At 60.3% G+C, this 57,671-nt stretch carries 46 protein-coding genes and 1 pseudogene (1 of these 47 cut by a window edge); 20 read left to right on the top strand and 27 right to left on the bottom strand.

Going from position 1 to position 57,671, the window contains the following annotated elements:
• Positions 1–429, top strand: the 3' portion of a protein-coding gene (locus ACIQY3_RS13760; protein ID WP_163913700.1) for a cytochrome b. 117 nt of this gene lie to the left of the window's left edge; the window shows 429 of its 546 coding nt (coding positions 118–546); its start codon lies beyond the left edge, outside the window; it ends in the stop codon at positions 427–429.
• A gap of 65 nt (positions 430–494) precedes the next feature.
• Here the strand turns inward: ACIQY3_RS13760 and ACIQY3_RS13755 are convergent, their stop codons facing one another.
• Entirely contained in the window at positions 495–1,721 is a 1,227-nt protein-coding gene (locus tag ACIQY3_RS13755) for an MFS transporter (RefSeq protein ID WP_403020118.1), read from the bottom strand.
• Between the two features lie 95 nt (positions 1,722–1,816).
• Between ACIQY3_RS13755 and ACIQY3_RS13750 the strand changes: the two genes are divergently transcribed.
• Entirely contained in the window at positions 1,817–2,263 is a 447-nt protein-coding gene (locus tag ACIQY3_RS13750) for a winged helix-turn-helix transcriptional regulator (protein WP_403020114.1), read from the top strand.
• Positions 2,264–2,329: 66 nt separating this feature from the next.
• Here ACIQY3_RS13750 and ACIQY3_RS13745 read toward each other — a convergent pair whose 3' ends face one another.
• Positions 2,330–3,481: a M14-type cytosolic carboxypeptidase gene (locus tag ACIQY3_RS13745; RefSeq protein WP_403020112.1), complete on the bottom strand. Its 1,152-nt coding sequence runs from the start codon at positions 3,479–3,481 to the stop codon at positions 2,330–2,332.
• A 482-nt stretch (positions 3,482–3,963) separates the two neighbouring features.
• Complete coding sequence (locus ACIQY3_RS13740; protein ID WP_403020108.1) at positions 3,964–4,305, bottom strand: DUF6124 family protein; 342 nt, start codon at positions 4,303–4,305, stop codon at positions 3,964–3,966.
• 129 nt (positions 4,306–4,434) lie between these two features.
• Here ACIQY3_RS13740 and ACIQY3_RS13735 point away from each other — a divergent pair, with 129 nt between their 5' ends.
• Positions 4,435–5,085 carry a LexA family protein gene (locus ACIQY3_RS13735; RefSeq protein ID WP_403020104.1) on the top strand — a complete coding sequence of 217 codons (651 nt, stop codon included), beginning with the start codon at positions 4,435–4,437 and terminating at the stop codon, positions 5,083–5,085.
• 39 nt (positions 5,086–5,124) lie between these two features.
• On the opposite strand, the gene ACIQY3_RS13730 is transcribed toward ACIQY3_RS13735, so the two are convergent.
• The 4 genes from ACIQY3_RS13730 to ACIQY3_RS13715 form a co-directional block, all read right to left on the bottom strand.
• Entirely contained in the window at positions 5,125–7,074 is a 1,950-nt protein-coding gene (locus ACIQY3_RS13730; RefSeq protein WP_403020101.1) for an acetyl/propionyl/methylcrotonyl-CoA carboxylase subunit alpha, read from the bottom strand.
• Positions 7,074–7,886 carry a gamma-carboxygeranoyl-CoA hydratase gene (locus tag ACIQY3_RS13725; protein WP_403020098.1) on the bottom strand — a complete coding sequence of 271 codons (813 nt, stop codon included), beginning with the start codon at positions 7,884–7,886 and terminating at the stop codon, positions 7,074–7,076. The genes ACIQY3_RS13730 and ACIQY3_RS13725 overlap by 1 nt, the downstream gene beginning before the upstream one ends.
• A gap of 106 nt (positions 7,887–7,992) precedes the next feature.
• The gene (locus tag ACIQY3_RS13720; RefSeq protein WP_403020095.1) at positions 7,993–9,600 is read right to left on the bottom strand and encodes a carboxyl transferase domain-containing protein; all 1,608 of its coding nucleotides are present in this window, start codon (positions 9,598–9,600) and stop codon (positions 7,993–7,995) included.
• A 12-nt stretch (positions 9,601–9,612) separates the two neighbouring features.
• Positions 9,613–10,776 carry an isovaleryl-CoA dehydrogenase gene (locus tag ACIQY3_RS13715; RefSeq protein WP_403020093.1) on the bottom strand — a complete coding sequence of 388 codons (1,164 nt, stop codon included), beginning with the start codon at positions 10,774–10,776 and terminating at the stop codon, positions 9,613–9,615.
• A 292-nt stretch (positions 10,777–11,068) separates the two neighbouring features.
• On the opposite strand from ACIQY3_RS13715, the gene ACIQY3_RS13710 reads away from it, so the two are divergent.
• Positions 11,069–12,766, top strand: a complete 1,698-nt coding sequence (locus ACIQY3_RS13710) for an AMP-binding protein (protein ID WP_403020091.1) — start codon at positions 11,069–11,071, stop codon at positions 12,764–12,766.
• A 147-nt stretch (positions 12,767–12,913) separates the two neighbouring features.
• Here ACIQY3_RS13710 and ACIQY3_RS13705 read toward each other — a convergent pair whose 3' ends face one another.
• The 5 genes from ACIQY3_RS13705 to ACIQY3_RS13685 form a co-directional block, all read right to left on the bottom strand.
• Complete coding sequence (locus tag ACIQY3_RS13705) at positions 12,914–13,666, bottom strand: SDR family NAD(P)-dependent oxidoreductase (protein ID WP_403020087.1); 753 nt, start codon at positions 13,664–13,666, stop codon at positions 12,914–12,916.
• A 121-nt stretch (positions 13,667–13,787) separates the two neighbouring features.
• Positions 13,788–14,690 (bottom strand): LysR substrate-binding domain-containing protein, encoded by a 903-nt coding sequence (locus ACIQY3_RS13700; RefSeq protein ID WP_403020077.1) that lies wholly within the window; start codon positions 14,688–14,690, stop codon positions 13,788–13,790.
• 635 nt (positions 14,691–15,325) lie between these two features.
• Positions 15,326–16,225, bottom strand: a complete 900-nt coding sequence (locus ACIQY3_RS13695; protein ID WP_403020075.1) for a hydroxymethylglutaryl-CoA lyase — start codon at positions 16,223–16,225, stop codon at positions 15,326–15,328.
• 137 nt (positions 16,226–16,362) lie between these two features.
• A complete protein-coding gene (locus ACIQY3_RS13690; protein WP_054053745.1) occupies positions 16,363–16,764 on the bottom strand; it encodes a MerR family DNA-binding transcriptional regulator in 402 nt (133 codons plus the stop codon).
• A 207-nt stretch (positions 16,765–16,971) separates the two neighbouring features.
• Positions 16,972–17,901, bottom strand: coding sequence for a LysR family transcriptional regulator (locus tag ACIQY3_RS13685; protein ID WP_163913720.1), 930 nt, complete (start codon positions 17,899–17,901; stop codon positions 16,972–16,974).
• A gap of 154 nt (positions 17,902–18,055) precedes the next feature.
• Here ACIQY3_RS13685 and ACIQY3_RS13680 point away from each other — a divergent pair, with 154 nt between their 5' ends.
• Complete coding sequence (locus ACIQY3_RS13680) at positions 18,056–19,285, top strand: acyl-CoA dehydrogenase (protein ID WP_054614101.1); 1,230 nt, start codon at positions 18,056–18,058, stop codon at positions 19,283–19,285.
• A gap of 229 nt (positions 19,286–19,514) precedes the next feature.
• Here ACIQY3_RS13680 and ACIQY3_RS13675 read toward each other — a convergent pair whose 3' ends face one another.
• A complete protein-coding gene (locus ACIQY3_RS13675) occupies positions 19,515–20,855 on the bottom strand; it encodes a substrate-binding domain-containing protein (RefSeq protein ID WP_403020069.1) in 1,341 nt (446 codons plus the stop codon).
• Positions 20,856–21,048: 193 nt separating this feature from the next.
• Positions 21,049–21,861, bottom strand: a complete 813-nt coding sequence (gene xthA / locus ACIQY3_RS13670; RefSeq protein ID WP_403020066.1) for an exodeoxyribonuclease III — start codon at positions 21,859–21,861, stop codon at positions 21,049–21,051.
• Positions 21,862–22,153: 292 nt separating this feature from the next.
• On the opposite strand from xthA, the gene ACIQY3_RS13665 reads away from it, so the two are divergent.
• The 7 genes and pseudogenes from ACIQY3_RS13665 (at position 22,154) to ACIQY3_RS13635 (ending at position 33,472) form a co-directional block, all read left to right on the top strand.
• The gene (locus ACIQY3_RS13665) at positions 22,154–22,804 is read left to right on the top strand and encodes a GNAT family N-acetyltransferase (protein WP_403020064.1); all 651 of its coding nucleotides are present in this window, start codon (positions 22,154–22,156) and stop codon (positions 22,802–22,804) included.
• Positions 22,805–22,869: 65 nt separating this feature from the next.
• Positions 22,870–24,597 carry an autotransporter assembly complex family protein gene (locus ACIQY3_RS13660; RefSeq protein WP_403020061.1) on the top strand — a complete coding sequence of 576 codons (1,728 nt, stop codon included), beginning with the start codon at positions 22,870–22,872 and terminating at the stop codon, positions 24,595–24,597.
• Positions 24,594–28,262 carry a translocation/assembly module TamB domain-containing protein gene (locus ACIQY3_RS13655; protein ID WP_403020058.1) on the top strand — a complete coding sequence of 1,223 codons (3,669 nt, stop codon included), beginning with the start codon at positions 24,594–24,596 and terminating at the stop codon, positions 28,260–28,262. The genes ACIQY3_RS13660 and ACIQY3_RS13655 overlap by 4 nt, the downstream gene beginning before the upstream one ends.
• A 345-nt stretch (positions 28,263–28,607) precedes the next feature.
• Entirely contained in the window at positions 28,608–29,081 is a 474-nt protein-coding gene (locus ACIQY3_RS13650) for a MarR family winged helix-turn-helix transcriptional regulator (RefSeq protein WP_403020054.1), read from the top strand.
• Positions 29,078–30,547, top strand: a pseudogene (locus tag ACIQY3_RS13645) (efflux transporter outer membrane subunit). The gene ACIQY3_RS13650 and the pseudogene ACIQY3_RS13645 overlap by 4 nt, the downstream one beginning before the upstream one ends.
• 15 nt (positions 30,548–30,562) lie before the next feature.
• Entirely contained in the window at positions 30,563–31,780 is a 1,218-nt protein-coding gene (locus ACIQY3_RS13640; RefSeq protein ID WP_403020044.1) for an efflux RND transporter periplasmic adaptor subunit, read from the top strand.
• Positions 31,781–31,942: 162 nt separating this feature from the next.
• On the top strand, positions 31,943–33,472 hold the full coding sequence (locus ACIQY3_RS13635) for a DHA2 family efflux MFS transporter permease subunit (RefSeq protein ID WP_133838701.1): 1,530 nt from the start codon (positions 31,943–31,945) through the stop codon (positions 33,470–33,472).
• Between the two features lie 125 nt (positions 33,473–33,597).
• On the opposite strand, the gene lpxH is transcribed toward ACIQY3_RS13635, so the two are convergent.
• Positions 33,598–34,350 (bottom strand): UDP-2,3-diacylglucosamine diphosphatase, encoded by a 753-nt coding sequence (gene lpxH, locus ACIQY3_RS13630; protein ID WP_403020039.1) that lies wholly within the window; start codon positions 34,348–34,350, stop codon positions 33,598–33,600.
• On the bottom strand, positions 34,347–34,850 hold the full coding sequence (locus ACIQY3_RS13625; protein ID WP_403020036.1) for a peptidylprolyl isomerase: 504 nt from the start codon (positions 34,848–34,850) through the stop codon (positions 34,347–34,349). Before ACIQY3_RS13625 ends, lpxH begins: the two co-directional genes overlap by 4 nt.
• Positions 34,851–35,101: 251 nt before the next feature.
• Here ACIQY3_RS13625 and ACIQY3_RS13620 point away from each other — a divergent pair, with 251 nt between their 5' ends.
• Entirely contained in the window at positions 35,102–36,802 is a 1,701-nt protein-coding gene (locus ACIQY3_RS13620; RefSeq protein ID WP_403020033.1) for a glutamine--tRNA ligase/YqeY domain fusion protein, read from the top strand.
• Positions 36,803–36,820: 18 nt separating this feature from the next.
• Complete coding sequence (gene cysS, locus ACIQY3_RS13615) at positions 36,821–38,203, top strand: cysteine--tRNA ligase (protein WP_403020029.1); 1,383 nt, start codon at positions 36,821–36,823, stop codon at positions 38,201–38,203.
• Between the two features lie 355 nt (positions 38,204–38,558).
• Here cysS and ACIQY3_RS13610 read toward each other — a convergent pair whose 3' ends face one another.
• Positions 38,559–40,400, bottom strand: coding sequence for a sigma-54-dependent Fis family transcriptional regulator (locus ACIQY3_RS13610; RefSeq protein WP_403020026.1), 1,842 nt, complete (start codon positions 40,398–40,400; stop codon positions 38,559–38,561).
• Between the two features lie 405 nt (positions 40,401–40,805).
• On the opposite strand from ACIQY3_RS13610, the gene ACIQY3_RS13605 reads away from it, so the two are divergent.
• Genes ACIQY3_RS13605 through ACIQY3_RS13580 form a run of 6 tightly spaced genes read left to right on the top strand, consistent with a single transcriptional unit; the run spans position 40,806 to position 46,742 of the window.
• Positions 40,806–41,900 carry an ABC transporter ATP-binding protein gene (locus ACIQY3_RS13605; protein ID WP_123403095.1) on the top strand — a complete coding sequence of 365 codons (1,095 nt, stop codon included), beginning with the start codon at positions 40,806–40,808 and terminating at the stop codon, positions 41,898–41,900.
• Entirely contained in the window at positions 41,900–42,997 is a 1,098-nt protein-coding gene (locus tag ACIQY3_RS13600; RefSeq protein WP_403020023.1) for an ABC transporter ATP-binding protein, read from the top strand. The genes ACIQY3_RS13605 and ACIQY3_RS13600 overlap by 1 nt, the downstream gene beginning before the upstream one ends.
• Positions 42,994–43,860 carry a carbohydrate ABC transporter permease gene (locus ACIQY3_RS13595; RefSeq protein ID WP_163913756.1) on the top strand — a complete coding sequence of 289 codons (867 nt, stop codon included), beginning with the start codon at positions 42,994–42,996 and terminating at the stop codon, positions 43,858–43,860. Before ACIQY3_RS13600 ends, ACIQY3_RS13595 begins: the two co-directional genes overlap by 4 nt.
• Before the next feature lie 8 nt (positions 43,861–43,868).
• Positions 43,869–44,669, top strand: coding sequence for a carbohydrate ABC transporter permease (locus ACIQY3_RS13590; RefSeq protein WP_163913758.1), 801 nt, complete (start codon positions 43,869–43,871; stop codon positions 44,667–44,669).
• A gap of 10 nt (positions 44,670–44,679) precedes the next feature.
• A complete protein-coding gene (locus ACIQY3_RS13585) occupies positions 44,680–44,952 on the top strand; it encodes a DUF2160 domain-containing protein (RefSeq protein WP_403020018.1) in 273 nt (90 codons plus the stop codon).
• 47 nt (positions 44,953–44,999) lie between these two features.
• Positions 45,000–46,742: an extracellular solute-binding protein gene (locus tag ACIQY3_RS13580; protein ID WP_403020016.1), complete on the top strand. Its 1,743-nt coding sequence runs from the start codon at positions 45,000–45,002 to the stop codon at positions 46,740–46,742.
• 219 nt (positions 46,743–46,961) lie between these two features.
• On the opposite strand, the gene ACIQY3_RS13575 is transcribed toward ACIQY3_RS13580, so the two are convergent.
• The 10 genes from ACIQY3_RS13575 to nuoG all read right to left on the bottom strand — a co-directional run.
• The gene (locus ACIQY3_RS13575) at positions 46,962–47,339 is read right to left on the bottom strand and encodes a type II toxin-antitoxin system VapC family toxin (protein ID WP_403020014.1); all 378 of its coding nucleotides are present in this window, start codon (positions 47,337–47,339) and stop codon (positions 46,962–46,964) included.
• On the bottom strand, positions 47,336–47,767 hold the full coding sequence (locus ACIQY3_RS13570; RefSeq protein WP_256735591.1) for a type II toxin-antitoxin system Phd/YefM family antitoxin: 432 nt from the start codon (positions 47,765–47,767) through the stop codon (positions 47,336–47,338). Before ACIQY3_RS13570 ends, ACIQY3_RS13575 begins: the two co-directional genes overlap by 4 nt.
• A gap of 205 nt (positions 47,768–47,972) precedes the next feature.
• On the bottom strand, positions 47,973–49,436 hold the full coding sequence (gene nuoN, locus ACIQY3_RS13565) for an NADH-quinone oxidoreductase subunit NuoN (protein ID WP_403020010.1): 1,464 nt from the start codon (positions 49,434–49,436) through the stop codon (positions 47,973–47,975).
• 7 nt (positions 49,437–49,443) lie between these two features.
• Positions 49,444–50,976, bottom strand: coding sequence for an NADH-quinone oxidoreductase subunit M (nuoM, locus tag ACIQY3_RS13560; protein ID WP_403020007.1), 1,533 nt, complete (start codon positions 50,974–50,976; stop codon positions 49,444–49,446).
• Between the two features lie 40 nt (positions 50,977–51,016).
• Positions 51,017–52,870, bottom strand: coding sequence for an NADH-quinone oxidoreductase subunit L (gene nuoL / locus ACIQY3_RS13555; RefSeq protein ID WP_403020005.1), 1,854 nt, complete (start codon positions 52,868–52,870; stop codon positions 51,017–51,019).
• Positions 52,867–53,175 carry an NADH-quinone oxidoreductase subunit NuoK gene (gene nuoK / locus ACIQY3_RS13550; RefSeq protein ID WP_007905077.1) on the bottom strand — a complete coding sequence of 103 codons (309 nt, stop codon included), beginning with the start codon at positions 53,173–53,175 and terminating at the stop codon, positions 52,867–52,869. Before nuoK ends, nuoL begins: the two co-directional genes overlap by 4 nt.
• Positions 53,176–53,177: 2 nt before the next feature.
• Positions 53,178–53,681, bottom strand: coding sequence for an NADH-quinone oxidoreductase subunit J (nuoJ, locus tag ACIQY3_RS13545; RefSeq protein ID WP_403020003.1), 504 nt, complete (start codon positions 53,679–53,681; stop codon positions 53,178–53,180).
• A gap of 9 nt (positions 53,682–53,690) precedes the next feature.
• Entirely contained in the window at positions 53,691–54,236 is a 546-nt protein-coding gene (gene nuoI, locus ACIQY3_RS13540; RefSeq protein WP_157712570.1) for an NADH-quinone oxidoreductase subunit NuoI, read from the bottom strand.
• Positions 54,237–54,248: 12 nt separating this feature from the next.
• Positions 54,249–55,256 (bottom strand): NADH-quinone oxidoreductase subunit NuoH, encoded by a 1,008-nt coding sequence (nuoH, locus tag ACIQY3_RS13535; protein WP_403019999.1) that lies wholly within the window; start codon positions 55,254–55,256, stop codon positions 54,249–54,251.
• Positions 55,253–57,671: NADH-quinone oxidoreductase subunit NuoG (nuoG, locus tag ACIQY3_RS13530; RefSeq protein ID WP_403019995.1), on the bottom strand; the 2,419-nt coding region annotated here is incomplete at its 5' end. The genes nuoG and nuoH, both read right to left, overlap by 4 nt.

Below are 57,671 nucleotides of genomic sequence, written 5' to 3'. Positions count from 1 at the left end.
CGGCATGAGTGGCTGATCCATCTGCACAAACCGTTGGGCATTGCGATTTTGCTGTTGGTGATCGTGCGCCTGGCCGTGCGATTTTCCACGCAGCAACCACCGCTGCCGGCAGACCTGCCGGGCTGGCAGGTGCTGGCGGCCAAGGCGTCCCATGTCTTGCTGTACGCGTTGATGCTGATTTTGCCGCTGCTCGGTTGGGCGATGATTTCGGCGGCGGGCGACCCGGTGATGCTCAGCAATTCGTTGCAGTTGCCATCGATTGTGCCGGCGAATGCGCAGGTGTTCGCGGTACTGCGCAAGGCCCATGGGTACCTGGCGTATCTGTTGTTCCTGACCGTGCTGCTGCATTTGGCGGCGGCGTTGTTCCATGGCTGGGTGCGTCGTGATGACGTGCTGGACAGCATGTTGCGGGGCAAGGATCGCGGTTGACCTGACCCCCCGCTGAACTAGTGTGGGAGCGGGCTTGCTCGCGAAGGCGACATGTCAGTCAGTATTCATGTGTCTGACACTCCGCTTTCGCGAGCAAGCCCGCTCCCACAGGATTGAAGTGTTTTTGAGGGCAATGTTCGCCACCAGTAGATCAGCGCCACGGCATTGATCCCTGCACCCAGCAGGCACACGCCCATCCATCCACCCCACGCATACATCGCCGTCGAACCAATCGACCCCAGCGCACTGCCAATCGAATAAAACAGCATGTACCCGGCCGTCAGTCTGCTTTGCGCTTCCGGCCGCACGTTGTAGATCATGCTCTGGCTGGTGACGTGTACGGCCTGCAAGCCTAAATCCAACGTGATCACTCCCAGCAGCAACGCCCACAGCGACGATTGGGTGAAGGCGATGGGCAGCCACGAAGCCAGCATCAGCAACAACGACAGGCCGCTGGTCCATTGGCCCAGACCGCGATCGGCCAGATGTCCCGCGCGGGCAGCCGCCAGTGCACCGGCCGCACCGGCCAGTCCGAATAATCCGATTTGTGTGTGGGACAACGACAGCGGTGGGGCGCTCAGGGGCAGCACCATGGGCGTCCACAACACCATGGCGCTGGCGAAGGTCAGCAGGGCGAGGATGGCCCGTTGGCGCAGCACCGGTTCCTCCTTGAACAGACTGAATACCGAACCGATCAGCGCGGCATAAGTGTGTGTCGGTTGCGGGGCTTCCTGTTTGGGCAGCACGCGAAACAACAGCATTGCCATCAACAGGGTCAGCCCCGCAGACAACAGATAAATCGAGCGCCAACCGGCCAGGTCCGCCATGCCGCCGGCCACGGTGCGCGCCAGTAAAATCCCGACGACGATGCCGCTGGTGACCACGCCCACCACGCGTCCGCGCTGGGCGGGAATCGCCAGGGTGGCCGCGTATGCCACCAATACCTGGGTCACCACCGCCAGCAAACCGGTCAATGCCATGCCGATCAGCAGCCAGGCGCTGTTTTGCGCGAAGGCGATCATCAGCAACGCCACCGCCGACAACAGCGTTTGCGTGACGATCAGGCGCCGCCGGTTGAGCAGATCCCCCAGCGGCACCAGCAACAACAACCCGACGCCGTAACCGATTTGAGTGAGGGTGACGACGATGCCGATGGTTGCCGGGTTCATGGCGAAGGCGTCGGCCATGGCATCGAGCAATGGCTGGGCGTAATACACGTTTCCGACGGCCAGTCCGCAGGCAACAGCGAACAGCAGCACCACGCCGCTGTTCAAGGAAGGGTTGGGTTTCATGCCAGACTCCTGATGTGGTTTCAAAATAAAACCAGTTGTACGGTAAGGAGGCTGGTTTTATATTGCAACTACATTTGCAGTCTGCGAGCGAGATCATGGTCAAACGAACAAGCATGGAAGGCGCCGAATGCCCGGTCGCCCGGTCACTGGATGCCATTGGCGATTGGTGGTCGTTGCTGATCGTGCGCGATGCCTTCGATGGCATCCGCCGCTTTGGCGAGTTTCAGCGCAATTTGGGCATGGCCAAGAACATTCTCTCGGCGCGACTGCGCACGTTGGTGGCCCACGGGATTTTTGATTTGGTGCCGGCCTCGGATGGCAGTGCGTATCAGGAATACGTACTGACGGAGAAGGGCAAAGGCCTGTTCCCGTTGATCATCGGCTTGCGGCAGTGGGGCGAGGCGTTTTTCTTTGAGGCCGGGGAGGCGCATTCACGGGTGGTGGATCGTGAGCATGGACGGCCGGTGCGACCGTTGGAGTTGCGGGCGGAGGATGGGCGGTTGTTGGGGCCGGAGGATTGTGTGCGGGTGGTTCCGGAATGAAAGATCAAAAGATCGCGCTTTTGTAGGAGCTGCCGAAGGCTGCGATCTTTTGATCTTAGAGGCTAATCAACGCAACGTATCAACCATCTCCGCAACAGTCGTCAGCACATCTTTGCCCAACTGCTTGGAGCGCTTGCCCGACCAACCCGTCAACGCATTCGGCGCGTCGTCGTTGTCTTTGAACGGCATCTCCAGGGTCAGCGACAGGCAGTCGAACTTCTGACCTACGCTGTTGCAAGCCAGGGTCATGTTGGCTTTACCAGGCAAGTCACGGGTGTAGCCGTGCTTGGTCTGGAAATCCTTGGTCAGCTGCTTCAGGTGATCGCGGAAGTGGGTTTCGAGCTTCTCGATCCGCGGTGTATAACCGGTGTTGCCTTCACACCCGGCGGTGAAAATGTAGGGGATTTCCTCGTCGCCGTGGATGTCGAGGAACAGATCGACACCGTACTTTTCCATCTGCTGCTGAGCAAACAGCACTTCCGGGCTGACTTCCTGGCTGGCGCTCTGCCAGGCGCGGTTCAGGTCCTGGCCCACGGCGTTGGTGCGCAAATGGCCGTGGAAGGCGCCGTCCGGGTTCATGTTGGGGATCAGGTACAGGTCGGCGCTGGCCAAGAGTTTTTTCAGTACGGGATCGTCATGCTTTTCCAGGCGTTCGATCACGCCTTCCATGAACCACTCGGCCATGTGTTCGCCCGGATGTTGTTGCGCAATCATCCAGACCTTGCGCTGACCTTCGGCGCCGGTGCCTTTGCGCAGCAACTGGATATCCCGGCCTTCGGCGCTTTTGCCGGTGGCCAGCAGCTCAGTGCCGGCCTTGGTCAACGCCTGTTCGATCAGCCAGTCATGGCGACCACGGCTGTAGGGTTCGAAGTAGGCAAACCAGGCGTGGGTGGCCGTGGCTTCGAGGCTGAAGCGCAGGCAATCGCCTTCGAAAATGGTTGGCACGCGGAACCAGTTGACGTGGTCGTAGGACGCCACGGCCTGATAACCGTCCCAGGCTTTGTTGTACGAGGATTTACTGGCGTTGTTCAGGCGAAACCAATGCTCTTGACCGACATGCAGGCCGCTGGCCTTGAAGTGGAACCACTGGAAATGCTGGCTGCGGGTGTCTGGTTTGATGGCCAGAAGCGCTTGCAGCGGGTTGCTGATGTCCAGTACTTCAATGTTGCCGCTGTCAAAGTTGGCGCTGATATCGAAAGAGGATTTAGCCACGGTCATAGTCGATTCCTGATTATGATTTTATGGCTGCTACTTTACACGCAAGGCGGGGATGAATCGGTGAAAAATGCGGGGTGAAGCGGGGGGCGTCCTCCTTGACGCCGAAGCAGCTTAGAGACTGTGTGATTGATTCTCAAGTGCTATTTTGGATTAGTTTGGCCCAATGTTGCCGGGCTTCTCTTGCCAGCAGACATTCTTTTGATATCATGCCGGCCATCGAATTAGCAGCACCTACAGTCTTCATTAGCCTGAAGCCAAAGCCAGAATAACTGGCAAAAAAAAGACCCGGCAAAAAGCCGGGTCAAAAACCGTGATTAGCCTGATGAGGAGATAGTCCAGGAGACCGACCTAAGGTCCTCTGGTCCATCGACTGATCTCGCGACCAGCTGCATGCAATAATAATCATTCTCGTTTGCAAGTCAAATGATTTTATCTGCGCGATTGGAAAATTCTTTCCTGTCCTCCTCGAAAACAATTCCGTCTCAGTCGTTCTGATCGCCATCCAGGGATCGGTCGACCATCGCCTGCGCCATATCAATCATGTGCACCACCGAAAACGCCAGCGCCCGGTTTGCGCCTTGCAGGTTATCGGCTGATTCCTGTGCGGTGGCGGCGGCACAGCGCAGCAGGTCGGATGCATGGACCAGCGCCTCTTCACTGCTGACGTTGCGATTCACATCGAAAAAGCGCGCCGGGACTTCCACCTCTGAAACAGCTGGTTTCAAGTAATAATCCAGCGCCCGTTGCGCGGCGGCGCAGCCTTTTGGCGAGGTGAAGGTGGTGTCGAACTGAGTGTCGGGCGTGTCGTGGCTGGGGATGGTCATGATGATTGCAAACTCCGTGATAGATTCAGATCCGTGATTCCATCCTAGTACTTACTGTATTTGTGACCAGAGTTTTAATACTACAATTTGTGTTTTGTTGGCCGGAGACGCCCACGTATCGTGCCGCACATGGATAAATGGATTGAATTGGTCAAGGCCAAAATGAGTGAACTCAAAATCACTCAAGAAGAACTCGGAGAGCGCCTCGGGATGTCCCAGGGCGGCGTCGGCCACTGGCTGAACAAGCGCCGCGATCCTGGCGTCGTCAACATGAACCGCGTGTTGAAGGCGTTAGGCATGGACTTCCTCGAAGTGGCGCTGGTGATCCGCGAACCGCTCGCCCTGGAAGAGGAAGAGATGCCCCTGGCGCTCAAGTACAACCCGTACTTCCGCTACCCGGTCAGTGACTGGAAGGAGCCGGCGCAGGCGCGCGATGGTGAGCTGACGGTGTACCGCAAGGAGGAACGCTATGAGTTGACCGACTACCACGCCCAGGGCCCGGCCTTCTGGTTGAGTGTGCTGGGCGACGCGATGACCGCGCCGACGGGTATCAGCATCCCCGAGGGCATGATGATCCTGGTGGACCCGGCCATTGTGCCGGAGCCCGGAAAACTGGTGATCGCCCAGTGGCCGGACAGTTCGGAGGCGACGTTTCGCAAACTGATCGAAGAGGGCGGGCAGCGTTATCTGGTCCCGCTCAATCCGACGTATCCGAAAGCCCTTTTCACCGAGGAGTGCCGAATTATCGGCGTGGTGGTTCAGGCGACAGCCAAATTCTAATCAGATCGGTCCTCGCAATGCGTAGGACCGATCTTCATTTCACGCTTCTTCCAACTCGACCAACGCACTGCCTTCGCTGACCATCTCGCCTTCCTGGCAATACAACGCCTTGATCACCCCGGCATGGGGCGCACGAATGCTGTGCTCCATCTTCATCGCCTCCAGCACCACCAGTTGCGCCCCGGCTTCGACCGTTTGCCCGGCCTCCACCAACACGCGAACAATGCTGCCATTCATGGGCGCGGTCAGACCGCCCTGATGGCTGTGGCTGGATTCGACCGCAGCGATCGGATCGTAGGTTTCGACCCGGCGCAGTTCACCGTCCCATTGCAGATACAGAGCGTCGCCACGGCGAATAGCCCGATGCTGACGGCGCACGCCGTCGTGCTCGGTCAGCAATTGCTCACCCTTGAGCTGCGCGGTACTCAAATCGCCCAGAGTCAACGCGCGATCCTGGCCCTCGCAACTCAAATGCAAGGTGATTTCTTTCGGCAGCCCGGCACGGAAACCACTGTTGATCGCCCACGGCGAACTGCTGTCATCGGCACGCAACACCGACGGCTGGCTCTGGGCAAACCCTTGTGCCGCCACTTGCCAGAACTCATCGCTGAGGTCCGTCGGCGCTGGCAGCAGTTGCTCCTGATAACGGGGAATAAACCCGGTATCCAGTTCCGCCGCCGCGAAGGCAGGATGGCCGACGATCCGGCGCAGGAAGTTGATGTTGGTCTTGAGCCCGCCGATGGCGAACTCATCGAGCATGCTCAACAGCCGCAGGCGCGCCTGCTCACGGTCCTCGCCCCAGGCAATCAGCTTGCCGAGCATCGGATCGTAGAACGGCGAGATCTCATCGCCTTCTTCAACGCCGCTGTCCACACGACGTCCCGGTCCCGGGGCGGATTCGCGATACAACGCCAGGCGCCCGGTGGCCGGCAGGAAATCATTACCCGGATCTTCAGCGTACAAACGCACTTCAATGGCGTGACCAATCAGCGGCACTTCCGCCTGGGTCATCGGCAACGCTTCACCCCGCGCCACGCGAATCTGCCAGGCCACCAGGTCCAGGCCAGTAATGGCTTCGGTGACCGGATGCTCGACTTGCAGGCGGGTGTTCATCTCCATAAAGAAGAACTCGCCGCGCGAATCCAGCAGAAACTCCACCGTACCCGCGCCGACGTAACCGATGGCCTGGGCCGAACGCACTGCCGCTTCGCCCATGGCCCGACGCAATTCCGCGCTCAGGCCCGGGGCCGGCGCTTCCTCGACGACTTTCTGATGCCGGCGCTGGATCGAGCAATCCCGTTCATTTAGGTACAGGCAGTTGCCGTGTTGATCGGCAAACACTTGGATTTCCACGTGACGTGGCTTGAGCAGGTACTTCTCCACCAGCATCCGCGAATCGCCGAACGACGACTGCGCTTCACGCTGAGCCGAGGCCAGGGCTTCGGCCAACTGGCTGACGTCCTCGACCACTTTCATGCCTTTACCGCCGCCACCGGCCGTGGCTTTGAGCAGCACCGGATAACCGATGCGTTCACAGGCATCGCGGAACGTGTCGAAGTCCTGGGCCTCGCCGTGATAGCCCGGCACCAGCGGCACGCCGGCGGTTTCCATCAAGGCTTTGGCGGCGGACTTGCTGCCCATCGCATCAATAGCGGAGGCGGGTGGGCCGAGGAAAATCAGGCCTGCCTCTTCAATCGCGCGGGCAAACCCGGCGTTCTCGGACAAAAAGCCATAACCCGGATGAATCGCCTGGGCGCCGCTGGCTTTGGCCGCTGCGATCAGTTTGTCGATTTGCAGGTAGCTGTCGGCAGCCTTGCTGCCGCCTAGGTCCACGCGGATATCCGCTTCGCGGCTGTGCCGGGCGTCACGGTCGGTGGCGCTGTGCACGGCGACGGTGGTCAGGCCCAGGGCCTTGGCGGTGCGCATCACGCGGCAGGCAATCTCGCCACGGTTGGCCACCAGCAGGGTGGTGAGGACAGGTGCGCTCATCAACGCGGCTCCTTGGTGGTTTCGGCTTGCCAGTTCGGCGGACGTTTTTGCAGAAAGGCGCGCAGGCCTTCCTGGCCTTCAGGGCTGACACGAATGCGCGCGATCGCATTCTCGGTGTAGCGGCGCAGGGCCGGGGTCAGTGCGCCGTGGCCGACTTCGCGCAGCAAGTCCTTGCTGACCCGCATGGCCGCCGGGCTGTTGAGCAGCAGATTATTGATCCACTGCTCGACGTTCTGCTCCAGTTCCGCGACCGGATAACTCTCCGACAACAAACCGATTTCCCGCGCCCGTTGCCCGCCGAAACGTTCGGCAGTCAGGGCATAACGCCGCGCCGCCCGTTCGCCGATGGCTTGCACAACGAACGGGCTGATCACGGCAGGCGCCAGGCCGATGCGCACTTCCGACAGGCAGAACTGCGCGTCATCGGCGCCAATCGCCATGTCGCAGCAACTGATCAGGCCGAGTGCGCCGCCATACGCTGCGCCTTGCACCACGGCCAAGGTCGGGATTTTCAGCTTGGCGAGGTTGTACATCAGCTCCGCCAGTTCCCGGGCGTCGTCGAGGTTGGTGTGGTAATCGAGTTCGGCGGATTGCTGCATCCAGGCCAGATCGGCGCCGGCACTGAAATGCTTGCCGCGTCCACGCACCAGCAAAAACCGCAGGCTGGCGTCGCCCGCGACCTTGTCCAGGGCGAGGATCAGTTCGCGGATCATCTCGGCGTTGAACGCATTGTTCTTTTCTTCACGGCTGAGCCACAGGGTCGCGAAACCTCGCGGGTCGGTCAGCAGTTCGAGGGTGTTGAAGTCGCTCATATTGGTCCGTCTCCACAACTCTTGTGGGGGGATTGCTGGGAGGCGATTGCTTCGCAATCGAACGGGGGCAAGCCCCCTCGCCACACAAGCCCGCTCCCACAGAACATCACATCCGGAACACGCCGAAGCGGCTCGGTTCGATTGGCGCGTTCAGCGACGCGGACAAGGCCAGGGCCAGTACATCGCGGGTCTGCGCCGGGTCGATGACGCCGTCGTCCCACAGTCGTGCGCTGGAGTAGTAGGGGTGACCCTGTTCTTCGTACTGATCGAGGATCGGCTGCTTGATCTCGGCTTCCTGCTCGGCGCTGAACGCCTGGCCGCTGCGTTCCGCCTGCTCACGCTTGACCTGCACCAGCACGCCAGCTGCCTGCTCGGCGCCCATCACGCCGATGCGCGCATTCGGCCACATCCACAGGAAACGCGGATCGTAAGCCCGACCACACATCCCATAGTTCCCGGCGCCGAAGCTGCCGCCGATGATCACAGTGAATTTCGGCACCTTGGCGCACGCCACGGCGGTCACCAGTTTGGCGCCGTGCTTGGCGATGCCGCCGGCCTCGTATTTCTGGCCGACCATGAAACCGGTGATGTTCTGCAGGAACAGCAGCGGAATGCCGCGCTGGCAGGCCAGTTCGATAAAGTGCGCGCCTTTCTGCGCGGCTTCGGCGAACAGGATGCCGTTGTTGGCGAGGATCGCGATCGGGTAACCGTGCAAGTGGGCGAAACCGCACACCAGGGTCGTCCCGAACAGCGCTTTGAATTCGTCGAACACTGACCCGTCGACCAGCCGTGAGATGACTTCGCGCACATCGAACGGCTGCTTGGCGTCCGCCGAAACCACGCCATACAATTCGTCGCTGCTGTACAGCGGCGCGATCGGCGTGCGTTGTTGCAGCTCACCGAGCTTGCGCCAGTTGAGGTTGGCCACGCTGCGTCGAGCGAGGGCGAGGGCGTGTTCGTCGCTCTCGGCGTAATGGTCGGCGACCCCGGAAATCTTGCAGTGCACATCGGCCCCGCCCAGATCCTCGGCGCTGACCACTTCACCGGTCGCGGCTTTCACCAGCGGCGGGCCGGCGAGGAAAATCGTTGCCTGGTTGCGCACCATGATCGCTTCGTCAGCCATCGCCGGCACATAAGCACCGCCGGCGGTGCACGAACCCATCACCACGGCAATCTGCGGAATCCCCATGGCACTCATGTTGGCCTGGTTGAAGAAGATCCGCCCGAAGTGCTCGCGGTCCGGAAACACTTCATCCTGACGCGGCAGGTTGGCGCCGCCGGAGTCCACCAGGTAGATGCACGGCAAACGGTTCTGCTGGGCGATGGTCTGGGCGCGCAGGTGTTTTTTTACGGTCAGCGGGTAGTACGAACCGCCTTTCACCGTGGCGTCGTTGGCGACGATCATGCATTCGACGCCTTCGACCCGGCCGATCCCGGCAATCACGCCCGCCGCCGGAACATCTTCGCCGTACACCGCGTAAGCCGCGAGTTGGCTGATTTCGAGAAACGGCGAGCCCGGATCGAGCAGGCGATTGATCCGCTCGCGGGGCAGCAATTTGCCCCGGGAGGTGTGGCGTTCTTGCGCCTTCGGGCCGCCACCTTGCTGCACCTGGGCGAGCAGGGTGTGCAGGGCGTCGACCTGTGTGAGCATCGCCGCGCTGTTGGCGGCGAACTCCGCCGAACGGGGGTTGAGCTGGGTATGCAGGATAGCCATGGACAGCTCCGTTTAGCGGGTTTCGTTGAACAGTTCGCGACCGATCAGCATGCGACGTATCTCACTGGTGCCGGCGCCGATTTCGTACAGCTTGGCGTCACGCAGCAGACGACCGGCCGGGAATTCGTTGATGTAGCCGTTACCGCCGAGAATCTGGATCGCGTCGAGGGCCATTTGCGTGGCGCGTTCGGCGCTGTAGAGGATCACGCCGGCAGCGTCCTTGCGCGTGGTTTCCCCGCGTTCGCAGGCTTGGGCCACTGCGTAGAGGTAAGCGCGGCTGGCGTTGAGTTGGGTATACATGTCGGCGACTTTGCCCTGGATCAGCTGGAACTCGCCAATGCTCTGGCCGAATTGCTTGCGGTCGTGGATGTACGGAACGATCAAGTCCATGCACGCCTGCATGATCCCGGTCGGGCCGCCCGACAGCACGACGCGCTCGTAATCGAGGCCGCTCATCAGCACCTTCACGCCGCCGTTGAGCACGCCGAGGATGTTTTCTTCCGGTACTTCGACGTCATCGAAGAACAGCTCGCAGGTGTTGGAGCCGCGCATGCCGAGCTTGTCGAACTTGTTGCTGCGGCTGAAGCCCTTGGAATCGCGCTCGACGATAAATGCGGTGATGCCATGCGGGCCTTTTTCCAGGTCGGTCTTGGCGTAGATCACGTAGGTGTTGGCGTCGGGGCCGTTGGTGATCCAGGTCTTGCTGCCGTTGAGCACGTACTTGTCGCCGCGTTTGTCAGCGCGCAATTTCATTGAGACCACGTCGGAACCGGCGTTCGGTTCGCTCATGGCCAGGGCGCCGATGTGCTCGCCGCTGATCAGTTTGGGCAGGTATTTGGTTTTCTGTTCGTGGTTGCCGTTGCGGTTGATCTGGTTCACGCACAGGTTGGAATGCGCGCCGTAGGACAACGCCACGGAGGCCGAGCCACGGCTGATTTCTTCCATGATCACCACGTGGGCCAGGTAACCCAGGCCAGCGCCGCCGTACTCTTCCGGCACGGTGACGCCCAGCAGTCCCATGTCACCGAATTTGCGCCACAGGTCCGCGGGAAACAGGTTGTCGATGTCGATCTGAGCGGCGCGCGGGGCGATCTCTTTGGCGACGAAGGACTGGACCTGATCGCGCAGCATGTCGATGGTTTCACCGAGGGCAAAGTTCAGGGATGGATAGCTCATGGGTCACCTTTTGGCTTTTTTGTAGGGTAGGGAGGACCGTGATTGGGTTCTCACCTTTACGTTAACGTAAGCCTGTGACGAATGGCTGTCAATCACCCTTTACGTTAACGTCAACTTGAGCGAGAGTAGGGCCAGTTCAAGATAGAAAGCGGACCTACCCTGTGGGAGCGGGCTTGTTCGCGAAAGCGGTTTGTCAGTCAAAGTAAGGTCAACTGACACGACGCCTTCGCGAGCAAGCCCGCTCCCACAGGTGAACGTCGGCAACCCACAAATAAAGACAATAGGGGTCGTCATGGATCAACCCAGTGCAAACCCGCAGCGCAGTTACACCCGCGGTTCCCAGGACAAAGCCTTGCTGGCGATGACCATCGGCGAGAAGTTCGATCACACGGTCGCGCAGTACCCGGACGGCGAAGCGCTGGTCGTGCGTCATCAACAGCTGCGTTACACCTGGCAGCAACTCGCAGACGCGGTGGACCTGCACGCCCGGGCATTGCTGGCGCTGGGTTTGCAGACCGGTGATCGCCTCGGCATCTGGGCACCGAACTGCGCGCAGTGGTGCATCAGCCAGTTCGCCAGCGCGAAAATCGGCGTGATCCTGGTCAACATCAACCCGGCCTATCGCAGCTCCGAACTCGAATACGTGTTGAAGCAATCCGGCTGCCAATGGCTGGTCTGCGCCGGGTCCTTCAAGACCTCTGACTATCACGGGATGTTGCAAGGGCTGGTGCCGGAGTTGGCGGAGCAGTCTATCGGTCAGTTGCAGAGCGAACGCCTGCCGGACCTGCGCGGTGTAATCAGCCTCGACGCCCAGCCGCCCTCGGGTTTCCTGCCGTGGTCGCAACTGGCCGATCTCGCCGCCAGCGTCTCGCTCGAGCAATTGAATGAACGCCAAAACAGCCTGCATTTCGACCAACCGGTGAACATCCAGTACACCTCCGGCACCACCGGTTTCCCCAAGGGCGCGACCCTCAGTCACTACAACATTCTCAATAACGGCTACATGGTCGGCGAAAGCCTGGGCCTGAGCGCCGATGATCGGCTGGTGATCCCGGTGCCGCTGTATCACTGCTTCGGCATGGTCATGGGTAACCTCGGCTGCATCACCCACGGCAGCACGATGATTTACCCCAACGATGCCTTCGATCCGCTGCTGACCCTGACCACCGTCGCCGAAGAAAGAGCCACCGCGCTCTACGGCGTACCGACCATGTTCATCGCCATGCTCGACCAACCGCAACGCGCTGACTTCGACCTGTCGACCCTGCGCACCGGAATCATGGCCGGGGCGACATGCCCGATCGAGGTGATGCGCCGGGTCATCAACGAAATGCACATGAGCGAAGTGCAAATTGCCTACGGCATGACGGAAACAAGCCCGGTGTCTTTGCAGACCGGTCCGTCAGACGAACTGGAATTGCGCGTTACCACCGTCGGTCGCACCCAGCCGCAACTGGAAAGCAAGATCATCGACGAGGCCGGCAACCTGGTGCCACGCGGCACGATTGGCGAGCTCTGCACCCGTGGTTACAGCGTGATGCTCGGCTACTGGAACAACCCGCAAGGCACCGCCGAAGCGATTGATCAGGCGGGCTGGATGCACACGGGTGACCTGGCGAGCATGAACGACGAGGGCTACGTGTGCATCGCCGGGCGCAACAAGGACATGATCATCCGTGGTGGTGAAAACGTTTATCCCCGTGAGCTGGAAGAGTTCTTCTTCACCCACCCGGCGGTAGCGGATGTGCAAGTGATCGGCATTCCCTGCTCGCGCTACGGCGAAGAGATCGTCGCCTGGATCAAGTTCCACCCCGGCCATACAGCGACTGAAGAAGAACTGAAAACCTGGTGCAAATCCCGCATCGCGCACTTCAAGACACCGCGTTACTTCAAGTTCGTAGAAGAGTTTCCGATGACGGTGACGGGCAAGATCCAGAAATTCCGGATGCGCGAAATCAGCATCGAGGAACTCCGCGAAAACAACGCCTAACCCCAAATCCCCCTGTGGGAGCGGGCTTGCTCGCGAAGGCGGTGTGTCAGTCGACATCTAAGTTGAATGACAGACCGCTTTCGCGAGCAAGCCCGCTCCCACAAAGGAATATGGGGCGAAGGCGAATGGAAATCTCGTTTTATCCGATCAGAACGAGTAACCGCGCATACCGCCATCCACGGTCACGATGGTCCCGGTGATGTAGTGCGCCAGCGGCGAGGCGAGGAAGGTCACGGCGTTGGCCACGTCAACCGGCTCACCGAAATCGCCGAGGGCGATGTTGCGTTCGGCGAATTCGCGTCGGGCGTCGCCGGGGTAGAGGCGGCGGATTTGCGCGGTGTCGATCAAGCCCGGTTGGACGCAATTGACGGTGATGCCGTACTGGCCCAGTTGCTCGGAAAGCCCTTTGGACCACGCCACCAATCCGGCCTTGGCGACGATCGCGGCGTTCACCACTTCCGGTTCCAGGTTGCCGCTGATGTTGATGATCGTGCCGCTTCTGCGCTCAATGAACTGCGCGAGCAATTGCTGGGTCAGTTGCCGATGGCGATCGAAATTCAGGGTCATGCCCTCGATCCATTCACTTTCCGGCGCATCAATGGCCATCGGACGGCTGCCGCCCGCACAGTTGATCAGGATGTCGACATGTTGCAGGCGCTCCAGCGCGGCGGCGGCAATGCACTGAGGCGCGTCCGGGGCGACGAAGTCCTGGATCAGCGTCAATGGCACGAGACCGCCCGCGTCGCAGATTTCTTCGGCCAGGCTTTGCAGCAAGTCAGCGCTGCGGGCTACACCCATGACCTGCACGCCTTCAGCGGCGAGGGTTTTGCAGATGGCGCGACCCAGCCCCATGCTGGCGCCGGTGACCAGGGCGGTCTTGCCGTTGAGTTTCAGGTCCATGATGCCTCCGTTCGAAAGGTAGTGGTGCTCAGGGCACCGGTGGGACGAACGATAGGCGGCGGGATTGGAAAGAAAAATAGCGATCCTTGGTTTTCATTGTTATCAGAATAATAACAATTCCTCAGGCCAAGCCCTTGTGCTGGAGCAGTTCGCTCAGCCAATCGATGAACACCCGGACCTTGGGCGCCAGATAACGCTTGTTGGGATACAGCACCGAAATCGGTTTCGGCAGCGCCTGCAAATCGGGCAGCACCGCCACCAACTCGCCACTGTCGAGAAACGGCTGCAACGACAACTGCAACCCGTGCACCAGGCCCAGTCCCGCCAGGCCGCAGGCGAGAAAAGCCTCGGAATCGTTGACCTGAATCCCGCTTTTCAAACGGATGGGCACCGTTTCGCCGTCGATGAAAAACTGCCAGTCCATGATTTTTCGCGTGGGCCCGGAAAAGTAATTCACCGCCAGATGCCGGTTCAGGTCCGAAAGCCCAGTGGGCGTGCCTTCGCGGGCCAGATAGGCCGGCGACGCACAGGTCAGCATCGGTACGGCGCCGATGCGCCGGGCAATGCTGCTGGAATCCGACAGCTCGCCCAGGCGCACCACGCAGTCGATGCCTTCGTTGATCATGTCCACGGCCTGATCACCGCAACCGACCACCAGTTCGATGTCCGGGTAACGGGCACGAAAGGCCGGCAATGCCGGAATGATCACTTCTTTGGCCAGGGTGACCGGCAAATCCAGGCGCAGTTTTCCTCTCGGGCTTTCGGCGTCATGGGAAAACGTAGCCAGGGTCGAGGCGACGTCACCGAGAATTTTCGAGCACTGTTCATAGAAGCGCTCGCCTTCGGCGGTCATGCTGATTTTGCGCGTGGTGCGGTTGAGCAGGCGGACTTCGAGGGTTTTTTCCAGTTGCTGGATGGCTTTGGTAATGGCGGGGCGATGCAGTTGCAGGGCGTCGGCGGCATTCTTGAAACTGCCGGTGTCGACCACCTGGGTGTAAATCTGCATGGCCTGGAACATGTCCATATGCGTCGGTGTTCCCGGTAAAAGCCCAGAGAATAACGGCAAACGGGGGACAGCAGGAATGTAGAAGAGGGGGTAAACGCCAGAAAGCACAAAGGGGAGCCGAAGCTCCCCTTTAATTTGTCGTTGCGCGTGCTCTTTTTTTATTATTGAGGGGCGGTCTGTTGTTGTTTTTGGCAACCGTGGCCCTTTACCGCTGTTTTTGTCGATCCCCATCCGGGATCAAGAGCAAACGTATTTTTTTGAGCGCTGATCTGCTTTTTCGCCAAGCGATCCAACCAGTTCGGGAGCTACCTGAAGGTAGTTTTATTGTTCTCTGCCCGGTTGCGGGTTACTCCGAAAAGCACCCTGAAAAGCACACCTTCTCCAAAAAAATCTGTTAGCTGCGTCTCTGCCGTGTTGTTTTTGTTATGTCAGAGTCGTTACGTCTTATTTTTATTAGGTTTGCCGCTTTTTTTGTTCTTGTTATGCAATAGAGATAGCAGGAGCCGTGCCAAGTTTTTAAAAGCCTTATAAATCAACGGTTTGAGTTTTTGTGAGATTTTTCGCTCAGGCAAAACCCGACAATTTGTTTCCGTGTTACTCGCTTATCCCCCACGTTTTTTACACAGCGGTAACACCTGGACACATCCACGGCCTCACAGGGCGCTGCGAGCCTTGGCGACGCGCGAACCGGTCGGGCGACCCAGCACGGTGCAAATCTGTTGGCCCGCGAGAATCAAGGCGTCGAGGTCGATACCGGTCTGGATCCCGAGGCCGTTGAGCAGGTACACCACGTCTTCGGTGGCGACGTTACCGCTGGCGCCCTTGGCATACGGGCAGCCGCCTAGGCCGGCGATAGAGCTGTCGAACACCGCGATGCCTTCCAGCAGACTGGCGTAGATGTTGGCCATGGCCTGGCCATAGGTGTCGTGGAAATGCCCGGCGAGTTTATCCCGCGGTACGTCCGCCGAAACCACTTCGAACATTGTGCGGGTCGCGCCTGCGGTGCCGGTGCCGATGGTGTCACCGAGGGAGACTTCGTAGCAGCCCATGGCATACAACTCGCGGGCGACCAGGGCGACTTGCTCCGGCGCGACGTGGCCTTCGTAAGGGCAGCCCAGCACACAGGACACGTAACCGCGCACGCTCACGCCGTGTTGCTTGGCCGCGTCCATGATCGGCGCGAAGCGCGCCAGGCTTTCGCTGATCGAGCAATTGATGTTGCGCTGAGAGAATGCTTCGGACGCAGCGGCGAACACCGCGACTTCCTTGACCCCGGCCGCGATGGCGTCTTCAAACCCGCGCAGGTTCGGCGCCAGTGCCCCGTAGGTCACACCAGGCTTGCGCTGGATCTGCGCAAAGACCTCGGCGGAACCGGCCATTTGCGGCACCCACTTGGGCGATACGAAACTGCCGGCTTCTATATAGCCCAGGCCGGCGGCGCTCAAGGCGTCGACCAGCCGCACCTTGTCCGCGACGCTGATGGGCTGGGCTTCATTTTGCAGACCGTCGCGGGGGCCGACTTCGATCAGGCGTACGTGGGTGGGGAGGGGCATGGTGATGGACCTTCTGAATGTTCCGAGAACCCTGTGGGAGCGGGCTTGCTCGCGAAGGCGGTCGATCAGCCAACATCAATGTTGAATGTGAAACCGTCTTCGCGAGCAAGCCCGCTCCCACAGGCGATCGTCGTGGGTTATTGAATGGCTTCCTGGCTCTTGATCGTCTGTTCCAACGCCTGGGTACAACGCTCCTGCGCCGTATCCAGTTCCAGCTTCATCTGTTCGATGTCGAGCATCTGTTGCTCTAGCTGTTCACGACGCTCGGCGATTTTGGTCAGCATGGTTTGCAGCTGTTTCTGATTGCCGCCGGTGGGGTCGTAGAGTTCGATCAGTTCGCGGCATTCGGCGAGAGAGAAACCGATGCGCTTGCCCCGCAGGATCAGCTTCAGGCTGACCTTGTCCCGGGGCGAATAGATGCGTTCCTGACCACGGCGCTCGGGGCTGAGCAAGCCTTGCTCTTCATAAAAGCGAATGGCCCGGGTGGTGATGTCGAGCTCGCGGGCGAGGTCGGAGATGCTGTAGGTCTGGCTGCTCATGGAAGCGCTCGAAGAAGGTCATGGCGCTAAGCTAATGGCAGGTTGACGTTTACGTCAAGGGGCAGGGTTATGTGGTGCTGTCGCTGGCCTCTTCGCGAGCAAGCCCGCTCCCACAGGGTATCTCTGTAATACACAAATATTGTGTTCACTGAAGATCTCCTGTGGGAGCGGGCTTGCTCGCGAAGAACGATAACGCGGTACAAAGTCCTACACCTTATCGAGCTTCTTCTCATGCGCCGTCACCTGCTGGCACAACTCGATCATCTGCTCGCGCATCCAGCGGTTGGCCGGGTCCTGGTCTGTGCTTTCGTGCCAATAAAGGTGCGTCTCCACCGGCGGCACATCATTCACCGGCAGGTTAAACGCGTGCAGGTCATGGCGACGGGCGAAGCGCTCCGGCACGGTCATGACCATATCGGTCTGCTGCAACACCTGGGAGGCCATCAAATAATGCTGGGAGCGCAGGGCGATCTTGCGCTGGATCCCCATTTTCCCCAGTGCCAAATCGACATGCCCCAAACCACTGCGGCGGCTGGAAATGTGGATGTGGGTCAGCGACAAATAATCATCGAGGGTGAATTTCTCTTTGCCCGCCAGCGGATGGCCCTTGCGCATGGCGCACACGTAACGGTCTTCCATCAACTTGACGTGACGAACCTGCGGATCGGTGTTGAGTGGCGCGTCCACCGCGAAGTCGAGGCGACCGGCTGCCAGTTCCTTGGTGGTCTCGCGGCGCTTGGACAGGAAACTTTCGATGATCACCGTCGGTGCGAGGCGGCGCAGGCGCTGGAACAGCGGCGGCAGGATCACCGCTTCGGTGAGGTCGGTCATGCTGATGCGGTAGGTCTTGACCGCCTGCAACGGGTTGAAAATGCGGCTTTCCTGCACCGACACTCGCAGCAGGGAGAGGGCATTGCGCACCGGGCCGATAATGTTCTGGGCCATCGGCGTCGGCACCATGCCTTGGGCGGTACGCACGAACAACGGGTCGTTGAAGGTCTCGCGCAGGCGGGCCAGAGCGTTCGAGACCGCAGGCTGGGTAATGCCGACAATCTGCCCGGCGCGGGTCAGGTTGGCTTCGGTGTAGATCGCGTCGAAGACGATGAAAAGGTTGAGGTCGACCTTGCTCAGATTCATTGCGCGGCACTCTTATTGTTGGGGTCTCAATCACCCGATCATATATCGGTGATGAATGTTAATACACGCCGAGAATAGGCTAGGTAAATTTTCGTAGCTGTTCTAGCATCGATTGCATGACCTAAACAACCTCTGCCCAAGAAGGTAATTGCTCATGGATTTCGCTTATTCGCCCAAGGTTCAGGAACTGCGTGAGCGCGTGACCGCGTTCATGGACACCTACGTTTATCCCGCTGAAGCCGTGTTCGAGCGTCAGGTCGCCGAAGGCGATCGCTGGCAGCCGACGGCGATCATGGAAGAGCTCAAACTCAAGGCCAAGGCTGAAGGGTTGTGGAATTTGTTTCTGCCGGAATCCGAACTCGGCGCCGGGCTGACCAACCTCGAATACGCACCGTTGGCGGAAATCATGGGCCGCTCGCTGCTCGGCCCGGAGCCGTTCAACTGCTCCGCGCCGGACACCGGCAACATGGAAGTGCTGGTGCGTTACGCCAACGAAGAACAGAAGCAGCGTTATCTTGAGCCGCTGTTGCGCGGCGAGATTCGCTCGGCGTTCGCCATGACCGAGCCGGACGTGGCTTCCTCCGACGCCACCAACATGGCCGCCCGCGCCGTGCGTGATGGCAACGAATGGGTGATCAACGGCAAGAAATGGTGGACTTCAGGCGCTTGCGATCCGCGCTGCAAGATCCTGATCTTCATGGGCCTGAGCGATCCCGATGCACCGCGCCATGCCCAGCACTCAATGATCCTGGTGCCGGTGGACACACCGGGCGTGAAGATTGTGCGGCCGTTGCCGGTGTTCGGTTACGACGACGCACCCCACGGCCACGCCGAAGTGCTGTTTGAAAATGTCCGGGTGCCGTACGAAAACGTCCTGTTGGGCGAAGGACGCGGCTTCGAAATCGCCCAGGGTCGCCTTGGCCCTGGCCGGATTCACCACTGCATGCGCTCGATCGGCATGGCCGAACGTGCGCTGGAACTGATGTGCAAACGGGCGGTAAGCCGTACTGCATTCGGCAAGCCGTTGGCGCGACTGGGCGGCAACATCGACAAGATCGCCGACTCGCGGATGGAAATCGACATGGCGCGGCTGCTGACGCTGAAAGCCGCCTACATGATGGACACCGTGGGTAACAAAATTGCGAAGAGCGAAATTGCCCAGATCAAGGTCGTCGCACCGAACGTGGCCTTGCGCGTGATCGATCGGGCGATCCAGATCCATGGCGGGGCCGGGGTGTCCAACGATTTCCCGCTGGCCTACATGTACGCCATGCAACGCACCCTGCGCCTGGCCGACGGCCCGGACGAAGTACACCGCGCGGCGATCGGCAAATTCGAAATCGGCAAATACGTGCCGAAAGAGATGATGCGTAGCGGGCATTAAGACCGCGGTGCTGCCATTCGCGGGCAAGCCCACTCCCACAGGGATATGCATTCCAAATGTGGGAGCGGGCTTGCTCGCGAAGGCGTCCGCCCATTCACCCCAAGAACCTAAAGATCGTTCCCACGCTCTGCGCGGGAATGCCGCCATGGACGCTCTGCGTCCGCTTTGTATGTGACGCGGAGCGTCACGGGATGCATTCCCACGCAGAGCGTGGGAACGAACGGCTTGGTCAATAAACCCAAACCTCAACCCGCCGATTCTTGATCCGTCCCTCATCCGCACTGTTCGCCGCCACCGGCATCTCCGCGCCAAAGCCGCGAATCTCGCGAAACACCACGCCGCTTTTCACCAGTTCCCGTCGCACCGCCATTGCCCGCAGTTTCGACAGCAGGTCGGCCCGCGCCGGATCGCTCTTGGCATCGCCAAATCCCACCAGCGTCACCTCGCGGTTGGCTTTGTCGTGCTGCTTTATATAGTCGAGCACCCGGGACAGGTCCTGCCGAGCCTTGTTATCCAGGCTCGCGCTGCCTTCTTCAAAACGGAAATTCACCGTCAACCGCTGGGCATGCCGGCTAAGCGCCTGGTAGCCCTCGGGCATCAGCGCATTCGGCGTGACCGCCATGGCCTGCACGGTCTGGGCGATAAAGCCATTGGCCGCGACAATCGCCTGGCCCTTGCTGCTTTGCGCGAATGCCACCAACGCCTCGGCCCAGGGATTTTTCCCACTCGGTGGCAAGTAAAAGAACAACCGCCGGGACAGCGGATAATCCTCGGTGGCAATCAAACTATTGAGCGGCAACATCGCCTGGGACTGCCCATCGACAATCGCCACCGCTTTGGCCTGGCGCACGTACGGCAGGCCGATAAAACCGATGCCTTGCGGATCGAAGCTGACAGCGTCGGACAATTGCTCGCTGGACTCGAAACGTTTTGCCGCGCTGCTCAGGGTTTTCCCACGCCGACTGAGGACCAATTCCTTGAACGTGTCGTAGGTTCCGGATTGATCATCCCGCGCATACAAATGAATTGTCCCACCGATACCGCCGAGTTCTTCCCACGTGCTGGCCTCGCCACTGAAGATCCGCGCCAGTTGTTCGGTGTTGAGCTGATTCAGTGGGTTTTGCGGGTGCAGGATGATCGCCAGACCGTCGATGGCGATGACTTGTTCGGCATTCGGGCTTTTCAGATCACCCAAGGATTTGAGGTCCAGTAATTCACTGTCCTTGATCGGGCGCGACGAGGCGGCAAGGTCGGCGGTGGCATTTTTCAGGGCGGTGAAACCGGTGCTGGAACCGTGTGCCGCGACTTCAACCACCACTCGCCGACCTTGGACAGTCTGCCCGACGATGCGCTGTTCGTTGGCCTTGTCCGGGGTTTCGCTGTGTACCTTGAGCAGGCCTTGTTCCTGCATCAACCCGACGACCAACGCCGGGCCCAAATCCGCGCCGATGGTGTTGGAACCCTGGATGCGCAGCACCGGACCGTGTTCGGGTGTCGGCAGGTCGCTGGCGGTGGCCGTTAACGGCAGGCTGAGACACACCATTAACAGGAACAATACGCGCAGCGTCATGCCGGCACCTTAATAAGCCAAAGGGAGTGCCGGGAGATTAAGTCAGTAAGGTTTCCGAAAGATGACAGCTGTCCAAATGTGGGAGCGGGCTTGCTCGCGAGGGCGGAGCGTCAGTCGATAGAGGTGTCGACTGACACTCCGCCCTCGCGAGCAAGCCCGCTCCCACAGTGGATCTGTGTAGAACTCGGGGGGATTAGCTCAATTCAAGCCAGATCGGCGCATGATCCGACGGTTTTTCCATCGCGCGCAAATCGTAATCCACTCCGGCGTCTTTCACTCGCGACAACAAGCCGTGGGACGCCATGATCACGTCAATCCGCAGACCACGCTTGGGCTCGTCTTCAAAACCGCGACTGCGGTAGTCGAACCAGCTGAAACGGTCGGCCACGTCCGGGTTCAGGTGACGGAAGCTGTCCACGAGGCCCCAGTTCTTCAGGCGTGTCATCCACTCGCGTTCTTCCGGCAGGAAGCTGCACTTACCGGTTTTCAGCCAGCGTTTCATGTTGTCCGGGCCGATGCCGATGTCGCAGTCTTCCGGGGAAATGTTCACATCACCCATCACCACCACGGGCTGCTCATTGCTGAACTGGCTTTCCAGCAGGTGCTGCAAATCGTTGTAGAAGCGCTGCTTGGCCGGGAACTTGGTCGGGTGGTCGCGGCTTTCGCCCTGTGGGAAATAGCCGTTCATGATCGTCACCGGCACGCCATTGGCGTCGGCGAAGGTGCCCCAGATGAAACGGCGCTGGGCGTCTTCTTCATCGGTGGCGAAGCCTTTGTGCAGGGCCAGCGGTTCCTGGCGCGACAGGATGGCGACGCCGTAATGGCCTTTCTGGCCATGAAAATACACGTGATAGCCCAGGGCCTGAACCTCGGCCAGGGGGAATTGGTCGTCGTGGACCTTGGTTTCCTGCAGGCCGATGACGTCCGGTTGATGCTTTTCAATCAGCGCCGCCAGCTGATGCGGGCGAGCGCGCAGCCCGTTGATGTTGAAGGAGACGATCTTCATGGTCGGCAGTCCTGGCAAAAGGGCGATGCTAGCTGACATGTAGGAATGGGGCCAGTGTTGGGGTGAGGGGATTCGCATTCGGGCGCAGGATTTGTACTGCCGGGTCCGGCCCCTTCGCGAGCAAGCCCGCTCCCACAGGTTATGGTCTATACCTGTGTGGGAGCGGGCTTGCTCGCGAAGGGGCCAGATCAGGCGACACTGATTCAGATCACAAAGGAACTGTGCCAGCGCTATAGGCTCGTAACCAGAAGAGCGCCGTCATTTGAACGGTGCCCCGGGGAGATCTACCGTTATGCCTGAAACCTCGACCGCCATCGCCGATATACACATGCTCGACAGCGGCTACTCCCGCGAAGCCCGCTCCTTGCTGTACCAGGCTTATCGCCACGAGCCGACCTTCGGCTACCTGTTCGAAGCCGAGCGCCCAGGCTATGAGCAACGGGTGCGAGCGACGGTGCGGGAACTGGTCAAGCAACATTTCCTTCAGGATTTGCCGGCCATCGGCCTGCTGGTCAACGACCGCTTGATCGGCATCGCCTTGATCGCGCCGCCGCAACGTCGCCTGGGCATCACCGAAAGTTGGGCCTGGCGCCTGCGCATGGTGCTCAGCACCGGGTTCCGCTGCACCCGTCGCTACCTCGAATACCACGACGCCGTCGCTGCCTGCGTGCCGTCCGACGCCGTGCACGTGCTGCCCTTACTGGGGATTCACCCGCAATTCCAGGGCAAACACTTCGGCGAACAACTGCTGCAAGCCGTTCATAACTGGTGCGCGGTGGATGAACAATCGGAAGGCGTGATCCTCGACACCGGGAATCCTCGTTATCTGGAGTTCTATAAGCGTCAGGGCTATGAAGAAATTGGCGAAGTGGCGGTAGGACCGATCCGCGAGCACGTGTTTTTCCACGCCAATCCCCAGGTGTTACAAACAGCAACGGCATAGAGGTAGAACTTTCACGGCACCCCAGGCTCTATCACGCTCCCAAGCTCGTGATAGCATCCGCGCCTATGAAGTTTCCAGGAAGATTTACCAGTGGCGTGCTCATGCTGTTATCCAGCTGCACGGCGCTGGCGCAAAGTGAATTGGATGTGCGGATCAAACCGTCCAACGATGAACTGAAAGCCAATATAGAGGGCTATATCGGCAGCCTCGGCGATCGTGACGAAGAAGCTTTGCTGCGCTTCAGTCGCGGCGCCGAAGAACAGGCACGCAAGGCCGCCCAGGCCTTGGGTTACTACCAGCCGCAGATCGACAGTGAAGTGAAGGGCGGCGAGAAACCGCGCCTGACGCTGAAGATCGACCCCGGCGAACCGATCCATTTGCGCAACGTCACCGTGCGCATCGACGGGCCGGCCGCCTCCCTCAAATCCTTTCGCAAGCCGCCGCCGGAGCTGCTCAAGCCCGGCGCGGTGCTCAATCATGGGCATTACGAAGACGCCAAGCGTCTGATCCAGAACCAGGCCTCGCGCTTCGGCTTTTTCAGCGGCTACTTCGTCACCCAGAAACTCTTGGTGGACCCCCGCGCCGGTGTGGCGGACGTTGAACTGATCTACAACAGCGGCCCGCGCTACGCCTTGGGCAAAGTCACGTTCGAAGGCGACACGCCGTTCGACGAAGACTTGCTGCAACGCATGGTGCCGTTCAAGGCCGGCGCGCCGTATGACTCCGAACTGATCGCCGAACTCAACCAGGCCCTGCAATCCAGCGGCTATTTCGAAGGCGTGCGCGTGGACGCCGCACCGACCGCGTCCAAGGACGATGTGATCCCGGTCGCGGTCAAGCTCGATACCCGCAAGCCGCGCACCATGGGCCTCGGTTTGGGTTACTCCACCGACGTCGGCCCGCGGGTCAAGGCCAACTGGACCCGGCACTGGGTCAACCCTCAGGGCGACAGCTATGGCTGGGAGGCCGAAGTGTCGGCGCCACGGCAGAACGTCGGGGTGTTCTACGACATTCCCCTGGACCCGCCGCTCACCGACAAGCTGCGCTGGGCCGCCGGATATCAATACGAAGAAATCGCCGACACCGATTCCCTGAGCAAACTGCTGACCCTCGGCCCGGAATGGCACAGCAAGTTGCCCAGCGGCTGGCAGCGGGTGGTGTCGCTCAAATGGCAGCGTGAGGAGTACACCCTCGGCGACGACTCGGGCTTGAGCACCTTGCTGATGCCCGGCGTCAGTTATTCGTACCTGAAAAGCGATAACCGCATCGACCCACACAACGGTTATCGCCTGACCTTCGAAACCAAAGTGGCCAAGGAAGGACTGGGTTCGGACACCAACCTGCTTTACGGCACGGCATTGGTCAAAGGCCTGACCACAGTGTTCGACAAACACCGCTTCCTCGGTCGGGTGCAGGTTGGCGGCAGCGCCACCAACGGCTACAAATCCGTGCCGCCATCCTTGCGCTTCTTCGCCGGTGGCGATCAGAGCGTGCGCGGTTATGACTATCAGAGCCTGTCGCCGGAAAACTCTGAAGGCGATCGCATCGGTGGTCGCTACATGATTGCCGGCAGCGTCGAGTATCAATATTCGATCGCCGAGAAATGGCGGGTCGCGACCTTCATTGACCAGGGCAACTCCTTCAACACACTCGAACTGCCGAACCTCAAGACCGGTGTCGGTATCGGCGTGCGCTGGGTCTCGCCGGTAGGGCCGATTCGCCTCGACCTGGCCCACGCGATGGACGACGACGGCGGCATTCGACTGCACTTTTCCATGGGGCCTGAGCTGTGAAGCGTGGTTTGAAAATTTCACTGGCGGCGCTTCTGGCGCTGCTGATGCTGATTGTCCTTGCCGTGGCCACGGTGCTCGGCACGGCGGCAGGCAGCCGTTGGGCGCTGGGGTTTGTGCCGGGTTTGACCGTGGATAATTTCCAGGGCCGTTTGGGCGGGCAGTGGAGCGCCGATCATCTGCTGTGGCAGCAGGACAGCAGCCGGGTTGAGCTGAACAAGGTGATTTTCGCCTGGTCGCCGCTGTGCCTGACGCGTATGACTTTGTGCATCGATCAACTCCAGGCCGATCAGGTCAGCCTGCAATTCCCGCCGGGCGCCGAAGAAGAAAACAGCGGCCCGATCACGCTTCCGGACTTGAAGTTGCCGCTGGCGATCGAGCTGGGCGACGTGAAAGTCGGCAGCCTGTTGTTCAACGGCAGCGAAGAACTCAAAGGCCTGCAACTGGCGGCGCACTGGACCGCGAAAGGCTTGCAGATTGATTCGGTGCAATTGCAACGGGACGACCTGAGCCTGAACCTCTCCGGCCTGCTGCAGCCCGGCGGCAATTGGCCGTTGACCGCCGAAGGCAAGCTGACCCTGTCGACGCCCGCGCCGTGGACGCTGGCGTTGAAGGTTGACGGCGACCTGCTGAAAACCCTGAACCTGAAAGCCGACAGCAGCGGTTACCTCAACGGGCAACTGACCGGGGAACTGCAACCGCTGGTGGAAAACCTGCCAGCCAAGGTGCGAATTACCGCCGACGGCTTCAAGCCCGCCGCTGATCTGCCGGACACCCTGCAACTCAATCAACTGGAACTCACCGGCGACGGCGACCTGAAAAACGGTTACCAACTGCTCGGCAAAGCCACGCTGCCCGCCGAACAAGGCCCGGTGGCGCTGTTGCTACAAGGCAAGGTCGACGCCAAGGGCGCGCAGATCGCCGGCCTCGACCTGACCGCCAACGACAAACAAAGCCTGAAACTTACCGGCAACCTCGACTGGAGCAAAGGCCTTAGCGCCCAGGCAAAAATTGACTGGCTGGACTTCCCGTGGCATCGCCTCTATCCGCTGATCGACGAGCCGCAGGTCGCATTGCGCAGTTTCAACGGTGAAATCTCCTACACCGACGGCAAATACCTCGGCAACTTCAAAGCCGCGCTGGACGGCCCGGCCGGCGCGTTCAGCCTGAGCAGCCCGTTCGCTGGCGACCTGACAAAAATCTACCTGCAACAATTCCAGCTCGAAGCCGGGCAGGGCAAGGCCGAAGGCCACCTGAACCTGCAATTCGCCGATGGCATCGCTTGGGATACTGCGCTGGACCTGTCGGCAATCAACCCTGCGTACTGGATGGCGGAGTTGCCGGGTACCTTGGCCGGACCGTTGCGCAGCAAAGGTGAGATGAAAAACGAAAAACTCAGCCTGAGCGCCGACCTCGATTTGAAGGGCAAGCTGCGCGGTCAACCGGCGGTAATCCAGGCCAAGGCTGATGGCGCCGGTGAGCAATGGAACCTTAACGCGCTGCAGATTCGCCTTGGCGACAACAGCATCAACGGCAAGGGCAGCCTGCAACAGAAACTCGCCGGGCAGATCGATATCAAGCTGCCGCGACTGGCCCAGCTCTGGCCGCAACTGCGCGGGCAGCTCAATGGCCGGGTCGATGTCGCCGGCACGCTGAAGGCGCCCCAAGGCAAACTCGGGTTGCAAGGTTCGCAACTGGCCTTCGAAGACAATCGCCTGCAAAGCTTGAACCTCGACGCCACACTCGACAGCGCCCAACGGGCCAAGATTGACCTCAAGGGTAGCGGCATTCAGGCCGGTGACACTTCGCTCGGGACCCTGACCGCCAGTGGCCAGGGCGATATCAAGAATCAGAAACTCAGCCTCGACCTGCAAGGCCCGCAGTTGAAACTGGCTCTCGGTCTCGACGGCGCGCTGGACAAAGGCAACTGGCGCGGACGCCTGGCCAGCGGCGATATTCAGGTCGGCGGTCAGGACTGGAAACTCCAGGGCCCGGCGAAGCTTGAGCGATTGGCGGACGGCAAAATCAACTTCGGTGCGCATTGCTGGATGTCCGGCCAGGCCAGTTTGTGCGGCGAAGACCAGCGCCTGATGCCGGAGCCGAAGCTGCGTTATCACCTCAAGCAATTCCCGATCGACAGCCTCGCCCAGTGGCTGCCGAAGGATTTCGCCTGGAAGGGCCGGCTCAACGCCGATCTGCAACTGGATCTGCCGGCCAGCGGCCCGAACGGTCAGATCAGCATTGATGCCAGCGGTGGCACTTTGCGCATGAAAGAGAAGGATCAGTGGCTGGACTTCCCGTACCAGACCCTGAAACTCACCAGCAAACTCACGCCCAAGCGCATCGACACCGACCTCAACTTCGTCGGCGGCAAGCTCGGCGAGTTGATGGTGCAGGCGCAGATCAACCCGCTGGCGAAGAACAAACCGCTGACCGGCTCGTTCCGTCTCAACGGTCTGGACCTGTCGGTAGCGCGACCGTTTGTGCCGATGGTCGAGAAGCTCACGGGTCGTTTGAACGGTAGCGGCACGTTGTCCGGCGGGCTGCTGGCGCCGCTGGTCAACGGCAATCTGGTGCTCAGCGATGGCGAGGTGTCCGGGGCTGAATTGCCGATGGAGCTGCAAGCCTTGCAGGTGCAAGCGGTGATTGCCGGCGAAACCGTGCAGTTGAACGGCGGCTGGAAAAGCGGCAAGAGCGGGCAGGGCAGCTTGAATGGCAACATCGCCTGGGGTCAGGCGCTGGTGGTGGATCTGGCGCTGAAAGGCACGCAATTGCCGGTTACCGTCGAACCCTACGCCAAGCTTGAAGTGGCGCCGGACCTGAAGATTTCGATGAAGGGCGACGAACTGGCCATCGCCGGCAAAGTGCTGGTGCCCAAGGGCGAGATCACCGTGCGTGAATTGCCGCCGTCGACGGTCAAGGTCTCCGATGACACGATCATCGTCGGTGCGCAGACCAAAGAGGGCAAACCGCCGGTCGCCATGAAAATGGACATCGACGTGGTGGTCGGCGACGACAAACTCAGCTTCGCCGGGTTTGGTCTGACCGCCAATCTGCAAGGGCATGTGCACATCGGCGACAACATGGACACCCGCGGCGAACTCTGGCTCAACGACGGCCGCTACCGCGCCTATGGCCAGCGCCTCACCGTGCGGCGCGCGCGGCTGTTGTTTGCCGGGCCGATCGATCAGCCGTATCTGGACATCGAAGCGATTCGCCAGACCGACGACATCATCGCCGGTATCCGCTTGAGCGGGAGCGCCGAGCAGCCGACCACGCAAATCTTCTCGGAACCGGCGATGAGCCAGGAGCAGGCGTTGTCCTATCTGGTGCTGGGGCGTCCGCTGAGTACCAGCGGTGAAGACAACAACATGCTCGCCCAAGCAGCCCTCGGGTTGGGCTTGATGGGCAGTTCCGGGGTGACCAGTGGTTTGGCCAAGGACCTGGGGATTCAGGACTTCCAACTCGACACTCAGGGCAGCGGCGACGCTACCAGCGTGGTGGCCAGCGGCAACATCTCCGAGAAACTCAGTTTGCGTTACGGCGTTGGCGTGTTTGAACCGGCGAGTACCATCGCCCTGCGTTACAAACTGAGCAAAAAAGTCTACGTCGAAGTCGCCAGCGGCGTGGCCAGTTCGCTGGACATCTTCTACAAGCGGGATTTCTAGACCTGTCCATCTGATCGTTCCCACGTTCCGCGTGGGAATGCCTCTTGGGACGCTCCGCGTTCCGCTCTTGAATCGTGACGCAGAGCGTCACCGGCTGCATTCCCACGCAGAGCGTGGGAACGATCAAGACCGAGTCGCTCCCTTCGCGAGCAAGCCCGCTCCCACAGGTTCCATGTGATCCCTGTGGGAGCGGGCTTGCTCGCGAAGGCGTCCGTTCGGCCACCGCAAAACCCTCGCCATTTATCCGCTAAATACAAAGCATCCTAACTATTACGTTGACATTCGCTGCCTAGGCAGTAACATCTGGTCATACATTCACTGCCTAGGCAGCTAACTGGTGGTCAGATGAAGCATTTCACCCCGGAACAATTCAAGCATTGCCATCTTGGCCTCTTGCTCGGCCGAGCCGCGCTGCTCAAGGACCGGATCATCGACACGCACATGGAACCCCACGGCATCACCGCCGCGCAGTTCAAAGTGTTGATCATCATCGCCCAGTACGGCGTCGACACCCCGGCTGAACTGTGCCGCCACCTGTCCCTGGACAGCGGTTCGATGACGCGCATGCTCGATCGTCTGGAACAGAAAGGTTTCCTCGCCCGCCAACGCTCCGAGGCCGACCGCCGACAGGTGCAACTGGTGCTGACAGAGCAGGGCCAGCAGTTGGCTGACCGTCTGCCTTATATCGGCGCCGATGCCATGAATGAACTGGCCGGCGCCATCACGCCGGACGAGTTGAAGACCCTGGAACAGATCCTGAAGAAAATCTTGGTGGCAGCCGGTGACTCGATCACCCTGCTGCGGGTAGGTGACAAATGAGCAGTAAAACTTTGCGCACCAGCCTGAGCCTGGTGCTGGCGTCGATGATCCTGGCCGGTTGCGCCAGCTACAGCGGCTTGCACACCGAAGGCAAAAGCGTCGATGCCAAAAGCCTCAAGGCCGGGCAATCCCTCACGGGCGTGACCCTGTCCCCGGCGGCCTGGCCGAAAAGCGACTGGTGGAAAAGCCTTGGCGACCCACAACTCGATGGCCTGATCCGCGAAGCCCTGCACGACAGCCCGGACATGCAAATCGCCGAAGCCCGCGCCCACCAGGCCAGCGCCGCCGCGTATGCCGCCGATGCCGCGCGGATGCCGACACTCGATGCCAGCGCCGGTGTCAGCCGTTCGCGCCTGGCCAAGGATCAAGACCCACTGGGGCAGGGCGATGCCTACGCCACCGTGCGCAATATCAGCGCCAGCTTCAATTACAACTTCGATCTCTGGGGCGGTCAGCGTGACGCCTGGGAAGCCGCGTTGGGCCAGGCCCGCGCCGCCGAAGTCGATCAGCAAGCCGCGCAACTGACCTTGTCCGCCGACGTCGCCCGCGCCTACAGCGATCTGGGGCAGGCGCACATCGTCTATGACCTGGCCAATGAAGACCTCAAGCGCACCAAACAAATGCTCGACCTGAGCCAGCGCCGTTTGAGTTCCGGGATCGACAGCCAGTACCAGTTCCAGCAAACCGAAAGCCTGGAAGCCAGCTCCGAAGCCAGCCTGATCGATGCGGAAAAACGCCTGAACAGCGCAAAAATCGCCTTGGCCGTGCTGCTCGGCAAAGGCCCGGATCGCGGCAACGAAATCGCCCGGCCGAAGATTCTCTAGGCCAGCGCCGTTGCCTTGCCGTCGGTGCTGCCGGCGGAATTGCTCGGTCGTCGCCCTGATCTGGTCGCTGCACGCTGGCGGGTCGAAGCCGCGAGCAAGGACATCGCCGCGAGCAAAACCCAGTTCTATCCCAACCTGAACCTTACCGCTGCGGCGGGTGCCGAATCCTTATTGGGTGACGCGATGTTCGGTTCGGCCAGTCGCTTCTTCAATATCGCCCCGACCATCTCGGTGCCGATTTTCGACGGTGGCCGCTTGCGCGCCAACCTCGATGCCCGCGACGCCGACTATGACCTGGCGGTGGCGCAGTACAACAAGAGTCTGGTCAAGGCCTTGGGGGATGTCAGCGACACCATCAACCAGTTGCGCGATATCGGCCGGCAGATTGGTGCCCAGCAGCACGCCACCGAAATTGCCCAGGATTCTTACAACACCGTGGTCCAGCGCTACGGTTCCGGCATCGGCAATTACCTGGACGTGCTCAGCATCGAACAGCAATTGCTCCAGGCCCAGCGTCAACTGGCCAACCTGAATGCCGAGCAGATCGATTTGTCGATCCAACTGATGCAGGCGCTCGGCGGCGGCTTCCAGGCCGAAACCATCGCCTCGGCCAATCCAGCTCCAGCCAAGCTGAACAACTAATTCAAGGTAACTGTCATGGCCACTGCCGAAACGACTTCTGCTCCAACCAACAAAGCGCCTGAAAACGCTCCAGACACCAGTAATCCGCGCAAACGCAAAGTCATGCTGACGGTGCTGGCGATTCTGGTGATCCTCGCCGGTGCCGGCGTCTGGGCGTATCACGAATTCTACGGTCGCTGGAATGAAAGCACCGACGACGCCTATGTGAACGGCAACGTGGTGGAAATCACGCCGCTGGTCACCGGCACCGTGGTCAGCATCGGCGCCGATGATGGCGATCTGGTCCACGAAGGCCAGGTGCTGGTCAATTTCGACCCGAACGACGCTGAAGTCGGGCTGCAAAGTGCCCAGGCCAACCTCGCTCGCACCGTGCGCCAGGTCCGCGGTTTGTACAGCAACGTCGACGGCATGCGCGCCCAGGTCAACGCCCAGCAGGCTAACGTGCAAAAAGCCCAGGACAACTTCAACCGCCGGAAAAACCTCGCCGCCGGTGGCGCGATTTCCCAGGAAGAACTGTCCCACGCCCGCGACGACCTGACCTCGGCGCAAAACGCCCTGGCCAATGCTCAGCAGCAGCTCAAAACCACCAGCGCCCTGGTGGATGACACCGTGGTGTCGTCGCACCCGGACGTGATGTCCGCCGCCGCGCAACTGCGTCAGGCGTACCTGAACAATTCCCGCAGCACCTTGATTGCGCCGGTCACCGGTTACGTGGCCAAACGCTCGGTGCAACTGGGCCAGCGGGTTCAGCCGGGCACCGCGCTGATGGCGGTGATTCCACTGGATCAACTGTGGATCGACGCCAACTTCAAGGAAACCCAGCTGCGTGACATGCGCATCGGCCAACCGGTGGACATCGAGGCCGACCTGTATGGCAGCGACGTTAAATTCAGCGGCACCATCGACAGCCTGGGCGCCGGTACCGGCAGCGCATTTGCCTTGCTGCCAGCGCAGAACGCCACGGGTAACTGGATCAAGATTGTGCAGCGGGTGCCGGTGCGGATTCACGTCAACGCCGAAGAACTGGCCAAGCACCCATTGCGGGTTGGTCTGTCGACTCAGGTCGATGTGAACCTGCACGACCAGAGCGGCCCGGTGCTGGCGCAACAGCCGCCACAAAAGGCTTCGTTCAGCACCAACGTCTATGACCGTCAGTTGGCCGAGGCCGACGCGATGATCACTCAGCTGATCCATGACAACAGCGCTGCGGTCAGCAAGACCGTGCAACGCTGACCCTGTGGGAGCGAGCCTGCTCGCGAAGGCGGTGGTTCAGTCAACAGAGATGTTGGATAGAAAGCCGTCTTCGTCGGAACGCCGCCCGGAGCAGGCTCGCTCCCACAAGGCTTGCTGCGTCTGTAACAGGCGTGGCGCCAATCAGGTTTCAAAGGATTAGCGATGAGCAATAACGCGTCTTTCACGCCGCCCAGCCTGGTGCTCAGCACCATCGGCCTGTCGCTGGCGACCTTCATGCAAGTGCTCGACACCACCATCGCCAACGTGGCCTTGCCGACGATTTCCGGCAACCTGGGCGTGAGTTCGGAGCAGGGCACCTGGGTGATCACTTCGTTCGCCGTGAGCAACGCCATTGCGCTGCCGCTGACCGGTTGGCTGAGTCGGCGTTTCGGCGAAGTGAAGCTGTTTCTCTGGGCCACGATTCTGTTTGTGCTGGCCTCGTTTCTCTGCGGTATCTCGACGTCGATGCCGGAGCTGATCGGTTTCCGCGTGCTGCAAGGCCTGGTGGCCGGGCCGTTGTACCCGATGACCCAGACCCTGCTGATTGCGGTGTATCCCCCGGCCAGGCGCGGCATGGCCCTGGCGTTGCTGGCGATGGTCACGGTGGTGGCGCCGATTGCCGGTCCGATCCTCGGTGGCTGGATTACCGACAGCTATAGCTGGCCGTGGATCTTCTTTATCAACGTGCCGATCGGGATCTTCGCGGTGATGGTGGTGCGCTCGCAGCTCAAGGCGCGTCCGGTGGAAACCAGCCGCCAGCCGATGGATTACGTGGGGTTGATCACGCTGATCATTGGCGTCGGTGCGTTGCAGGTGATCCTCGATAAGGGCAACGACCTGGACTGGTTCGAGTCGAACTTCATCATCATTGGCGCGGCGATTTCGGTGATTGCCCTGGCGGTGTTCGTGATTTGGGAAATGACCGACAAGCATCCGGTGGTCAACTTGCGGTTGTTTGCCTACCGCAACTTCCGCATCGGCACCATTGTGTTGGTGTTGGGTTACGCCGGGTTCTTCGGCATCAACCTGATCCTGCCGCAATGGCTGCAAACCCAGATGGGTTACACCGCTACTTGGGCGGGCCTGGCAGTGGCGCCGATCGGGATTCTGCCGGTGCTGATGTCACCGTTTGTCGGCAAGTATGCGCACAAGTTCGACCTGCGACTGCTGGCCGGGTTGGCGTTCCTGGCGATTGGCCTGAGCTGCTTTATGCGCGCCGGGTTTACTAACGAGGTGGACTTCCAGCACATCGCTTTGGTGCAGCTGTTCATGGGCATTGGCGTGGCGTTGTTCTTTATGCCGACCTTGAGCATCCTGATGTCGGACCTGCCGCCGAGCCAGATTGCCGACGGCGCTGGCCTGGCGACCTTCCTGCGAACCCTTGGCGGTAGTTTTGCGGCGTCGTTGACGACGTGGATCTGGATTCGCCGGGCGGATCAGCATCATGCGTACTTGAGTGAAAGCATCACCACTTACGACCAGCCGACCCGGGATGCCTTGAACACCTTGGGCGGCGCCAGCACCCCTGCGTATGCGCAGCTCGACCATGTACTGACCAGCCAGGCGTACATGCTCTCCACCGTGGATTACTTCACGCTGCTTGGGTGGGGATTCATGGGGTTGATGCTGATTGTCTGGCTGGCCAAGCCACCGTTTGCGGCGAAGGCCGGGCCGGCTGCTTCCGGCCACTAAGCCATACACAAATCCCTTGTGGGAGCGGGCTTGCTCGCGAAAGCGGTGTGTCAGTTGATAGAGATGTTGACTGACCGGACGCCTTCGCGAGCAAGCCCGCTCCCACAGGGGGGGGTGTTTGGTCGTTAGTTGGTTGGGGCGGCCAGTTGCGGCGGTGGGGCGAAGTCAAACGGGGCGAGGGCAAACCCTTGCTCATCCACCTGCAACGCCCAGCCCTGGCGATCCCAATCCCCCAGCACAATGCGCCGGGCCGCTTGTTCGCCGATCTGCAACTTGTGAATCGCCGGTCGATGGGTATGCCCATGGATCAGCGTCTTCACGCCAAATGCCTGCATGATCCGCGGCACTTCTTCCGGCGTCACATCGACGATGTCATTGGCCTTCATCCGCGTTTGCGCACGGCTTTCGCTGCGCAGTTTGCGCGCCAGTTTATGGCGAGTGCGCAGGGGCAGGTGGCGAAGGATGAACAGGGTGATCGGGTTACGCAGGTAGCGACGCAGCTTCATATAGCCGACATCGCGGGTGCAAAGGCTGTCACCGTGCATCAATAGCACCGGCTCGCCGTAGAGTTGCACGACACTCGGGTCTTTCAACAACGTGCAGCCGGCCTGTTTACAGAAGGCCTGGCCGAGCATGAAGTCGCGATTGCCGTGCATCAGAAAAATCGCCGTGCCGCTGTCGCTGAGATCGCGCAGGGCCTGGCAGATGGAACGCTGGAACGGCGTCATGGCATCGTCGCCAATCCACGCCTCGAAAAAGTCGCCCAATATGTACAACGCACTCGCCGAACGGGCGCGTCCGGCGAGCAAATCCAGAAACGCCCGGGTAATGTCCGGGCGCTCCTCTTCCAGATGCAAGTCTGAAATCAGCAGTATCACTCAATGATCTCGGCTTTCTCGATGATCACGTCGTCTGCAGGTACGTCCTGGTGGCCGGACTTGGAAGTGGTGCTCACGCCTTTGATCTTGTCGACGACGTCAGTACCGGCAACCACTTTGGCGAATACCGCGTAGCCCCAGCCCTGGGTGGTCTTGGCGCTGTGGTTCAGGAAGCTGTTGTCAGCCACGTTGATGAAGAACTGGGCGGATGCCGAATGCGGCTCCATGGTGCGAGCCATGGCCACGGTGTACTTCTCGTTCGGCAGGCCGTTGTCAGCTTCGTTCTGGATGCTTGGGCGCTTGTCTTTCTTTTCTTTCATGCCTGGCTCGAAACCGCCGCCCTGGATCATGAAGTTACCGATGACACGGTGGAAAACGGTGTTTTCGTAGTGGCCGGCTTTGACGTATTCGATGAAGTTGGCAACGGTAACCGGTGCTTTTTCAGCGTTCAGTTCCAGGACGATGTCGCCGTGGTTGGTGGTCAGTTTGACTTGGGTCATGATCGGCACTCTTTCAAGAAATTCGTGGGTTTCGGGGCGTTTCGGCCCGCAACCGGTCTGGTCTGTCTCGACCAAGGTGCGCAGTTTAGCGCGACAGGCGCGAATTTCGAGGCTGTTTTTCATTTGCAGGCGATTAAATGCCACCGTTTGCAGGCCCGCTCTGTCAGCGGCTTGACAGCATCGGCTATGATAGCGCCTTTGTTTTGTCAGGCCTTTCGTTCCGGCCACGCACTTGTACGTTCAAGGATCCTATGAGCAAGCCCACTGTCGACCCTACCTCGAATGCCAAGACCGGCCCTGCCGTGCCGGTCAATTTCCTGCGCCCGATCATCCAGGCGGACCTGGACTCGGGTAAGCACACGCAGATCGTCACCCGTTTCCCGCCTGAGCCCAACGGCTACCTGCACATCGGTCACGCCAAGTCGATTTGCGTGAACTTCGGCCTGGCCCAGGAATTTGGCGGCGTCACGCACCTGCGTTTCGACGACACCAACCCGGCCAAGGAAGACCAGGAATACATCGACGCGATCGAAAGCGACATCAAGTGGCTGGGCTTCGAATGGTCCGGTGAAGTGCGCTATGCCTCGCAGTATTTCGACCAGTTGCACGATTGGGCCGTCGAGCTGATCAAGGCCGGCAAGGCCTACGTCGATGACCTGAGCCCGGAGCAAGCCAAGGAATACCGCGGCACCCTGACCGAGCCGGGCAAGAACAGCCCGTTCCGTGACCGTTCCGTGGAGGAAAACCTCGACTGGTTCGCCCGCATGAAGGCCGGCGAATTCCAGGACGGCGCACGCGTGCTGCGGGCCAAGATCGACATGGCCTCGCCGAACATGAACCTGCGCGACCCGATCATGTATCGCATCCGTCACGCACACCATCACCAGACCGGTGACAAGTGGTGCATCTACCCGAACTATGACTTCACCCACGGTCAGTCGGACGCCATCGAAGGCATCACTCACTCGATCTGCACCCTGGAGTTCGAAAGCCACCGTCCGCTGTACGACTGGTTCCTGGACGCGCTGCCAGTGCCGGCGCACCCGCGTCAGTACGAATTCAGCCGTCTGAACCTGAACTACACCATCACCAGCAAGCGCAAGCTCAAGCAACTGGTCGATGAAAAGCACGTGTTCGGCTGGGACGATCCGCGCATGTCCACGCTGTCGGGCTTCCGCCGCCGTGGCTATACGCCCGCGTCGATCCGTAACTTCTGCGACATGGTCGGTACCAACCGTTCCGACGGCGTGGTGGATTTCGGCATGCTTGAATTCAGCATCCGTCAGGACCTGGACCAAAACGCTCCGCGCGCCATGTGCGTGCTGCGTCCGTTGAAGGTTGTGATTACCAATTACCCGGAAGACAAGGTCGATCACCTCGAACTGCCACGTCATCCGCAGAAAGAAGAACTGGGCGTGCGCAAGCTGCCGTTCTCCCGTGAAATCTACATCGACCACGATGACTTCATGGAAGAGCCGCCAAAAGGCTACAAGCGCCTGGAGCCGAACGGCGAAGTGCGTCTGCGCGGCAGCTACGTGATCCGTGCCGACGAAGCGATCAAGGACGCCGATGGCAACATCGTCGAACTGCGTTGCTCCTACGATCCGGAAACCCTCGGCAAGAACCCTGAAGGCCGCAAGGTCAAAGGCGTGGTGCACTGGGTACCGGCAGCAGAAAGCGTCGAGTGCGAAGTGCGCCTGTACGATCGTCTGTTCCGTTCGGCCAACCCTGAGAAGGCCGAAGACAGCGCCAGTTTCCTGGACAACATCAACCCTGACTCGCTGCAAGTCCTCACCGGTTGTCGTGCTGAACCCTCGTTGGGCAATGCACAGCCGGAAGACCGTTTCCAGTTCGAGCGCGAAGGCTACTTCTGCGCGGATATCAAGGACTCGAAACCCGGTCATCCGGTATTCAACCGTACCGTGACCTTGCGTGATTCGTGGGGCCAGTGATTCAAGGAAACAATTAAAGTGCTAACGATCTACAACACGCTCACCAAGAGCAAAGAAGTCTTCAAGCCGCTGGATGGCAACAATGTGCGCATGTACGTCTGCGGGATGACCGTGTACGACTACTGCCACATTGGCCACGGCCGCAGCATGGTCGCGTTCGACCTGGTGACCCGCTGGTTGCGGTTCAGCGGTTATAACCTGACCTATGTGCGCAACATCACCGACATCGAAGACAAGATCATCAATCGGGCCAAGGAGAACGGCGAGCCGTTCGACGTGCTGACCGAGCGCATGATCACCGCGATGCACGAGGACGAGGCGCGCCTCAACATCCTCAAACCGGACATGGAACCGCGGGCCACTGATCATATCGGGGGCATGCAGAGCATGATCCAGACCCTGATCGACAAGGGTTATGCCTACGCCCCGGGTAATGGCGACGTGTACTACCGCGTCGCCAAGTTCATGGGCTACGGCAAGCTGTCGCGCAAGAAAATCGAAGACCTGCGCATTGGCGCGCGGATCGAAGTCGACGAGTCGAAACAGGACCCGCTGGACTTCGTGCTGTGGAAAGGCGCCAAGCCGGGCGAGCCGAGCTGGCCTTCGCCGTGGGGCGACGGTCGTCCGGGCTGGCACATCGAGTGCTCGGTGATGTCGACTTGCTGCCTCGGCGAGACCTTCGACATTCATGGCGGCGGCAGCGACCTTGAGTTCCCGCACCATGAAAACGAAATCGCCCAGAGCGAAGCGGCGACCGGCAAGACCTACGCCAACGCGTGGATGCATTGCGGCATGATTCGCATCAATGGCGAGAAGATGTCCAAGTCCTTGAACAACTTCTTCACCATTCGCGACGTGCTGGCAAAGTACCACCCGGAAGTCGTGCGTTACCTGCTGGTGTCGAGCCACTACCGCAGCGCGATCAACTACTCGGAAGACAACCTCAAGGACGCCAAGGGCGCCCTCGAGCGTTTCTACCACGCGTTGAAAGGCCTGCCGAGCGTGGCCCCGGCCGGCGGCGAAGCCTTTGTCGAGCGCTTCACTACGGTGATGAACGACGACTTTGGCACGCCGGAAGCCTGCGCGGTGCTGTTCGAGATGGTGCGCGAGATCAACCGTCTGCGTGAGAGCGATCTCAATGCAGCGGCAGGTCTGGCGGCGCGTCTGAAAGAACTGGCGAGTGTGCTGGGTGTGTTGCAGCTCGAAGCCGATGACTTCTTGCAGGCCGGCGCTGAAGGCCGGGTTGATGCGGCTGAAGTGGATGCGCTGATTGCCGCGCGTCTGGCGGCTCGGGCCGGCAAAGACTGGGCCGAATCCGACCGCATCCGCGACCAGCTCACCGCCATGGGCGTGGTGCTGGAAGACGGCAAGGGCGGCACGACCTGGCGTTTGGCTGACTGATTGCTGCGCTGGCTACAAACAAAAACCCGCCTTGTGCGGGTTTTTGTTTTTGGGTTTGGCGTTGGTGTTGTGGTGGCAGGGCAGACGTCTTCGCGAGCAAGCCCGCTCCCACAGGGGATTTTGGGTGTGGTTGAGTGTTGTGCACGACACACATCCCCTGTGGGAGCGGGCTTGCTCGCGAAGGTCTCAAGCCGACCGCCGCCAATGTGGCTCACTCCATCACTCAGCCTGACGCAACCGCTTGTTGATCGTTCCCCCGCTCCGCGTGGGAATGCCTCCACGGACGCTCCGCGTTCGGCTCTTGAAGGGACGCGGAGCGTCCCGGGCTGCATTCCCACGCAGAGCGTGGGAACGATCACTGCCTAAGGCGCTTGTACAACGTATTGCGACTCACCCCAAGTCTCCGAGCCAAGTGCGAGATATTCCCCCCAGCCGCCTGCAACAGCCGATTCAAATCCTCCGCATCATTCAAATCCACCGCCAATGGCTCCGTCGGTTCCACCGGTTCCATCTCCAGATCGACAAAGAAATCATCCGGCAAATGTTCCGGCCGCACCGGTTGTTCCTCGGCCATGGCCAGCGCCACCTGCATCACGCTGCTGACCTGTCTTAAATTCCCTGGCCACGGATGACGGCTGAACAACTCCATCACCTCACGGCTCAACCCGGCCCATTGCGACGGCTCCCGGTGCTGTTCCCACAAACGCTTGAACAGCGCCTGTTTGTCGCTGCGTTCCCGTAGCGGCGGCAATTCCAGGGTCAAGCCGCCGATCCGGTAATACAGATCTTCCCGAAACCGCCCCAGTTGCACCTGTTCGCGCAACGAGCGGTTGGTGGCGGAAATAATGCGGATATCCACCGGGAACAACTCGCTGCTGCCCACCGGTTGCACGCAGCGCTCCTGCAACACCCGCAACAGCCGGGCCTGGGTCGGCAGCGGCATGTCACCGATTTCATCGAGGAAGAGGGTGCCTTTGTCAGCCTTGCGGATCAGACCGATGCTGCCTTTTTGATTGGCGCCGGTGAATGCGCCTTTCTCATAGCCAAACAGCTCGGACTCGACCAGTTCGGCGGGGATCGCCGCACAGTTGACGGCGATAAAGGGCTGTTTGCTGCGGGAGCTGGCCTGGTGCAGGGCTTTGACGAAGACTTCCTTGCCGACCCCGGTTTCGCCGTGGATCAACAGCGGGATGTCTTTCTCCAGCAAGCGTTCGGCCTGACGCACGGCTTTTTCCACGCGGCTGTCGCCGAAATGCAGGGTGTTCAGGCTGATGGCGGCAGGCGCTGCAACGGTCGGTTCTGCGCCCTTGCTATCAGAAAACACCCGCGCCTGAATCGGCGCCTGTTTCGGCCGCTTCAACAGGCATTGAAAACGGTTACGCCCGGAAGCTTGCAGGGCAAACGGCAAACCATCCGGTTGGTTCAGCAACTCCAGCAAAGAGACCTTGAACAGACTTTCCACGCTGACCCGGGACAGGCTGATGCCCAGCAGATTGTCAGCCCGGCGATTGGCCGACAGCACTTGCCCGGTCTCGTCGAAAATCAACAACCCGGCCCACTGGCTGTCGAGGTTGTTCAACCCGGTGTTGAAGGTCAGTTGAAAATGCTGGCCGTGGAACAGGTTGAGGATCAACCGGTTTTCCACGGTCTGGCTCATCATCTTGACCATGCCCAGGGTGTGGGACGGCGGCAGGTAACTGTCGCTGGACACGTCGAGCACCGCGATCACCTTGCGCTCGGCATCGAAAATCGGCGCGGCGGAGCCGGTCATGAAACGATTGGCTTTCAGGAAGTGTTCATCGTGCTCGATATGCACCGCTTGCTCGCAAGCCAGTGCAGTACCGATCGCATTGGTCCCGCTGCAACGCTCCATCCAGCTCGCCCCGGCGCTGAAACCGCGGGTCAGGCTCGGTTCGATAAACCGTTGGGTGCCCCAGGACGTGAGCACTTGGCCTTGATTGTCGGCGAGCATGATCAGGCAATTGGAGTTACTGAGGATGTTCTCGTAATACGGCAGCACTTCCTGATGGGTGGTCTGCACCAGGGAATGCTGGCTCTCCAACAAGTGCGCGATGCCGTCGGCCGGCAGTTGGTCGAAGGTCGGCACGCTGTGGTGGTTCAGACCGAACGCGCGGCAGCGGGACCAGGAGTCCTGAATGATGGCGTCATGGGAGAGCGGCGAGGCGGGTACGGCCATGGCAGTCGATCTCTGAGCAAGCTTTTATTGTTTTTATGGGTACTTCTGCAGCACGACGAACTCCCTGTGGGAGCGAGCTTGCTCGCGAAAGCGGTGGGTCAGACAACATTAATGTCGACTGACATTTCCTCTTCGCGAGCAAGCCCGCTCCCACAGGTTTTGCGTCTTTGGCCGTGATCCGGGTAAGGCTAAAAGCACCTGTAGATTGTTGTTCACTATTGTTCATTGTCAACCGCCGAAGTGTTCAGTTGTTCAGTCGCAACTGTTCATTTCTGTTCAGCAACGAACGCGCTTTTCGCCGTTCTCCGAGGATTTTTAAACAAGATCAACCACTTGTGATTTCTGGCACGAATGTCGCTCTATCGCTTCGGTCGCTTGACTCCAAATAATAAAAAAGGCCGAGCCATGTCATTAACCCTGGAGCACGTCAGCCGTACCGTCGAGGGCCAGACCTGGATCGACGATGCGTGCCTTGTTTTCGAACCCGGATCCTTCAACGTTTTGCTCGGGCGCACGCTGTCCGGCAAAACCAGCCTCATGCGCCTGATGGCCGGTCTGGATAAGCCCGACAGCGGGCGCATCCTGATGAACGGCGTTGACGTCACCCAACGTCCGGTGCGCCTGCGCAACGTGTCGATGGTCTACCAGCAGTTCATCAACTACCCGACGATGACAGTGTTCGAGAACATCGCTTCGCCCTTGCGCCAGGGCGGTGTGTCGAACGAGGTGATCCAGAGCAAAGTGCTGGAAACCGCGAAGATGCTGCGCATCGAGAAATTCCTCCAGCGCCATCCACTGGAGCTGTCCGGCGGCCAGCAACAGCGCACGGCCATGGCCCGGGCGCTGGTCAAGGATGCCGAACTGATCCTGTTCGACGAACCGCTGGTCAACCTCGACTACAAACTGCGTGAAGAGCTGCGCCAGGAAATGCGCGAGCTGTTCAAGGCGCGGCACACCATCGCGATCTACGCCACCACTGAACCCAACGAAGCCCTCGCGCTCGGTGGCACCACCACGATTCTGCATGAAGGCCGGGTGATCCAGAGCGGCAAGTCTTCCGAGGTCTATCACCAGCCGCAAACGGTGCTGGCGGCGGAGTTGTTCTCCGAACCGCCGATCAACCTGATGCCGGGGCGCATTGCCGGCAACGAAGTGAGTTTTGCGAATTTCGTGCACTTCCCGCTGAACGTCGATCTGCGCCCGGTGGGCGAGGGCGAGTTCCGCTTCGGTGTGCGCCCGAGCCACATCTCCCTGGTGCCGAGCAACGACGATGACCTGGAGCTGGCGGTGACCGTCGAGGTGGCCGAGATCAGCGGCTCGGAAACCTTCCTGCATGTGCGCAACGAGCATTTCCTGTTGGTGCTGCACTTGCCGGGTGTCCACGAATACGACGTCGATGCGCCGATTCGCATCTATATCCCGACCCATAAACTGTTTGTGTTCGATACGCAGGGGCGGCTGGTCCAGGCGCCCGGTCGCCGTATCGCGAGGGTTGCCTGATGGCCGAAATCCGTTTGCAGAACCTCGCCCACAGCTACAGTCGCACGCCGAGCGGCCCAGAGGATTACGCGATTCGCGAGATGGACCACATCTGGGAGCAGGGCGGTGCCTACGCCTTGCTCGGGCCGTCGGGGTGCGGCAAGTCGACCTTGCTCAACATCATTTCCGGGTTGCTCAGCCCGTCCCAGGGCCAGGTGCTGTTCGACAGCAAAGTCGTGAATGACCTGACCCCGGAGAAGCGCAACATCGCCCAGGTTTTCCAGTTCCCGGTGGTCTACGACACCATGACGGTGTTCGACAACCTGGCCTTCCCATTGCGAAACCAGGGCATGGGCGAGGCGAAAATTCACAGCAAGGTGCAGGAAATTGCCGAGGTGCTCGACCTCCAGGCCCTGCTGAGCAAAAAGGCACGCAACCTCACCGCCGATGAAAAACAGAAAGTCTCCATGGGCCGCGGGCTGGTGCGTGATGACGTGTCGGCGATCCTGTTCGACGAGCCGCTGACGGTGATCGACCCGCACCTGAAGTGGAAACTGCGGCGCAAGCTCAAGCAGATCCACGAGCAGTTCAACATCACCATGGTCTACGTCACCCACGATCAGCTCGAAGCCTCGACCTTCGCCGACAAGATCGCGGTGATGTACGGCGGGCAGATCGTGCAGTTCGGCACGCCACGGGAATTGTTCGAGCGGCCGAGCCACACCTTTGTCGGCTATTTCATCGGCAGCCCGGGGATGAACCTGATCGACGTGCAGCCACAGCCCGGCGGTGTCGGTTTCGCTTCGACGCACTTGCCGCTTTCCGACGCGATGCAGAAACAAATCGCCGAGTCCGAGTGGAAAACCCTGAAGGTCGGCATTCGTCCGGAGTTCGTGCATGTGTGGGACGAACCCTTTGATGACGCGATGCAGGCAAAAGTCGTACACATCGAAGACCTTGGTACCTACAAGATCATGACCCTGAACCTCGACGGCGTGCCGTTGAAAGTGCGCCTGGCGGAAGACAAACCGGTGCCTGAAGGCACGGCGCACATCAGCTTCCCGGCGCAATGGTTGATGGTGTATGCGGACGACTATCTGGTGGAGGTGCAGCCATGAACAAGGTGCAGAACAACAAGGCCTGGTGGCTGGTCCTGCCGGTTTTCCTGCTGGTGGCGTTCAGTGCGGTGATCCCGATGATGACCGTGGTCAACTATTCGGTGCAGGACATCTTCGACCAGTCCAGCCGCTACTTCGTCGGTGCCGACTGGTACAAGCAGGTGCTGCTCGACCCGCGCTTGCATGACTCGTTGCTGCGCCAGTTCATCTACTCCGGCTGCGTGTTGCTGATCGAAATTCCGCTGGGCATCGCCATCGCCCTGACCATGCCGACCAAGGGCCGCTGGTCGTCGCTGGTGCTGATTATCCTGGCGATTCCGCTGCTGATTCCGTGGAACGTGGTCGGTACTATCTGGCAGATTTTCGGCCGTGCCGACATCGGTTTGCTCGGTTCCAGCCTGAATGCCATGGGCATGAACTACAACTACGCGTCGAACACCATGGACGCCTGGGTCACCGTGCTGGTGATGGACGTCTGGCACTGGACCTCGCTGGTGGCGCTGTTGTGTTTCTCCGGTTTGCGGGCGATTCCGGACGTGTACTACCAGGCGGCGCGGATTGATCGGGCGTCGTCCTGGGCGGTTTTCCGACACATCCAGTTGCCCAAGCTCAAGAGCGTGCTGTTGATCGCGGTGATGTTGCGCTTCATGGACAGTTTCATGATCTACACCGAGCCGTTCGTGCTCACCGGCGGCGGGCCGGGGAATGCCACGACCTTCCTGAGTCAGACGTTGACCCAGATGGCCGTAGGGCAATTCGACCTCGGCCCGGCGGCGGCATTCTCGCTGGTGTACTTCCTGATCATCCTGTTGGTGTCCTGGCTGTTCTATACCGCCATGACTCACTCTGACGCCAACCGCTGAGGTCTGCCATGAGCAAGAGAAAGCTGATTCCGTTGCTGATCTACATCCTGTTCCTGCTGGTGCCGATCTACTGGCTGCTGAACATGTCCTTCAAGAGCAACACCGAAATCCTCGGCGGCCTGACTCTGTTTCCGCAGGATTTCACCTTCGCCAACTACAAGGTGATCTTCACCGACCCGAGTTGGTACACCGGTTATCTCAACTCGCTGTATTACGTGAGCCTGAACACGGTGATCTCCCTGAGCGTGGCGCTGCCGGCGGCCTATGCGTTCTCGCGGTATCGCTTCCTCGGCGACAAGCACCTGTTTTTCTGGCTGCTGACCAACCGCATGGCGCCGCCGGCGGTGTTCCTGTTGCCGTTCTTCCAGCTGTACTCCTCGATTGGCTTGTTCGATACCCACATCGCCGTGGCCCTGGCCCATTGCCTGTTTAACGTACCGTTGGCGGTGTGGATCCTCGAAGGCTTCATGTCCGGGGTTCCCAAGGAGATCGATGAAACCGCCTACATTGATGGCTACAGTTTTCCGAAGTTCTTCGTGAAGATTTTTATCCCGTTGATTGGCTCGGGCATTGGTGTGACGGCGTTCTTTTGCTTCATGTTTTCCTGGGTCGAGTTGCTGCTGGCGCGGACGCTGACGTCGGTCAATGCCAAGCCCATCGCGGCGGTGATGACCCGCACGGTCTCGGCGTCCGGTATCGACTGGGGCGTGCTGGCGGCGGCGGGGGTGTTGACCATCCTGCCGGGCATGCTGGTGATCTGGTTTGTTCGCAACCACGTGGCCAAGGGCTTTGCCCTGGGCCGAGTCTGAGGAGCTGATGATGGAATGGATGAGTTGGACGGTCCCCACCGCGGCGTTTTTCATCGCCATTGGCCTGATCCTGGTGGGCATGACGACTTGGGAGCTGCGTTCGCCGAGCATTCTTCGCCGTGGTTTGTTGCCGATTGCCACCACCCGTGGCGATCGCTTGTTTATCGGTCTTCTCGGCAGCGCCTACCTGCATTTGCTGGTAATCGGCGTCACCGACTGGAGCATCTGGGTCGCGTCCGCGTTGTCCCTGGTGTGGCTGTTGGCTGTGATGCGTTGGGGCTAGTCGAATCGCTCGGCAATGTTGCTCCGAAACTTAAACAGGAGGTCTCTATGTTCGACAAAAACAATAAGCTGCGACATAGCATTTCATTGGCAGCCATGCTGGCACTCAGCGGTTTGAGCGCATCTGCCTGGGCGGATGCCTACGAAGACGCGGCGAAAAAGTGGATCGGCAGCGAATTCAAACCGTCCACCCTGACGGCTGAACAGCAGCTTGAGGAATTGAAGTGGTTCATCAAGGCCGCCCAGCCGTTTCGCGGGATGGACATCAAGGTTGTCTCGGAAACCCTGACCACCCACGAATATGAGTCCAAGGTGCTGGCCAAGGCCTTTACCGAAATCACCGGGATCAAGGTCACCCACGACTTGCTGCAAGAAGGCGATGTGGTGGAAAAACTGCAGACTGTGATGCAGTCGGACAAGAGCATTTATGACGGCTGGGTCAACGACTCGGACCTGATCGGTACGCACTTCCGCTACGGCAAGACCGAGGCGATCACCGACCTGATGGCTAACGAAGGCAAGGATTTCACCTCGCCGACCCTGGACATCAAGGACTTCATCGGCATTTCCTTCACCACTGCGCCGGACGGCAAGATCTATCAGCTGCCCGACCAGCAGTTCGCCAACCTCTACTGGTTCCGCGCCGACTGGTTCGAACGGCCGGAGCTGAAAGCCAAGTTCAAGGAAAAGTACGGTTACGAATTGGGCGTGCCGGTGAACTGGTCGGCCTATGAAGACATTGCCAAGTTCTTCAGCGAAGACGTCAAGGAAATCGACGGCAAGCGCATCTACGGGCACATGGACTACGGTAAGAAAGACCCGTCCCTGGGCTGGCGCTTCACCGATGCCTGGTTCTCCATGGCCGGTGCCGGCGACAAAGGCATCCCCAATGGTTTGCCGGTGGACGAGTGGGGCATTCGCGTCGAGGACTGCCACCCGGTCGGTTCCAGCATCACCCGTGGCGGCGACACCAACGGCCCGGCGGCGGTCTATGCGACGCAGAAATACGTCGACTGGCTCAAAGCCTACGCGCCACCGGAAGCGGCGGGCATGACCTTCTCCGAATCCGGCCCGGTACCGTCCCAGGGCAACATCGCCCAGCAGATATTCTGGTACACCGCGTTTACTGCCGACATGACCAAACCGGGACTGCCGGTGGTGAACACCGATGGCTCGCCGAAATGGCGCATGGCGCCGTCCCCGCGCGGACCGTATTGGGAAGAGGGCATGAAGCTGGGGTATCAGGACGTGGGTTCCTGGACGTTCATGAAGTCCACGCCTGAGAAACAAAAACTCGCGGCCTGGCTCTACGCGCAGTTTGTAACCTCGAAAACTGTCTCGCTGAAGAAAACCATCGTTGGCCTGACGCCGATTCGAGAGTCGGACATCAACTCGCAAGCCATGACCGACCTGGCACCGAAACTCGGTGGTCTGGTGGAGTTCTACCGCAGCCCGGCCCGCGTGCAATGGACTCCGACCGGGACCAACGTGCCGGACTATCCGCGTTTGGCGCAACTGTGGTGGAGCCACATCGCCGAAGCGGCCAGCGGCGAGAAAACCCCGCAACAAGCGCTCGATGGTCTGGCCAAGGACCAGGACGCCATCATGACCCGGCTTGAACGTTCCAAGGTGCAACCGGTGTGCGGGCCGAAAATGAACCCGGAACGGGATGCGCAGTACTGGTTCGATCAACCGGGTGCGCCGAAGCCTAAATTGGCGAACGAGAAGCCTAAAGGCGAGACCGTGAGCTACACCGAACTGCTGAAATCGTGGGCGGATGCGCGTAAGTAAGAAGCTGTAATGTGAAATGCGAACGGCACCGGAAGGTGCCGTTTTCATTGGTGGCAGATAGACCGCTTTCGCGAGCAAGCCCGCTCAGGAGTTCAGGGTTGTCCACGGATTCCCTGTGGTAGCGGGCTTGCTCGCGAAGAGGCCATCTAATACATCCAATTTCTTGAGCCGATCAAACACCTCACAAATACAGTGTTCAGATGAGGAGTGGTGGATCGATCAGACCAGTACAGCCAAATCCGTGTACCTGGCAACTAACGGGTCAGCGGTGAGGAGCTTCATAGGTTCTGTCATGGCCGTTGCGACAATGAGACGGTCAAAGGGATCACGATGGTGATGTTCCAGATCTTTCACTGCAATGGCATGTTCCGAGGTCACAGCCAGTTCGATGAACCCACTGTCGAGGCAATACTGGCGTAGTTCTTCCAGATCAACGTTCAGTTTTCCCAGCCCGACCTTGATCGACATCTCCCAGAATGTCGCTGCGCTGATATAAATGTCGGCCGCGTTTTCAATGAGTTTTCTGGCCTTGCCAGAGAGCTTCGGATCATCGCTGAGTGTCCAAAGCAGAATGTGAGTATCGAGCAATAACCTCATCCTTGAGTGCCTTCAAAAGCATCGAGCATATCGTCCGGCAGAGGTGCATCGAAGTCTTCGGGAAGAACAAGTTTGCCTTTCATCGCTCCGATACGCTGTCCGCAATGCTTGTCCATGGGGACCAAGCGGGCAAGGGCCCGACCATGTTTGGCAATCGTGATGATCTGCCCTGCTGCTGCGTCATCGACGAGTTTGGATAAATTGTTTTTTGCTTCCGCCAGCGGAACGATGATCATCATTGCTCTCCCATATTCTGGACAAATATAGCCAGAATATTTTGGAGCTGCAAAGTCGTATGATTGCTCTGTGCAGATGAGCGGAGGATTGGTGAGTTCCGCTTTGTAGTGTAGGTGCGCGACCTTGCTTTGGCGCTGCGCCGCCAGAGCGTCGAAGCCGTCTACTAACTCAAGAAAAATGTCCCGTTTCATTATTCGCTCTCTTTTGATTGCTCTGTCCAGCAGTCATCCAAGATAGGACCAAGGACATGATGCTGGCTGTAGGACGAAACGGACAATCCAGCGAGAGCTTTCGGCGATTGCGGGTGGATGGAAGAGCAGCGGTAACAAATCTTACAAACGCAAAAACGGCACCCGAAGGTGCCGTTTCTGTTTTCTACCAACTACCGCTACACGATCAACCCGCCAGACCGGCCTGCTGAACCAGCACCAGCAACGGCTGCGGATACAGACCCAGGAAGAACGCCAGGGCGGCGATGGCCAGCAGCATGACGCCGCCTGCCTTTTGTTCCCAGTGCAGTTGGGCGTCGTGGCGACGCAGGTTCGGTTCGATCAGGTACAGGGTGACCATCACGCGCAGGTAGTAGAAGACACCGATAGCGCTGCCCAGTACCAGGGAACCGACCAGCCACCATTGGTGCGACTCGACGCCGGTAGCAATGATGTAGAACTTGCCGATGAAGCCCGCGGTCAGCGGGATGCCGGCCAGGGACAGCATCATCACGGTCAGCACGGCGGTCAGGTACGGACGGCGCCAGAACAGGCCGCGGTATTCGTACAGGGCATCCGCGTCACGGCCGTTGTACGGCGAGGACATCAGGGTGATCACGCCGAAGGCGCCGAGGCTGGTGATCACGTAGGTGACCAGGTACACGCCGATGGCTTCCACGGCCAGACCCTTGCTCGCCACCAGGGCGATCAACAGGTAACCGAAGTGAGCGATGGACGAGTAACCCAGCAGACGCTTGAGGTTGCTTTGGGTCAGTGCCAGCAGGTTACCGAACAGGATCGACGCGATGGCGATGATGGTCAGCACGTCGCTCAGCACACCGCTGCTTGCGGCAGGGGAGATCTGGAACAGACGCACCATCACGGCGAACACCGCAACTTTGGAAGCGGTCGCGAGGAACGCGGCCACCGGTGCCGGAGCCCCTTCGTAAACGTCCGGGGTCCAGAGGTGGAACGGTACCAGCGACAGCTTGAACGCCAGGCCGATCAGCATCATGCCCAGGCCCATTTGCGCCAGGGAGCTTGGCAGGCCAGTCGCGGCCAGTGCTTGACCGATACCGACGAAGCTCAGGCTGCCGGAGTCGGCGTAGAGCAGGGCCATACCGAACAACAGGAACGCGGAACCGGCGGCCGACAGCACCATGTACTTGATACCGGCTTCCAGCGAGCGCTTGTTGAAGAAGGCATACGCCACCAGACCGTAGACCGGCACCGACAACAGTTCCAGACCGATGAACAACCCGGCCAGGTGTTGCGCGCTGACCAGGACCAGGCCACCGGCGGCGGCCATCAGGATCAGCAGGTACAGTTCTTCGCGGTTGCCCGGGTAACCCGAACCGCCATCGCCGAGGTAGGCGTGGGCGAGGGTCACACAAGCGAGGGTGGCGACCAGGATCAGCGCCATGTACAGGCAGGCGAAGCTATCGATTTGCAGCAGTGGGGTCACGGCCAATGGCGCGACTTTCAAGGCTGGCAGGATCGACAGCAAGGCCAGGTTCAAACCCGCCACGGAAATCAGGAAGGTCTGCGAGTGGTTGCGGCGCCAGGCGATGGCCAGCATCACCACGATGATCGTGGCGGTGGTGATCAACAACGGCGCGAGCGCGATAAAGTGTTGAGTCGTGAATTCCATAGCGCTCTTACCGGGCCGAAGCGAGTTGAGTGAAGGCGGTACCGAGCCACTGCTGCACGCCATGCATCGTCGCGGCAGAAGTGTCGAGGAACGGCTGCGGGTACACGCCGATGTAAATCAGCAGCGCCGCCAGGCCGACCACCATGATCAGTTCGCGACCATCCATGCCATGCAACACCGCGTCCGACTTGGACGGGCCGAAGTAGGCACGGTGGATCATGATCAGCGAGTAGACCGAACCGAACACCAGGCCCGTCGTTGCGATCGCGGTGATCCACGGTGCAGCGGCGAACGTGCCGATCAGGATCAGGAACTCACCGACGAAGTTGCCGGTACCCGGCAAGCCCAGGGACGCGGCTGCGAAGAACAGGCTGATGGCCGGCAGGTAAGCGATCTTCGACCACAGGCCACCCATTTCACGCATGTCGCGGGTGTGGGTGCGTTCGTACAACTGACCACTGAGGATAAACAGTGCAGCGGCCGACAGACCGTGGGCCAGCATCTGCATCACCGCGCCCTGCAGCGCCAGTTGGCTGCCGGAGTAGATGCCGATCAACACGAAACCCATGTGGGAAACGGAGGAGTAGGCGATCAGACGCTTGATGTCGGTTTGGGCGAAGGCCAGGAACGCACCGTAGAAGATCCCGATCAGACCGAGGGTCATGGCGATCGGCGCAAACTCGGCCGAGGCATTCGGGAACAGCGGCAGGGCGAAACGCAGCAGGCCGTAGGCCGCCGTCTTCAACAAGATACCGGCCAGGTCGACCGAACCCGCGGTTGGCGCCTGGGCGTGAGCATCAGGCAACCAGGAGTGGAACGGCACGACCGGCAGTTTCACCGCGAAAGCGATGAAGAAGCCGAGCATCAGGATGTACTCGGTCGTGAGCGACATCTTGGTTTTCAGCAGGTCGGCATAGTTGAACGTGATCACGCCGGTGCTGTTGAAGTTGACCAGCACCAGGCCCAGGATCGCCACCAACATGATCAGGCCGGAAGCCTGGGTGAAGATGAAGAACTTGGTCGCCGCGTAGATCCGGGTTTTCTTGCCGTCCGAAGAGCTGTGACCCCAGAGCGCGATGAGGAAGTACATCGGCACCAGCATCATTTCCCAGAAGAAGAAGAACATGAACAGGTCGAGGGCGAGGAACACGCCGACGACACCGCCCAGGATCCACATCAGGTTCAAGTGGAAGAAGCCGACGTGACGCTGGATCTCTTTCCACGAGCAGAGTACCGAGAGGATACCCAGCAGGCCGGTCAGCAGGATCATCAGCAGCGACAGGCCGTCGAGGGCCAGGTGCACGCTGATGCCGAAGCGCTGGATCCAGATGTGCTTGAACTCAAGCGCCCAGACCGGATCGGCGCCAGGCGCCGGAGCAAATGAATAATTACCGTGGGCCCACAGCCAGAGGCCGAGTGCGAGTTCCAGGGTCATGGTCAACAGCGCAATCCAGCGGGGGAGGGTAGCGCCGAAGCGCTCTCCCATCCAGCACAGCAGGCCGCCGATGAAGGGGATCAGGATTAGCCAAGGCAGAATCATGACGGGCTCAATTCCTTTCGCAAGTTCGCAAGGTTCATATTCAGACCGCTACCAGCACGATGGCGCCGATGACCAGCACGGAGCCGGCTGCCATCGAGGCCGCGTACCAACGCAGTTGACCGGTTTCGGTACGGCTCAGGGCGGTGTGGCCGCCTTTGGCCATACGCGGGATCAAACCGATGGTCTGATCGAGCGGGTCTCTGCGCAGTGCGTGGCTGATCGCAAGGTATGGCTTGACGAACAGTTTGTCGTAGATCCAGTCGAAGCCCCAGGCAGCGAACCACCAGGCCGAAAGGAAGCGGCCGATGCCGCTGTTGGCGATTGCAGTGACGAAACGACGCTTGCCGAGGAACAGCAGCGCGGCCAGCAGGATACCGGCCAGGGCGATGGCGCCCGACGCGATTTCCAGACTGTGCTTGGCTTCGCCGCCGGCATGGCCAACGCTTTCCGGCAACACGCCGTGCAGCGGTGGAACGATCATGGCGCCGACGAAGGTCGACAACACGATCAGCACCGACAGTGGCAGCCAGTGAGCGATGCCGTGACCGGCGTGGGCTTCGGTCTTCGCTTCACCGTGGAACGCGATGAAGATCAGGCGGAAGGTGTACAGCGAAGTCATGAACGCGCCGACCAGACCTGCGTACAGCAGACCGTGGTTGCCGCTGGCGAACGCCTCCCAGAGGATTTCGTCCTTGGAGTAGAAGCCTGCGGTCACCAGTGGCAGGGCAGACAATGCCGCGCCGCCGACGATGAAGCTGGTGTAGGCCAGCGGCAGTTTCTTCCACAGACCGCCCATCTTGAAGATGTTCTGCTCGTGGTGGCAGGCAACGATCACCGCACCGGAGGCAAGGAACAGCAGCGCCTTGAAGAAGGCGTGGGTCATCAGGTGGAAGATCGCGCCTTCCCATGCGCCAACGCCCAGGGCCAGGAACATGTAGCCGATCTGGCTCATGGTCGAGTAGGCGAGGATACGTTTGATGTCGGTCTGGACCAGCGCGGCAAAACCGGCGAGGACCAGGGTCACGCCACCAACGACGCCGACCAGGTGCAGGATATCCGGCGCCAGGGCGAACAGGCCGTGAGTACGGGCGATCAGGTAAACGCCTGCGGTCACCATGGTTGCGGCGTGGATCAGGGCCGAAACCGGGGTAGGACCGGCCATCGCATCCGCCAGCCAGGTTTGCAGCGGCAGCTGCGCGGATTTACCGACAGCGCCGCCCAGCAGCATCAGGGTCGCCAGGACAATCCAGAAGTCGCCGACCTTGAAGTGCTCAGGTGCCTTGACCAGCAGTTCCTGGATGTTCAGCGTGCCCAACTGTTGGAACAGGATGAACAGGCCGATGGCCATGAACACGTCGCCGATCCGGGTAACGATGAACGCCTTGAGTGCCGCGTTACCGTTGTTGCGGTTGCTGTAGTAGAAACCGATCAACAGGTACGAGCACAGGCCCACACCTTCCCAGCCGAAGTACAGGAACAACAGGTTATCGCCCAGGATCAGGAACAGCATGCTGGCGATAAACAGGTTGGTGTAGGCGAAGAAGCGCGAGTAACCGTCTTCACCGCGCATGTACCAGGACGCGAACAGGTGGATCAGGAAGCCGACACCGACCACCACGCCAAGCATGGTGACCGACAGGCCATCCAGATACAGCGCGAAGTTCGGCGTGAAGCCTTCAACCGCCATCCACTGCCACAACACCTGGGTGTAGTGGCCGCCTTCCGGCGGGGCGACGTTGAATTGCCAGATCACGTAAGCGGCGACAATCGCCGACAGGCCAATGGAACCGACGCCAATCAGCGCCGACAGGTTTTCCGAGAAGCGGCCGCGTGAGAACGACAGCAGCAGGAAACCTATGAGAGGGAATACGAAAGTCAGATAGAGAAGATTCATCCGCGCATCTCGCTGGCAGCGTCGATATCGAGAGTGTGGAAGCGGCGATACAGCTGCAACAGAATCGCCAGGCCAATACTGGCCTCGGCGGCTGCCAGGCTGATCACCAGGATGAACATGATCTGTCCATCCGGCTGACCCCAGCGGCTACCGGCAACGATGAACGCCAAAGCGGAGGCATTCATCATGACCTCCAGGCTCATCAGCACGAAGAGAATGTTGCGGCGGACCATCAGGCCGACCAGACCGAGGCAGAACAGGATGCCGGCGACCGCCAGACCATGCTCCAAAGGGATAGCAGGCATCGTCATTGCTCCTTGGCTTCGTTGCGGCCCAAGTGGAACGCCGTGACGGCTGCGGCGAGCAGCAGCATCGAGGCGAGTTCGACCACCAGCAGGTACGGACCGAACAGGCTGATGCCCACGGCCTTCGCGTCGACGGTGGTGTGGCCGACGGCCTGGCCGCTGGAATGGCTGAACAGTACGTACAGCAGTTCAGCCAGCAGCAGGGCGCCGAGAATAACCGGGCCGAGCCAGATGCCGGGCTTGAGCCAGACGCGCTCTTGCTGAACCGAGGCGGGACCGAGGTTCAGCATCATCACCACGAACACGAACAGCACCATGATGGCGCCGGCGTAGGCGATCACTTCCAGCACACCGGCGAACGGCGCGCCGAGGGCGAAAAACGTCATCGCCACGGCAATCAGCGAAATGATCAGGTAGAGCAGGGCGTGCACAGGGTTGGTGTTGGTGATCACGCGAAGCGTGGACACCACCGCGATACCCGATGCGAAATAGAAAGCGAATTCCATCTTTCTTCCTTAAGGCAGCAAGCTCTTCACGTTGATCGGTTCGGCTTCATTCTGCGCGGAGCCTTTCGGCTTCCCGGCAATCGCCATACCTGCAACACGATAGAAGTTGTAATCAGGGTTTTTGCCGGGGCCGGAGATCAGCAGATCTTCTTTCTCGTAAACCAGGTCCTGACGTTTGAACTCGGCCATCTCGAAATCCGGTGTCAGCTGGATCGCGGTGGTCGGGCAGGCTTCCTCGCAGAGGCCGCAAAAGATGCAGCGCGAGAAGTTGATGCGGAAGAAGTCCGGGTACCAGCGACCGTCTTCGGTTTCGGCTTTCTGCAGCGAGATGCAACCGACCGGGCACGCCACGGCGCACAGGTTGCAGGCTACACAACGCTCTTCGCCATCAGGGTCGCGGGTCAGGACGATACGGCCACGGTAGCGCGGCGGCAGGTACACGGCTTCTTCCGGGTACTGCAGCGTGTCGCGCTTGCGGAAGGCATGGCCGAAGATCATCACCAGGCTGCGAAGCTGGGTGAAGAAGCCATGCACGATGTCAAATATGTACTTCATGATTCTCTATCCTCACTGAGCCGCGACGGCGGGCGTGTTGAGCAACACGATCGCAGCGGTCACCAGCATGTTGACGAGGGTCAGCGGCAGGCAGAACTTCCAGCTGAAATCCATCACTTGGTCATACCGTGGGCGCGGGATCGAGGCGCGCAGCAGGATGAAGATCATGATGAAGAACGCGGTTTTGAGCGCGAACCAGATGAACGGGATCTGCGGCAGGATGCCGAACGGGCCGTGCCAGCCACCGAAGAACAGGGTCACCAGCAGCGCCGAAATCAACACGATGCCGATGTACTCACCAACGAAGAACATGCCCCATTTCATGCCGGCGTATTCAATGTGGTAACCGTCGGCCAGTTCCTGTTCCGCTTCCGGCTGGTCGAACGGGTGACGGTGAGTCACGGCGACGCCGGCGATGAAGAAGGTCAGGAAACCGAAGATCTGCGGAATGATGAACCACAGGTTCTGCGCTTGATAATCGACGATGTCGCGCATGTTGAACGAGCCGACCTGGATCACGATGCCCATCAACGACAGGCCCATGAACACTTCGTACGACACGGTTTGCGCCGAGGCCCGCAAGCTGCCCAGCAGGGCGAACTTGTTGTTACTCGACCAACCGGCGAACAACACCGCGTAGACCGACAGACCGGCCATGGCGAAGAAGAACAGGATGCCGATGTTCAGGTCCGCGACGCCCCAGCTCGGGGTGATCGGGATGATCGCGAAGGCAATCAGCAGGGCGCTCATGGCGACTACCGGTGCCAGGGTGAAGATCATCTTGTCGGCGAACGGCGGCGTCCAGTCTTCCTTGAAGAACATCTTGATCATGTCGGCCGCGATCTGGAACGCGCCGAACGGGCCGACGCGGTTCGGACCGTAACGGTCCTGCCAGAGGGCGAGCAGACGACGCTCGACCCAGCTCAGCAGCGCGCCGCACACCACCACGGCGAGCAGAATCACGATGGCCTTGAGGACCGCGATGATCACGTCGATCACTTCAGGAGTGAACCAGGTCATTGAGCTGCCTCCTGCAGTCCGTCAACGGTTTTGCCAAAGATTGCCGCTGGAATGCCGGCGATACCCGCAGGCAATGCCACCAGGCCAGCGCCCAGCTCTTCATTGATACGCAGTGGCAGACGCAGGGTCTGGCCGTCGACGTTCACGTTGAGCAGGGCACCATCGTTGACGCCAAGGCGATCGGCTTCGGATTTGGCCAAAGCGACGTAGGCAGCCGGAATGCGTTCCTGAACCGGTGCGGCTTTCGAAGAGTTCTCTTCGCTGCCGAGCAGGTGGAAGAACGGCACGACCTGCCAGGTGCCCGGCGCCGGGTTGAACGCGCGCGGAACACTGGCGAACCAGTTCAGCGAATCACCGGTGCTTTCGATCAGGCGGGTGCCCGGGTCGCCAGCGCGGATGTGACCACCGACTTCGTCCTGGAACTTGTTCCAGGCTTGCGGCGAGTTCCAGCCCGGCGACCAGGCGAATGGCACTTGCTGACGCGGTTCGACCGAGCCCGAGTAACCTTCCATCGAGAAGTTGAACGCGGTGTCGTTGTCTTGCGGGGTACGCGGTTCGTGCACGCTGATGTCAGCACGCATGGCGGTACGACCGGAATAACGCAGCGGTTCCCGGGCCAGTTTCATGCCTTTGATGCGGAACGCGGCGGACGGTGCGGCATCAACGATGCGCGCCAGTTGCGGCGTGCTCGAAGCCACGGCAGCGGTGACGTGGTCCAGTTGGGTCCAGTCGATCGGCTGGTTCAACAGGGTCGCGCGCAGGGCATGCAGCCAGCGCCAGCCTTCGTGAACCAGGATGCTCGCGTCCATGTATTTCGGGTCGAACACCTGGAAGAAACGCTGGGCGCGGCCTTCCTGGCTGACCAACGTACCGTCGCCTTCAGCGAAGCTGGCGGCTGGCAGGACCAGGTGCGCGCGATCGCTGGTGGCGGTCTTCTGATGGTCGGCCACGATCACCACTTTCGCGGCGTTCAGGGCGGCATCGACCTTGGCTTTGTCGGTACGGGTGTACAGGTCGTTTTCCAGCACGACGATGGCGTCGGCCTTGCCGTCGATCACGGCTTGCAGCGCGTCGTCGACCGAGTTGCCACCGAGCATGGCCAGGCCGAGGCTGTTGGCCTCTGGCACGATCAGGCTGATGGAACCGTTCTTCTCGCGCAGCTTCAAGGCTTTGGCGATGTTCGCCGCGGCTTCGATCAGCGCTTTGGAACCGAGCGAAGTACCGGCAATGATCAGCGGACGCTTGGCGGCCAGCAGGGCATTGGCGATGCGTTGGGCCAGTTCCACGGCTTCAGCGTCCAGGCCTTCAACGGCAGGAGCGCTGGCGTCGAGGGCGTGGGCCACGGCGAAACCGATACGGGCCAGGTCGTCCGGGGCAGCGTGTACGCATTCTTCGGCAATGTCGTCGAGCTTGGTTTCAGCCAGGCTGGCGATGAACAGCGGGTTCAGCTCGTGCTGGCCGATGTTCTTCACGGCGGCGTCGAGCCACGGCTGAACGCGCATCGCGTCGGCCATGTCTTCGGCCTTGCCTTTGACCGATTGACGCAGGGACAGGGCCATGCGCGCAGCGGTCTGGGTCAGGTCTTCGCCGAGGACGAAGATCGCGTCGTGGTCTTCGATGTCGCGCATGTTCGGGATCGGCAGCGGGCTGTCTTTCAGCACTTGCATGACCAGACGGATACGCTCCAGCTCCGCAGCTTCGATACCGGAGTAGAAGTGCTCGGCACCGACCAGTTCGCGCAACGCGAAGTTGCTTTCGAGGCTGGCGCGCGGCGAACCGATACCGACGATGTTGCGACCGCGCAGCAGGTCAGCGGCTTTATCCAGCGCTTCGTCGAGGGTCAGCTTGGCACCGTTGGCCAGCAATGGCTGACGCGGGCGGTCTTCGCGGTTGACGTAGCCATAGCCGAAACGGCCACGGTCGCACAGGAAGTACTGGTTGACCGAACCGTTGAAGCGGTTTTCGATACGACGCAGTTCACCGTAGCGTTCGCCCGGCGAAATGTTGCAACCGCTGGAGCAACCATGGCAGATGCTCGGCGAGAACTGCATGTCCCACTTGCGGTTGTAGCGCTCGGAGTGAGTCTTGTCGGTGAACACACCGGTCGGGCAGACCTCGGTGAGGTTGCCGGAGAACTCGCTTTCCAGGGTGCCGTCTTCAACGCGACCGAAGTACACGTTGTCGTGGGCGCCGAACACACCGAGGTCGGTGCCGCCGGCGTAGTCCTTATAGAAGCGCACGCAGCGGTAGCAAGCGATGCAGCGGTTCATCTCGTGACCGATGAACGGGCCGAGATCCTGGTTCTGGTGAGTACGCTTGGTGAAGCGATACCGGCGCTCGTTGTGGCCGGTCATCACCGTCATGTCTTGCAGGTGGCAGTGACCGCCTTCCTCACAGACCGGGCAGTCGTGGGGG

The sequence above is a fragment of the Pseudomonas sp. NPDC096950 genome, assembly GCF_044762525.1.
Taxonomy (GTDB): Bacteria; Pseudomonadota; Gammaproteobacteria; order Pseudomonadales; family Pseudomonadaceae; genus Aquipseudomonas.
The sequence above is the reverse complement of the archived record's forward strand: the minus strand, read 5'-3'. Positions and strand labels throughout refer to the sequence as shown.

Bases quoted from the DNA above. Each gene is read 5' to 3' on its own strand.
- ACIQY3_RS13665 (WP_403020064.1), top strand. From the start codon at position 22,154: ATGCCTGAAACCTCGACCGCCATCGCCGATATACACATGCTCGACAGC.
- nuoJ (WP_403020003.1), bottom strand. From the start codon at position 53,681: ATGGAATTCGCTTTCTATTTCGCATCGGGTATCGCGGTGGTGTCCACG.
- ACIQY3_RS13720 (WP_403020095.1), bottom strand. From the start codon at position 9,600: ATGGCTATCCTGCATACCCAGCTCAACCCCCGTTCGGCGGAGTTCGCC.
- ACIQY3_RS13580 (WP_403020016.1), top strand. From the start codon at position 45,000: ATGTTCGACAAAAACAATAAGCTGCGACATAGCATTTCATTGGCAGCC.
- nuoI (WP_157712570.1), bottom strand. From the start codon at position 54,236: ATGAAGTACATATTTGACATCGTGCATGGCTTCTTCACCCAGCTTCGC.
- ACIQY3_RS13620 (WP_403020033.1), top strand. From the start codon at position 35,102: ATGAGCAAGCCCACTGTCGACCCTACCTCGAATGCCAAGACCGGCCCT.
- ACIQY3_RS13680 (WP_054614101.1), top strand. From the start codon at position 18,056: ATGGATTTCGCTTATTCGCCCAAGGTTCAGGAACTGCGTGAGCGCGTG.
- ACIQY3_RS13595 (WP_163913756.1), top strand. From the start codon at position 42,994: ATGAACAAGGTGCAGAACAACAAGGCCTGGTGGCTGGTCCTGCCGGTT.
- ACIQY3_RS13570 (WP_256735591.1), bottom strand. From the start codon at position 47,767: ATGAAACGGGACATTTTTCTTGAGTTAGTAGACGGCTTCGACGCTCTG.
- ACIQY3_RS13700 (WP_403020077.1), bottom strand. From the start codon at position 14,690: ATGGACATGTTCCAGGCCATGCAGATTTACACCCAGGTGGTCGACACC.
- ACIQY3_RS13660 (WP_403020061.1), top strand. From the start codon at position 22,870: ATGAAGTTTCCAGGAAGATTTACCAGTGGCGTGCTCATGCTGTTATCC.
- ACIQY3_RS13730 (WP_403020101.1), bottom strand. From the start codon at position 7,074: ATGAGCGCACCTGTCCTCACCACCCTGCTGGTGGCCAACCGTGGCGAG.
- ACIQY3_RS13740 (WP_403020108.1), bottom strand. From the start codon at position 4,305: ATGACCATCCCCAGCCACGACACGCCCGACACTCAGTTCGACACCACC.
- ACIQY3_RS13625 (WP_403020036.1), bottom strand. From the start codon at position 34,850: ATGACCCAAGTCAAACTGACCACCAACCACGGCGACATCGTCCTGGAA.
- ACIQY3_RS13610 (WP_403020026.1), bottom strand. From the start codon at position 40,400: ATGGCCGTACCCGCCTCGCCGCTCTCCCATGACGCCATCATTCAGGAC.
- ACIQY3_RS13710 (WP_403020091.1), top strand. From the start codon at position 11,069: ATGGATCAACCCAGTGCAAACCCGCAGCGCAGTTACACCCGCGGTTCC.
- ACIQY3_RS13590 (WP_163913758.1), top strand. From the start codon at position 43,869: ATGAGCAAGAGAAAGCTGATTCCGTTGCTGATCTACATCCTGTTCCTG.
- ACIQY3_RS13725 (WP_403020098.1), bottom strand. From the start codon at position 7,886: ATGAGCGACTTCAACACCCTCGAACTGCTGACCGACCCGCGAGGTTTC.
- nuoM (WP_403020007.1), bottom strand. From the start codon at position 50,976: ATGATTCTGCCTTGGCTAATCCTGATCCCCTTCATCGGCGGCCTGCTG.
- nuoL (WP_403020005.1), bottom strand. From the start codon at position 52,870: ATGAATCTTCTCTATCTGACTTTCGTATTCCCTCTCATAGGTTTCCTG.
- ACIQY3_RS13695 (WP_403020075.1), bottom strand. From the start codon at position 16,225: ATGCCCCTCCCCACCCACGTACGCCTGATCGAAGTCGGCCCCCGCGAC.
- ACIQY3_RS13635 (WP_133838701.1), top strand. From the start codon at position 31,943: ATGAGCAATAACGCGTCTTTCACGCCGCCCAGCCTGGTGCTCAGCACC.
- ACIQY3_RS13735 (WP_403020104.1), top strand. From the start codon at position 4,435: ATGGATAAATGGATTGAATTGGTCAAGGCCAAAATGAGTGAACTCAAA.
- ACIQY3_RS13685 (WP_163913720.1), bottom strand. From the start codon at position 17,901: ATGAATCTGAGCAAGGTCGACCTCAACCTTTTCATCGTCTTCGACGCG.
- ACIQY3_RS13640 (WP_403020044.1), top strand. From the start codon at position 30,563: ATGGCCACTGCCGAAACGACTTCTGCTCCAACCAACAAAGCGCCTGAA.
- ACIQY3_RS13715 (WP_403020093.1), bottom strand. From the start codon at position 10,776: ATGAGCTATCCATCCCTGAACTTTGCCCTCGGTGAAACCATCGACATG.
- ACIQY3_RS13755 (WP_403020118.1), bottom strand. From the start codon at position 1,721: ATGAAACCCAACCCTTCCTTGAACAGCGGCGTGGTGCTGCTGTTCGCT.
- nuoK (WP_007905077.1), bottom strand. From the start codon at position 53,175: ATGCCTGCTATCCCTTTGGAGCATGGTCTGGCGGTCGCCGGCATCCTG.
- ACIQY3_RS13675 (WP_403020069.1), bottom strand. From the start codon at position 20,855: ATGACGCTGCGCGTATTGTTCCTGTTAATGGTGTGTCTCAGCCTGCCG.
- nuoN (WP_403020010.1), bottom strand. From the start codon at position 49,436: ATGGAATTCACGACTCAACACTTTATCGCGCTCGCGCCGTTGTTGATC.
- ACIQY3_RS13600 (WP_403020023.1), top strand. From the start codon at position 41,900: ATGGCCGAAATCCGTTTGCAGAACCTCGCCCACAGCTACAGTCGCACG.
- ACIQY3_RS13750 (WP_403020114.1), top strand. From the start codon at position 1,817: ATGGTCAAACGAACAAGCATGGAAGGCGCCGAATGCCCGGTCGCCCGG.
- nuoH (WP_403019999.1), bottom strand. From the start codon at position 55,256: ATGACCTGGTTCACTCCTGAAGTGATCGACGTGATCATCGCGGTCCTC.
- ACIQY3_RS13650 (WP_403020054.1), top strand. From the start codon at position 28,608: ATGAAGCATTTCACCCCGGAACAATTCAAGCATTGCCATCTTGGCCTC.
- ACIQY3_RS13690 (WP_054053745.1), bottom strand. From the start codon at position 16,764: ATGAGCAGCCAGACCTACAGCATCTCCGACCTCGCCCGCGAGCTCGAC.
- ACIQY3_RS13705 (WP_403020087.1), bottom strand. From the start codon at position 13,666: ATGGACCTGAAACTCAACGGCAAGACCGCCCTGGTCACCGGCGCCAGC.
- xthA (WP_403020066.1), bottom strand. From the start codon at position 21,861: ATGAAGATCGTCTCCTTCAACATCAACGGGCTGCGCGCTCGCCCGCAT.
- ACIQY3_RS13745 (WP_403020112.1), bottom strand. From the start codon at position 3,481: ATGACCGTGGCTAAATCCTCTTTCGATATCAGCGCCAACTTTGACAGC.
- ACIQY3_RS13585 (WP_403020018.1), top strand. From the start codon at position 44,680: ATGGAATGGATGAGTTGGACGGTCCCCACCGCGGCGTTTTTCATCGCC.
- ACIQY3_RS13605 (WP_123403095.1), top strand. From the start codon at position 40,806: ATGTCATTAACCCTGGAGCACGTCAGCCGTACCGTCGAGGGCCAGACC.
- ACIQY3_RS13575 (WP_403020014.1), bottom strand. From the start codon at position 47,339: ATGAGGTTATTGCTCGATACTCACATTCTGCTTTGGACACTCAGCGAT.